This is a genomic window from Phormidesmis sp. 146-20, assembly GCF_052939475.1.
Map to the genome: position 1 here is coordinate 177,186 of NZ_JBJPHT010000006.1, position 49,015 is coordinate 226,200.

General features: G+C 47.3%; 45 protein-coding genes. 23 read left to right on the top strand and 22 right to left on the bottom strand.

Annotation, left to right across the window (positions count from 1 at the left end):
• From ACKFKH_RS07850 to ACKFKH_RS07870, 5 genes are all read left to right on the top strand, one after another.
• Positions 1-2,963, top strand: a 2,963-nt coding sequence (locus ACKFKH_RS07850) for a hypothetical protein (RefSeq protein ID WP_446857706.1), incomplete at its 5' end; no start/stop codon positions are given.
• A gap of 22 nt (positions 2,964-2,985) precedes the next feature.
• Positions 2,986-3,537 (top strand): CIS tube protein, encoded by a 552-nt coding sequence (locus tag ACKFKH_RS07855; protein WP_446857707.1) that lies wholly within the window; start codon positions 2,986-2,988, stop codon positions 3,535-3,537.
• 58 nt (positions 3,538-3,595) lie between these two features.
• Positions 3,596-5,464 carry a VgrG-related protein gene (locus ACKFKH_RS07860; RefSeq protein ID WP_446857708.1) on the top strand — a complete coding sequence of 623 codons (1,869 nt, stop codon included), beginning with the start codon at positions 3,596-3,598 and terminating at the stop codon, positions 5,462-5,464.
• Positions 5,465-5,488: 24 nt separating this feature from the next.
• The gene (locus ACKFKH_RS07865; RefSeq protein ID WP_446857709.1) at positions 5,489-5,794 is read left to right on the top strand and encodes a PAAR domain-containing protein; all 306 of its coding nucleotides are present in this window, start codon (positions 5,489-5,491) and stop codon (positions 5,792-5,794) included.
• A 149-nt stretch (positions 5,795-5,943) separates the two neighbouring features.
• Entirely contained in the window at positions 5,944-6,162 is a 219-nt protein-coding gene (locus ACKFKH_RS07870; RefSeq protein WP_446857710.1) for a hypothetical protein, read from the top strand.
• A 62-nt stretch (positions 6,163-6,224) separates the two neighbouring features.
• Here the strand turns inward: ACKFKH_RS07870 and ACKFKH_RS07875 are convergent, their stop codons facing one another.
• Positions 6,225-6,503, bottom strand: a complete 279-nt coding sequence (locus tag ACKFKH_RS07875) for a hypothetical protein (protein ID WP_446857711.1) — start codon at positions 6,501-6,503, stop codon at positions 6,225-6,227.
• A gap of 34 nt (positions 6,504-6,537) precedes the next feature.
• Positions 6,538-7,113, bottom strand: coding sequence for a hypothetical protein (locus ACKFKH_RS07880; RefSeq protein WP_446857712.1), 576 nt, complete (start codon positions 7,111-7,113; stop codon positions 6,538-6,540).
• A 303-nt stretch (positions 7,114-7,416) separates the two neighbouring features.
• Between ACKFKH_RS07880 and ACKFKH_RS07885 the strand changes: the two genes are divergently transcribed.
• The 10 genes from ACKFKH_RS07885 to ACKFKH_RS07930 all read left to right on the top strand — a co-directional run bounded on the left by ACKFKH_RS07885 (position 7,417) and on the right by ACKFKH_RS07930 (position 19,593).
• Entirely contained in the window at positions 7,417-8,013 is a 597-nt protein-coding gene (locus ACKFKH_RS07885) for a Uma2 family endonuclease (protein WP_446857713.1), read from the top strand.
• 77 nt (positions 8,014-8,090) lie between these two features.
• A complete protein-coding gene (locus ACKFKH_RS07890; RefSeq protein ID WP_446857714.1) occupies positions 8,091-8,351 on the top strand; it encodes a type II toxin-antitoxin system HicB family antitoxin in 261 nt (86 codons plus the stop codon).
• A gap of 27 nt (positions 8,352-8,378) precedes the next feature.
• On the top strand, positions 8,379-8,579 hold the full coding sequence (locus ACKFKH_RS07895; RefSeq protein WP_446857715.1) for a type II toxin-antitoxin system HicA family toxin: 201 nt from the start codon (positions 8,379-8,381) through the stop codon (positions 8,577-8,579).
• 266 nt (positions 8,580-8,845) lie between these two features.
• Positions 8,846-9,286, top strand: coding sequence for a GPW/gp25 family protein (locus tag ACKFKH_RS07900; protein ID WP_446857716.1), 441 nt, complete (start codon positions 8,846-8,848; stop codon positions 9,284-9,286).
• A 12-nt stretch (positions 9,287-9,298) separates the two neighbouring features.
• A complete protein-coding gene (locus tag ACKFKH_RS07905; RefSeq protein WP_446857717.1) occupies positions 9,299-11,626 on the top strand; it encodes a putative baseplate assembly protein in 2,328 nt (775 codons plus the stop codon).
• A 37-nt stretch (positions 11,627-11,663) separates the two neighbouring features.
• The gene (locus ACKFKH_RS07910; protein ID WP_446857718.1) at positions 11,664-12,356 is read left to right on the top strand and encodes a phage tail protein; all 693 of its coding nucleotides are present in this window, start codon (positions 11,664-11,666) and stop codon (positions 12,354-12,356) included.
• Positions 12,353-14,053: a hypothetical protein gene (locus tag ACKFKH_RS07915; protein WP_446857719.1), complete on the top strand. Its 1,701-nt coding sequence runs from the start codon at positions 12,353-12,355 to the stop codon at positions 14,051-14,053. The genes ACKFKH_RS07910 and ACKFKH_RS07915 overlap by 4 nt, the downstream gene beginning before the upstream one ends.
• A gap of 2 nt (positions 14,054-14,055) precedes the next feature.
• The gene (locus tag ACKFKH_RS07920) at positions 14,056-15,612 is read left to right on the top strand and encodes a hypothetical protein (RefSeq protein ID WP_446857720.1); all 1,557 of its coding nucleotides are present in this window, start codon (positions 14,056-14,058) and stop codon (positions 15,610-15,612) included.
• A 61-nt stretch (positions 15,613-15,673) separates the two neighbouring features.
• Positions 15,674-18,199: a hypothetical protein gene (locus tag ACKFKH_RS07925; protein ID WP_446857721.1), complete on the top strand. Its 2,526-nt coding sequence runs from the start codon at positions 15,674-15,676 to the stop codon at positions 18,197-18,199.
• 17 nt (positions 18,200-18,216) lie between these two features.
• A complete protein-coding gene (locus ACKFKH_RS07930; RefSeq protein WP_446857722.1) occupies positions 18,217-19,593 on the top strand; it encodes a COG1470 family protein in 1,377 nt (458 codons plus the stop codon).
• A gap of 7 nt (positions 19,594-19,600) precedes the next feature.
• On the opposite strand, the gene ACKFKH_RS07935 is transcribed toward ACKFKH_RS07930, so the two are convergent.
• Together ACKFKH_RS07935 and ACKFKH_RS07940 are read right to left on the bottom strand one after the other, a co-directional pair.
• On the bottom strand, positions 19,601-21,307 hold the full coding sequence (locus tag ACKFKH_RS07935) for a mechanosensitive ion channel family protein (RefSeq protein ID WP_446857723.1): 1,707 nt from the start codon (positions 21,305-21,307) through the stop codon (positions 19,601-19,603).
• Between the two features lie 99 nt (positions 21,308-21,406).
• Entirely contained in the window at positions 21,407-21,883 is a 477-nt protein-coding gene (locus ACKFKH_RS07940; RefSeq protein WP_446857724.1) for a TspO/MBR family protein, read from the bottom strand.
• Positions 21,884-22,088: 205 nt separating this feature from the next.
• On the opposite strand from ACKFKH_RS07940, the gene ACKFKH_RS07945 reads away from it, so the two are divergent.
• Positions 22,089-22,628, top strand: a complete 540-nt coding sequence (locus ACKFKH_RS07945; RefSeq protein WP_446857725.1) for a GAF domain-containing protein — start codon at positions 22,089-22,091, stop codon at positions 22,626-22,628.
• A gap of 62 nt (positions 22,629-22,690) precedes the next feature.
• Here the strand turns inward: ACKFKH_RS07945 and ACKFKH_RS07950 are convergent, their stop codons facing one another.
• Positions 22,691-23,650, bottom strand: a complete 960-nt coding sequence (locus tag ACKFKH_RS07950) for a hypothetical protein (protein WP_446857726.1) — start codon at positions 23,648-23,650, stop codon at positions 22,691-22,693.
• Between the two features lie 129 nt (positions 23,651-23,779).
• Entirely contained in the window at positions 23,780-23,977 is a 198-nt protein-coding gene (locus tag ACKFKH_RS07955) for a hypothetical protein (RefSeq protein ID WP_446857727.1), read from the bottom strand.
• 590 nt (positions 23,978-24,567) lie between these two features.
• Between ACKFKH_RS07955 and ACKFKH_RS07960 the strand changes: the two genes are divergently transcribed.
• A complete protein-coding gene (locus tag ACKFKH_RS07960) occupies positions 24,568-25,692 on the top strand; it encodes a geranylgeranyl reductase family protein (protein WP_446857728.1) in 1,125 nt (374 codons plus the stop codon).
• Positions 25,693-25,721: 29 nt separating this feature from the next.
• On the opposite strand, the gene ACKFKH_RS07965 is transcribed toward ACKFKH_RS07960, so the two are convergent.
• Positions 25,722-26,588: a lipid kinase gene (locus tag ACKFKH_RS07965; protein WP_446857729.1), complete on the bottom strand. Its 867-nt coding sequence runs from the start codon at positions 26,586-26,588 to the stop codon at positions 25,722-25,724.
• A 66-nt stretch (positions 26,589-26,654) separates the two neighbouring features.
• Here ACKFKH_RS07965 and ACKFKH_RS07970 point away from each other — a divergent pair, with 66 nt between their 5' ends.
• Together ACKFKH_RS07970 and ACKFKH_RS07975 are read left to right on the top strand one after the other, a co-directional pair.
• Positions 26,655-26,798 carry a hypothetical protein gene (locus tag ACKFKH_RS07970; protein ID WP_446857730.1) on the top strand — a complete coding sequence of 48 codons (144 nt, stop codon included), beginning with the start codon at positions 26,655-26,657 and terminating at the stop codon, positions 26,796-26,798.
• A gap of 139 nt (positions 26,799-26,937) precedes the next feature.
• The gene (locus ACKFKH_RS07975) at positions 26,938-27,273 is read left to right on the top strand and encodes an STAS domain-containing protein (RefSeq protein WP_446857731.1); all 336 of its coding nucleotides are present in this window, start codon (positions 26,938-26,940) and stop codon (positions 27,271-27,273) included.
• Positions 27,274-27,395: 122 nt separating this feature from the next.
• Here ACKFKH_RS07975 and ACKFKH_RS07980 read toward each other — a convergent pair whose 3' ends face one another.
• From ACKFKH_RS07980 to smpB, 7 genes are all read right to left on the bottom strand, one after another.
• Positions 27,396-28,250 (bottom strand): alpha/beta fold hydrolase, encoded by an 855-nt coding sequence (locus ACKFKH_RS07980; protein WP_446857732.1) that lies wholly within the window; start codon positions 28,248-28,250, stop codon positions 27,396-27,398.
• Positions 28,251-28,313: 63 nt separating this feature from the next.
• Entirely contained in the window at positions 28,314-29,588 is a 1,275-nt protein-coding gene (locus ACKFKH_RS07985) for an AAA family ATPase (protein WP_446857733.1), read from the bottom strand.
• On the bottom strand, positions 29,585-31,222 hold the full coding sequence (locus tag ACKFKH_RS07990) for a tetratricopeptide repeat protein (protein ID WP_446857734.1): 1,638 nt from the start codon (positions 31,220-31,222) through the stop codon (positions 29,585-29,587). Before ACKFKH_RS07990 ends, ACKFKH_RS07985 begins: the two co-directional genes overlap by 4 nt.
• Before the next feature lie 68 nt (positions 31,223-31,290).
• Positions 31,291-34,308, bottom strand: coding sequence for an excinuclease ABC subunit UvrA (uvrA, locus tag ACKFKH_RS07995; RefSeq protein ID WP_446857735.1), 3,018 nt, complete (start codon positions 34,306-34,308; stop codon positions 31,291-31,293).
• A gap of 266 nt (positions 34,309-34,574) precedes the next feature.
• Positions 34,575-36,866 carry a tetratricopeptide repeat protein gene (locus tag ACKFKH_RS08000; protein ID WP_446857736.1) on the bottom strand — a complete coding sequence of 764 codons (2,292 nt, stop codon included), beginning with the start codon at positions 36,864-36,866 and terminating at the stop codon, positions 34,575-34,577.
• 212 nt (positions 36,867-37,078) lie between these two features.
• Positions 37,079-37,345: a hypothetical protein gene (locus tag ACKFKH_RS08005; RefSeq protein WP_446857737.1), complete on the bottom strand. Its 267-nt coding sequence runs from the start codon at positions 37,343-37,345 to the stop codon at positions 37,079-37,081.
• Between the two features lie 318 nt (positions 37,346-37,663).
• Positions 37,664-38,131: an SsrA-binding protein SmpB gene (gene smpB / locus ACKFKH_RS08010; RefSeq protein ID WP_446857738.1), complete on the bottom strand. Its 468-nt coding sequence runs from the start codon at positions 38,129-38,131 to the stop codon at positions 37,664-37,666.
• A gap of 385 nt (positions 38,132-38,516) precedes the next feature.
• Between smpB and ACKFKH_RS08015 the strand changes: the two genes are divergently transcribed.
• Complete coding sequence (locus ACKFKH_RS08015) at positions 38,517-40,097, top strand: ammonium transporter (RefSeq protein ID WP_446857739.1); 1,581 nt, start codon at positions 38,517-38,519, stop codon at positions 40,095-40,097.
• 389 nt (positions 40,098-40,486) lie between these two features.
• On the opposite strand, the gene ACKFKH_RS08020 is transcribed toward ACKFKH_RS08015, so the two are convergent.
• Together ACKFKH_RS08020 and petN are read right to left on the bottom strand one after the other, a co-directional pair.
• A complete protein-coding gene (locus ACKFKH_RS08020) occupies positions 40,487-40,633 on the bottom strand; it encodes a hypothetical protein (protein WP_446857740.1) in 147 nt (48 codons plus the stop codon).
• A 75-nt stretch (positions 40,634-40,708) separates the two neighbouring features.
• A complete protein-coding gene (gene petN, locus ACKFKH_RS08025; protein ID WP_446857741.1) occupies positions 40,709-40,798 on the bottom strand; it encodes a cytochrome b6-f complex subunit PetN in 90 nt (29 codons plus the stop codon).
• Positions 40,799-40,890: 92 nt separating this feature from the next.
• Here petN and ACKFKH_RS08030 point away from each other — a divergent pair, with 92 nt between their 5' ends.
• Positions 40,891-41,349 (top strand): hypothetical protein, encoded by a 459-nt coding sequence (locus ACKFKH_RS08030; protein WP_446857742.1) that lies wholly within the window; start codon positions 40,891-40,893, stop codon positions 41,347-41,349.
• A gap of 2 nt (positions 41,350-41,351) precedes the next feature.
• On the opposite strand, the gene ACKFKH_RS08035 is transcribed toward ACKFKH_RS08030, so the two are convergent.
• From ACKFKH_RS08035 to ACKFKH_RS08060, 6 genes are all read right to left on the bottom strand, one after another.
• The gene (locus tag ACKFKH_RS08035; RefSeq protein ID WP_446857743.1) at positions 41,352-43,862 is read right to left on the bottom strand and encodes a hypothetical protein; all 2,511 of its coding nucleotides are present in this window, start codon (positions 43,860-43,862) and stop codon (positions 41,352-41,354) included.
• A 275-nt stretch (positions 43,863-44,137) separates the two neighbouring features.
• The gene (locus ACKFKH_RS08040; RefSeq protein ID WP_446857744.1) at positions 44,138-44,296 is read right to left on the bottom strand and encodes a hypothetical protein; all 159 of its coding nucleotides are present in this window, start codon (positions 44,294-44,296) and stop codon (positions 44,138-44,140) included.
• On the bottom strand, positions 44,296-44,514 hold the full coding sequence (locus ACKFKH_RS08045) for a type II toxin-antitoxin system HicB family antitoxin (RefSeq protein ID WP_446857745.1): 219 nt from the start codon (positions 44,512-44,514) through the stop codon (positions 44,296-44,298). Before ACKFKH_RS08045 ends, ACKFKH_RS08040 begins: the two co-directional genes overlap by 1 nt.
• Before the next feature lie 112 nt (positions 44,515-44,626).
• Complete coding sequence (locus tag ACKFKH_RS08050) at positions 44,627-44,821, bottom strand: hypothetical protein (RefSeq protein ID WP_446857746.1); 195 nt, start codon at positions 44,819-44,821, stop codon at positions 44,627-44,629.
• Positions 44,814-45,140 carry a hypothetical protein gene (locus ACKFKH_RS08055; protein WP_446857747.1) on the bottom strand — a complete coding sequence of 109 codons (327 nt, stop codon included), beginning with the start codon at positions 45,138-45,140 and terminating at the stop codon, positions 44,814-44,816. The genes ACKFKH_RS08050 and ACKFKH_RS08055 overlap by 8 nt, the downstream gene beginning before the upstream one ends.
• 5 nt (positions 45,141-45,145) lie before the next feature.
• Positions 45,146-47,467: an NACHT C-terminal helical domain 2-containing protein gene (locus ACKFKH_RS08060; protein ID WP_446857748.1), complete on the bottom strand. Its 2,322-nt coding sequence runs from the start codon at positions 47,465-47,467 to the stop codon at positions 45,146-45,148.
• Between the two features lie 133 nt (positions 47,468-47,600).
• On the opposite strand from ACKFKH_RS08060, the gene ACKFKH_RS08065 reads away from it, so the two are divergent.
• Together ACKFKH_RS08065 and ACKFKH_RS08070 are read left to right on the top strand one after the other, a co-directional pair.
• The gene (locus ACKFKH_RS08065) at positions 47,601-47,765 is read left to right on the top strand and encodes a hypothetical protein (protein WP_446857749.1); all 165 of its coding nucleotides are present in this window, start codon (positions 47,601-47,603) and stop codon (positions 47,763-47,765) included.
• Between the two features lie 367 nt (positions 47,766-48,132).
• Positions 48,133-48,402 (top strand): nucleotidyltransferase domain-containing protein, encoded by a 270-nt coding sequence (locus ACKFKH_RS08070; protein WP_446857750.1) that lies wholly within the window; start codon positions 48,133-48,135, stop codon positions 48,400-48,402.
• Positions 48,403-49,015: the final 613 nt, after the last annotated feature.

A 49,015-nucleotide genomic window follows, 5' to 3' on the forward strand; every position in this document is an offset into this window, starting at 1 on the left:
CACCAGAATTAATTCGGCGAGAAGCAATTCAAAAATCTGAAGAAATTGCTCATGGCACCCAGGAAGCTGTAAAAAAGATTGCTTATGTTAACTCTGAAAGTTCGTTGATCAAGCCACCCATTCCAGATGAGAGCGCTACAGGTTTTGAGACAGAATTAAAAATAGAAACAAGTCCTGCTCAAGCTCAGGTCAATGATTCCCTTATTCAAAGAGAGATTATTTCAAGCAGTAAAGCTTTTTCTAATACTAGCAACCCGCAAATAATCGCAGCGATCGCACAATCTAGTCCTGAAATAAAATCACTAGCTGATCAGAAGCTTTCCTCACCCGAAGGTATCTCTAAAAATGCAACTATTAGCTCTAATAATACTCAGTCTTTAAACCTATCTGATGCAAGTAATCAAACTATTCCTAGTACGCCAAGTAAGTCAAAAGAAGGTGATTTAAAAAACGACTTAGATTCACAGTCAAGTGCTTTAAAGGTTGATGAAGTTCTAATGCAACGGACATTAGATATCGCGCCTGCTGATCAAATAAGTCGCTCGCCAGATAATGAAAGCTCTATTCAAACTTACGAAGTTAGCACTCAACCAGAGACTGACTCTATCCAAATTCAGCGATCGACATTACGATCGCCTGACCTGTCTGAGATAGCACTCCACAACTTCCCCAACCAGACTACTGGATTCCAGCAAAAAGAAGTATCTTCCTTAGAGAATGAAGTCGCTGTCACTTCTGCATTAGCAGACCCCAATTCTAAAACTGCCAAAGATACCATTGCTGTAGAACTTAGCAATGTTAGTTCTATCAAAAATGTGTTGCAATCTAAACCCATCTCTCCGGGTGAAGTAGTGACCGCTCAAGCTCAAATAGCATCCGACCAAGTAAATAATAGTGAGACAGATGTTCAATTAAAAATCGCCAATCTAAAGCAAGAAGCACTACATAAATCATCAACAATTGAGATACTAAATCCACCTTTGTTAGGAGGCTTACAGACAGAAGTCACCATTCAACAAGCACCTTGGGAACGACCAGAAGGATGGAGTGTCCTCAAAAATGTTTCACAGCCGCCTCCTGATGTCCAGAAATTTGCTGCTTCAAGACAACAGAATTCAATCCCTTTGCTTGATGTTAGTGATATCGTTCAGCGCCAAACTTCGTCGAGTTTAGAACAATCTAAAAGTTTAGATGCTGCTTCCTCTAATGTCACCTTTGAAAGTTTTAGAGAATCTTCTTTTGACGATTTCATGCTAGAGAATTCTATTCAACGATCGCTAGAGATTTCTTCTAATCAACCAGCCAATCTATCTGAATCTCAAGCGCTTGATAAATCTTCAATTTCTCCTTCTCTACAAGCTGATTCTTTTAATGTTCAGAAATTAGAATCTGCTACCCTGAGTGAGGAAACGGAGGCAGCGACCGTACCTTCTCATCTTGAAGTTCCATCTCCAATAGCGAATTCTGCTGAGAATCTGATTAGTCAACCTGAAACTTTTACAGACGACACAAGATTGATCGAAAATGAGGTGTTACAAGAAAAGACATCTGCTTTATCTGAAGGTCTTCCTGGTTCTAAATTACAGTTAAAAGCCTTTGTACCTGATTCTAAATCAATTATTTCGGAACAAGGCTCTTTAGAGAGATCAAGAAGTAATGATGTCACGCTGCTAAATTGTAAGGAGTTGGATAATTATTCTGAGGTAACTAACGCTCCTCCAGCCAGCTTTGTAGAATCTAATTTACCTCAAGCTATTGAGAACGATCGTTTGAAAGAGGAAGTCAATGAGCCTGCGATCGTTCCATCTAAAACTTCACAAAATCCCTCTATTTCTGCTTTACAAACCACTTCCAAAGAATTAAATAGTCAACAGGCGAATTATCAGAACCTTATTCAATTCAAGCTGAAAGAGAACCAAAGCGATTCGTCTTTGGAGCAGACATCTACTCTAGCTTCACCTATTCAAAAAAAGCCTGAGAGTGTTAAGTCGGAAACTACTTTTAGTAATTCTAATAATTTATTGGGTCAAGCGTCTTCTAGTTCTGAAAAATCTCGAAGTGAGGTGAATTTATCGGAAGAGAATACTATTACTCCTGTTGCACAATCGCTGAGAGTATTAGAGAGTCTTGCTCAATTACAACCAATCAATCAAACGATTAACTTACAGCGATCGCCCGCCCGCACACATCCTAAATCCTCTCATTCTAGTAACTTGTTCAACTCCTCTCAAGCTCCTGCTAAAGGTCACGGAATTATTCAGCGATCGCCGTCTAGTCCCTCTAGTGAAAGAGTAAATTCAACCTCTATAAAGCCGCTTCCTGAACAACAAGACAGTAGGATTGATGTAGAAACGTATTCATCTCTAGTTGATTTACAGGCGGTTCAAACTAAGCTTAGAAAAACTCGTTTGGTTCAGACGAAATCTGCTAATCATCCTACAAATAATTCACCCATACAGAACAGTCAAATCGACAAATCACAAGCCTCTATTGAATTCATATCTTCCGAGCAAGATCCTCCGTCTAGCTGGTCAAATCTGTCTGAATTAGCAGGCGAAGCAGTGAATAGTGTAGGCAGAAATTCAAAAATAATACAGCGCTCAACTAACAGTCAACCTTCTTCGGAATCAAAAGATTTAATCTTTACCCCAGAGGGCTTTCATAATGCGAATACTGAAAAAACTCAATCCGTAAAATCTTCTCGAAGTCTCCTTAAGGTGGATCAGCAGAAGTCTTTGATTCAAGCTAAACGCAATCCCAATGCTTACGTATCTCCTGTTGACCAGAATATTTTAGAAGAAACGATCGACCTTCAATCTGACACGCAAACCATAGACGAATCTGCTCAAAATTTCGATCACAACCTACAAATTTTGGCCCAAGTGATTTATGGTCAACTTCAGCAACAATTAGCGATCAGGCGAGAGCGTCAAGGACAGCATTCCGGTCGTTTGCCTTGGTGATTATTTAACTATTAGGAAACCTATGACAAATGCAAATCGCAACAACACCGTCGCATCTGGAAAACTCGAAAAAGCGAAGTTGATATCCGATGAAAGTGACACGATCGAGTTTATGTTTAATCCGACCGAGCTAGTTTTTCAGCAGGCAGTTCGCCTTAATCAAAGCGCCGGAAGTCGCACTAAATCTGGCTTATCAAAAATTAGTTTTGCCCATCCCGAACCCTGCACGCTCACCCTTACTAATCTTGTGTTTGATACTTATGAACAAGGCACGGACGTTTTAGATTACCTCAAAAAGTTGATCAAAGCCGTTCACTTTGCAGAGAAAGGTAGCGCCGTTGGAAAACGTCCCCCCATTTACTTATTCACCTGGGGCGACCAACAATATCTACGTTGTTTTGTAGAACAAATCACTTATAAATTGACACGGTTTTTAGCCAATGGTTTACCTGTACAAGCAAAAGTAGACATCACGCTAACTGAGATCGACGAACCCACGACACAAGGAAATAACAAAGCCGTCGCGAACCGAAATGGAGACAGTCGATCGAACCGCACCATCTTCGGCCGCTAATCGTATTCATCCCTCCTCGCGAATGCGGGGCAAAGCCCTCCCTCATCCCTCATTCCTCATGCCTGTTCTCTACATTCCCGAACTCCTCCTCGAAATTGACGGACAGCCCGCCTCAGCTAATCTGATGGAGGACATTCTGCAAGTCACAGTTGAAGAAAGTTTACACCTGCCAGGGATGTTTACGCTGATGCTCAATAACAGCTACTTCTCAGGACGATCGCAGGATCAAGTTTGGGAACATCAGAACACATTCACAATTGGCAAAGCGATCAAGATTGGCTTCATCTCCAGCACAACGCAGGCAACAGAATTTTCTGAAGTTAATGAGGAGTTTGTGCTGCAAGCTGAGATTACTGCGATCGAGACTCACTTCACTCAGAGATCACAGGCTCCAATTATCATTCGTGGCTATGATGTCGCCCATCGCTTGCATCGGGGGCGCTTTAATCGATCGTTTCAGAATATGAAAGATAGTGACATTGTGCAAAAGATTTTGGGCGAAATTGGAATTAAAGGAGGCACGATCGAGACCAGTAATCCGACTCACGATTATGTGTTTCAAGAAAATCAAACAAACATGGAGTTTTTGCGAGAACGTGCCGCCCGGATTGGATTTGAGCTATTTGTACAAGATGGTAAACTTAACTTTCGTAAACCAAAAATCGGAGATTCATTAGATCTGAAATGGCTGCGAGAAATTCATAGCTTTCAGGTGCGGGTAACTAGTGCAGAACAGGTGAACGAGGTAGAAGTGCGCGGGTGGGACTATACGCAAAAGAAGCCAATTATTTCTAATAAAAGTGCAGATCAAGTTTTGACCAAAACAGAATACGGCAAAGGTAAAACTACAAGTCAAGCATTTGATGGTAAGCCAGCGAATCCCAAAATGATTGTGGTTGATCAACCCATTTTTAGCACCGATGAAGCTGATTTGATGGCACAAGCTTTGGTGGATGAGTTGGGAGGAGAATTTATGCAAGCAGATGCGATCGCTGAAGGAGATCCCGCCATCCGACCCGGACGAGTCGCAAAACTCTCAGATTTAGGAAAATATAGCGGCAAGTATTATGTGACTGACACGCGACACTGCTATATACAAGGAGTCTACACGACAGAATTTAGTGTGCGAGGGCTGCGGGGTGAAAGTCAAATAGCCTCTCCTCAAACCCATTTGCAACCGGGACAAACCCTCATGGTCGGCATTGTCAGCAATAACAAAGATCCGAAGGGTTGGGGGCGTGTTCGAGTTAAGTTGCCGACGCTGACTGAAGCGGATGAAAGTAACTGGGCGCGAGTCGTCGGAGTGGGCGCGGGTGCAAACCGTGGCTTTGATTGTCTGCCCGAAATTAATGACGAAGTGTTGGTTGCATTTGAGCATGGAGACATTCATCGTCCCTATGTCATTGGAGGGGTTTGGAATGGGAAAGATGCACCGCCGGAAAAAACTGAGAATACAGTTGTGGATGGTAAGGTACGTCTGAGAACAATCAAAACGCGCATCGGACACCAAATACAGTTTGTCGAAGAAGATAAAGGAGATAGTAAAGTCGGTGTCTACGTCAAGACGAAAGCTGGACATCACATTCATCTCAATGATACTGAGAAGTTTATTGAAGTCAAAACCAACGGAGGTCACAAACTGCGATTGGATGACAGCGATAAAACAATTAGTCTGACTTCAACCGGAGATATCGCCGTCAAATCGGGCACAACTGGAACGTCTCGAAAAATTAGCTTAAATGCTGGTGAGATTGCTCTGACGGGAACTCAGAAGATTACCTTAACCGTTGGAGGAAGCACGATCGAAGTCACTCCCACAGGCATCAAAATTCAAGCAGCCGTAACGGTCGATCTTCAAGCCGTGACCACGAATGTCAAGGGAAGTGCGATCGTTCAAGTCCAAGGTGGATTAATCAAACTCAACTAATCAACTTAACTCATTAAGAACGCTATGTTTCCAGCTGCCCGAATTACTGATTTGACTGTGACAGGCGACGCAATTTTGCCCCCCGGTGTGCCCACTGTTTTGATCGGGGGGGTGCCAGCCGCTTGTGTGGGTGATCAAGTTATGGGGCCAGTGATCAACTACGCTCCAGGCGTGATTACGATCGGCTCTTTGACCGTGTTGATTAGTGGTCGCCCTGCTGCGCGAGTTACGTCTGTCGTCACAGGGAATACGATCGGCCCTTTAGGTACGCCTATTCCCGTCGCTACTACCATCATCAAAGGACAGCCCAACGTCTTGATCGGCGGCTAGGAAATTGGCTATAGGATTAATTCCCCTGTAATTCGCATTGCTTTTAATGTGGTTCAGCAATGGCAAAAACCAGGGTTATCACATGAACTAGAGACGCTAATTCTGCAAGCAACGAATCCACCCTACAACGTGATGATTCCGAGAGAGATATGAATCTAACACTGATCACACAACACCTTCCACTAGAAGCCGTTCATCAATTCTTAGAGCATGTGCCTGGTTATGTGAAAGCTGCTCTCCTCGAAAAATCGACTGAACTAGATTGCCCGATCGAAGCCGTTGTAGAGATGGCGGGCAGCTTTGCTGTGCCAAAGGCAACGCGAGTTTCCTACATGAGGAAGCCTTCAGTTTTGAAGATTGCTTACTAGCCAAACGATTGCAAGAGAAAGCGTAGAAGTATTTTGAACCAGTCATCTAATGCGATCGCAGTTCACGCAGATTTTCGAGGAGCCAGTTTCTCAGTAACCTTTTCTTGTACTTTCCCTTGAAACCCTGCCACCAATTCTTCTACTTCCTGCTGAGACAACACACCTCCAAATCGCGCAGACACGAGCGCTACTAACTTTGCAGAATCGCTCTCGAAAAGCTCTAGACGCAGTATTTCACCCAAGCGATCGCCCAAGTCTGCTCCTGCACTAATCACGCCACCTGCCTCTTCCTCAATCTGCGCGAGTTCCTTGGCTTGCGCCTCCGTAAACCTTGAATCCATGAGCTTCTCCTGAGTAAACCAGCCACAATACACTCTACAAATCCAACTCATCCATCACCGAGGGACGAGGACGATACCATTCAAAATATCGCAAATTCTCGTAGTTTTCATCCAGATCACAGTCTGCCATGTTCAGCTTTCGGTAAAACGCTTCTGCCTCTGGCAAAGAATGCACACCTACTAATCCACCGTACCCCAACTCCTCGCTTCGGAGTTGAGCAAATCGCATGAGCGTACCTCCCACCGCCCGAAATTCAATCGGGGTTTGCAAATCCGCTCGGTTCCACGGAGCCGTCGCCAACCGACTCACATAGACAATCCGCCGATTTTGATCAAAAAAGGAGCGCTTCCCCCTCGTTCGGAGCATCATTAGCCCTTGCGTCATTTGCTCCTGCTCAATAGCGTATCCTTCTGCTTCACCACTGGGCACTAGGACGCGCTGCTTCCATTCCCAATCGAAAAATTTATCAGCCGCTTCGACTTGCTGTAGCCGAGATTTCCAGAAGGTTTCATAATCGTCTAAGTGTTTCTCTGTTAGCGTCACCAGTAACCCCGTGACGATCGCTCCACTGCTTCCTCGAATCAGTGGCACTTTAATTTGGATGGACACAGTAAGCTTTTTACCCAAACTTCAGCATTGAGATGATAACAAGATTGCCCGATCGAAGCCGTTGTAGAGATGGCGGGCAGCTTTGCTGTGCCAAAGGCAACGCGAGTTTCCTACATGAGGAAGCCTTCAGTTTTGAAGATTGCTTACTAGCCAAACGATTGCAAGAGAAAGCATAAAAGTATTTTGAGAGGCACGATCGCGCCCCCCCTCAAGCAAACCGCGATCGCACAGTGTCTGAAAGGATCGCGCTCTGTCTCGACGTGTCATACTTACTCTTATCAGTCCTCGACTTCTTCTTGTCAGATGACACAGACCCCACTAAGAGAATCCCCAACTCAAGATCAACGCATTGTGTATCCGGGACGAACCTGGGAGCAGTTCAAACACATTCAGAAAGGATTTGAAGACTCGATCGGGGTACGCCTGTTTTACTATGATGGAACCATTGAAATTCTGATGCCAGGACGCGAACATGAACTCTTTGGGCACATCATCGGTTGGTTAATCACATGCTTTCTGGCACAGAAGGGAATTTTCTTTCAGCCGACAGGCTCCATGACTCAAGAGCGAGAACGAGAAGCATCGGCTCAAGCGGATCAGTCTTATTGCATTGGAAGTGTCAAGCCAATTCCTGACCTTTCGATCGAAGTTGTTTTCACCAGTGGCGGAATCGATAAACTTGCACGATACAGAGTGCTAGGCGTTCCCGAAGTTTGGTTCTGGCAGGACGGGGTATTGATGCTTTATTCTCTTAACACGGATGGTTATAAACGTGTTGATTGCAGTCAGTTATCAGGCTTAGAAGATCTAGATATCGATTTACTGAAACGCTGTATTCTGCTTGCTGAGACAGATGCAGGAGAAGCTATCAGAGTTTTTCAGCAGGAAATCGCCCAATAGAGTTAGATATTGATAGGTTTAATCTTCGCTTGATTGCTCACCTCTATAATATGAGAATATGGCTGGCAGAAGGAAAAATGACGACTTCAAGAGTCTCGATCGCGACAACCGACAAAACGACTCAAACGTTTACAGCTATTCTTCACTGGGAAGAGGAGGTGTACGTAGCGGAGTGCCCGGAAGTTGGAACTGCAAGCCAGGGAGAAACCATTGAGGAAGCCCTCGCTAATCTACGCGAAGCAACTGAGCTTTATCTAGAAGAGTTTCCGCTGCCTAAAATTGCACGTCGTCTGATTACAGCTTTTGAGGTTGCCCATGCCCAAGCTACCAAGGGTTAAAGCAACGGAAGTCATTCGATAGAAAGGTTGGGATTTGAGCAGGTGCGCCAAAAAGGGAGTCACGTCATTCTGAAGAAGCAAGTCACGCTTGGAGAAGGAGAAGAACAGGAAACCATTGAGGTTGGCTGTGTTGTGCCGTTGCATCAAAAAGAGGTGGCAGTGGGGACATTGAGCAATATTCTTAGACAAGCAGATGTTTCCATAGAAGAATTTATCCAGCACTTGTAAAAATAATCATGCGATCTCTCTAGAATCTATAGCCTCCTGACATCTAAAACTGAGCGATCGCACAGTACCTAATAGGATTGACCTCTTCGAGCTATCGGTTAGCAGATCGCGATTCCCCCAACACCGAACTCTGAACTAGTCATCTGTTGCGATCGCGATTCACACAGAGTTTCGAGGAGCTAGTTTTTCGGCTCATTCTCGACTTTTGGCGAATAGTTTTCCCTGCCCCACTTAAGTAATCTGGCCTCAATCTCAGACGCGAGACTATGGTCAACAATGCAAAATCCGATTATCTTGGCTCAGGGCTGGCGCTGCCGTTGCGACAAACTTTGCAGGGTAGACTTCAGTTTACATTGCCGATTAACTCGCAGGGTAATTTGGCGCTGAGTGTGGGCGATCGCAACATTCAAGAGTCGATTTGGATTATCTTGGGCACCAAACTAGGAGAGCGGGTGTATCGTCCAAACTTTGGGTCGCGATTGTCAGAATTGGTGTTTGCGCCGATGAGTACTCAAACGCTATTGCTGATTCGGCTTTATGTGCGAGATGCGTTGGAAATGTGGGAACCGCGCATTCTGTTACAGGACGTTTTAACGGAGCCGAATCCGATCAAAGGGCAGGTTTTGATTAGCATTCAGTATCACATTAAGGAGACTTACGACCCGCGCAGTCTGGTTTATCCGTTTTATCTGATGCCGTCCAGCTAATAGGGATTTGTGATGGAAACATTTGATTTTTTGCCTCAATTACCTAAGTCAAATCTGGACGATCGTACATTTCAGGATCTAGTAGACGAGTGTATTGTTCGCATTCCACATTATTGTCCGGAGTGGACGAACTACAATCCTAGCGATCCGGGCGTGACGTTGATAGAACTGTTTGCCTGGTTGACGGATCAGATGTTGGTGCGATTCAATCAGATTCCTCGACGTAACTATATTACATTCCTCGAACTGTTGGGGATACGGTTGCAGCCGCCCAAATCTGCCCAGGTTGATGTCACCTTCTACCTCAGTGCTGCTCAGACAGAATTCAACCGTCTTCCTGCCATTCCCGCCGGAACCGAAGTCGCCACCGTCCGCACAGACACCGAGGATGCGATCGTATTCAGCACAGATCAAGAACTGGCGATCGGCTGTCCCAAAATCAAACATTTTCTCACGGCAGAGAATGCGGCTGACCCGGCGGGTACGCTGCGAGATGGATTTGATCAGACAGGCTGGCGACGAACCGATCTGGGTGCCTGGGAGAATGTGGTTGCAAGCCCGCTGTTTCCAGGGGTGCAGGTGGATTCGCCCAATGGGAATGTTCCTCACACGGCGCTGTTGCCGATCGTTGAAAGTTGCTTTTATCTGGTCTTGCGCGAAGATGAGCCGCTGGCGGGCAATGTGATTGTGCTGACGTTTCGCGGCGAAGTTGCACAGAGTACAGGGATTATTCCTCAAAATCCGCCTCGTCAGTGGGAAGCCTGGGACGGCGAGAAATGGGTGCCCGTTTTACTCAAAGAAACGGATGATCAGACCGAAGGATTTAGCTTTCACAATGCCTCAAAAGTCGAGGGTACGATCTCTTCGAGTGGCCCGCAAGGGGTCGCAGAAGCTGACATCATTTTGCACACGCCGCCTCGCTGGATGGTCACTGAGTCCCCGAATGCCGAAACCCCCTATAAAGGCTACTGGCTGCGCTGTGTTCATATTGCGCCGAGAAGCGGTCAGTTTGTTTATCATCGATCGCCGCGAATTGTGGGCATCAGTGCGCGATCGATTGGAGGAACGATCGGAACCTCGCAAAGTGTCTTAGTAGAAGATGAAATTTTGGGAATTAGTGATGGTAATGCAGGGCAAACTTTTCAGCTTCAGCGCACGCCTGTTTTACCGAGAAGTTCGTCAGAACATATTCAAGTGAAACTGCCTACTGGAGAACGCCAAACTTGGGAAGAAGTTCAAGATTTTGGCAATTCTTCGGCTGATAGTTTTCATTACACTGTGGATGCAATTACCGGAATTGTCCAGTTTGGGCCGCTGATTCGAGAACCTGCTCAATTGCAACAGCAAACAAAATCTTATATCGAAAAATTACAAGAACAATTTCAGCGCGATCAGCTACAGCAAAGACAAGATACGATGCAAATAAACGGTGCGCTCAAAGATCCAATTCGACAATCGGATTTGCGACCAAAGCTCGATCGTCAGTATGGATGCATTCCCGTCAAAGGGGCTGAAATCCTCATGACTTATCGCACTGGAGGCGGACACAAAGGGAATGTTGCAGCCGGAACAATCACAATTCTTAAGTCTGCTTTTCCCTATGTCGCCAGTGTGAACAATGCAACGATCGCTCGCAATGGAACGGATGCGGAATCGATTGATGAAGCCGTAATCAAAGTTCCGAAAACGCTGCGAACTCGCGATCGAGCCGTGACGAAAGAAGATTTTGAAACGCTAACCCTGGAAGCGGGTGGTGGCGCGATTGCACATGTCCGAGCGATGTCGATTAAACCTGGAATGATGCATTTGTTAATCGTGCCGTGGGTTGACCCAGACGCAATCGCACAAGGAAAAGGAAAGCCTGATTTATACATTCCAGACGACAAACTTAAGGAGCGAGTGAAAGATTATTTACACGATCGATTGATGCCAGGAATCGGAATAGAGTTTATTGATCCAACCTATGTCGGAATCACGGTTGAAACAGAAGTTGCACTCGAACCAGAATACTACAAAGATCACGAAAAGATTCGCGATCGCTTAAAACGAGTTCTCTATGAGTTTCTCAATCCGATCGTCGGCGGCACGAATGGTAAAGGCTGGACGTTTGGGCGACCCGTTTACGCTTCTGATATTGTCAGACTGCTACAAAAAGAGCCTGGAATCCGCTATGTGAATGAGGTGCAACTGTTTGAACTACATCGGAAACAAGATGGTTCCTGGGCTTCGACGGTTCCCACTCACAAAAGCTTTGTCAATCCCGGTGATGGACTAATTTTCTCGTGGAGCGACGCGAAACTGCAATCAGATCACTACATCAGTACGATCGAAGCTGAATGAATCGATCCAAATCACTTTATGCAATGCTAAAACTCACATGAATCTTGCAGTCGATACTCAATCAATTTTCGTTCATGATGCTGCTATCGCGCATGGGAGCGATCGTCGCAGTCTGTACCTGGATTTCTTACCTGAAATCTACCAGGAAATTGATTTAGTGAATCGCTTGCTCATGATATTTGAGGAAGCCTTTGAACCGTCTGTCCAGACTCTAGACACGCTTTGGGCTTACCTTGACCCCTTAACTGCACCCGATGCGATGCTGCCGTTTCTGGCTCACTGGGTCGGTTGGTCGTTTGACATTCCGTTTGATCCAGAACAGCAAAGACGACTGATTCGGCAGGCCATTGAGCTTTATCGCTGGCGGGGCACTCGTCGAGGGTTGCGGCTCTATCTGCATCTAGTCACAAAATTACCGCTAGATGATCACTTGACCCGTGCAGAAGACGAACCTAAAAAACATATTAGTATTCAGACCGATCGTAGCCAGGGATTTGTGATTGGCGGTTGCATTGGTTTGAAGAATCTTCTAGGCGAGGGGAATCCTTATCATTTTGTGGTGCATTTGCGCTGTGATAATACGGGTCAAATTAACGAATCCTTGGTTCGTCAGGTAATCGAACAGGAAAAGCCCGCTTTCTGCACCTATGACCTTTTTATTCATCCTGTTAACACTCATGTGATTCACTCTGTTGATCCCTGCTCGCCTAAGAATCTAGTAGAACAATGACTCAACCCTGGTCTTCGCCAATCAATCTCTTTAAGCGGCTTTACGTCAAAGACGGTCTGCCAATAGATGCCGATCGCTGGAATGTAGCACACGATTATCACCGACGGCGACAAGACGCTCACCATCAAGCATTCAATCAATCGGGAATCATCTCAGGATTGGGTGTGAGAATCATTTCAGCACCGAAAGATGTAGAAGAGCAGTATAAAAGTAGTCCTTGGGTAGAGATACAACCAGGCATGGCGATCGATACATTTGGTAACTTTATGGTTCTAGCTAAACCAGAAGTTTTTAGAATCGCAGGGCAAACAAATCGTGAAACGCTAACTGAATACTTAGTGATCAGTTATGTCAATCCAGATGAATTCATTGCACAAGAACATCCTAAATCTTCACTCGATGGTGTGGTCATTGAGCAAGCAAGAATTTATGAAAAAGATCAGCCGCCGATCGACGGAGAAGTTGAACTATGTCGGATGCGGTTCAAACCTGAGAATGGAGTGCTTCGGCTCAGTCATCCCCTCAATGTTTTTGCGCCCGGTGACAACACGCTAGATTTTAGCTACCGAGTGCAGGCGCGATCGCGTCCTCAAGCCGTTGTACAGGTTGCTCAAGCCTTTTATGATCAGTCCAAACGAGAACAGCGCGATCAAGATGAGGCCCGCCTTTCTTCACTTTTACGATCGGTGGAGGCGCTCTATCCAGCGATCGCAGCCAAACAAATCTCTCAAATCAATCTAAGCCGAGAACCTGAAAATATTGTTTCCTTAAAACCAGTTAATAATCCAGGAGCGCAGGTTTTAGAATTACTAAACAAACTGATCACCCAACAAGAAACGGTTGATCCTAAAACGCGAAGCAACATGCTCCAGTTAATGGAGCAACTCTCAGAAGTGATTCAGGGACGATCAGATCTGTCAACGCAAAATAATATTCGCCAGCTAATCAGCCGACTTTCGGATAAAACAGCTAATTCGTTAGAGGCAGCGCTGGATCAAAAGCTGAGTGTACAGCTATCAGAACTTCTAAAAGAACTCTTAAAGTATGACTTAATTTATTTCAGAATGACTGCTACAGAATCACTTATAGAATCCGTTCAAGATGAACTAAAACAATACCTGTTAACAGGAGGTGTGCTTTTAGTCGAAGCCTCTCTCAAAGAAACAGAGATTGGTCAGAAGATTGAAGAACTAATTAACTTACAACAAGAATTGCAGGTTGCGATCGCTCAATCAGAAACCACGATCGATTCATTAATCTCCACAAAAAACACCGCTAAAATTCAAGAATATCAAACCATTCAAAATCAACTTCAGGAATCCCTTAACGCAGTTCAATCAAAGCTGAAACGAGCGATCGACGAGTTTTGTTACGATTTCAAAGACCTGGCTGAAACTCAACTCAATCAGCCTTTAGAGGATCTGGAAAACTTGATCCAACAGCCGGATCATCCCCTACGATCGCAGCCTTTTCTCTTTTCTGCTTTGCCTGTTATTGAAGGACAACCGATCAAGATTTTGGTTGGTGGCGGCATTGTTTTTGTTTTAGGTAATCTGTCTTCAGCCTGGGGAGTTGATCCTCGATCGCTGCTCCCACGAGAGACCATTCGGACGGCTCAAGAGATGGGCATTAACATTCTCTATTTTGCCCATCGTAGAAAGCAAATGACGCAGTTATTAAACCCAACGGCTGGATAACAATGGCTTCTATTCGACGCATCATTAAAGTATTTTTGGTGATCCAAGTGGTGGCAACTGGGTTACTCATTTGGCGATCGACCTTCAAGGAAAAGGAAGCGGTGGATCAACTGGCTAATCAGTTAAGTCAATCCGTCACTGAGAGCATTGAGCAGCGGGTGCAAGTCTATCTAGGCGAACCGAGACAAGCGGCAACCGCCATTACGTCAATTTTGCAGAGTAGCGATGCCAAATCAGAAACACTGACGACGACCATTCAAAGTTTGGCAACCACTTCTGATTTAGAGCCGCTCACCCCGTTTTTGTGGAATCAAGTGCTACGAGATGATTCGGTCAATGTGTTGTTTCTGACGAATACTAAGGGAGCGGCGATCGTCGTTGATCACAATAGGAATCAAACGGCTCTTCATTTACGCAATCCTGACGGAAAAGAGAAAAAGTGGTCGCGTTATGAGTTGAATCAGGTGGGCGAAAAATTGGGTCAGCGACGTGACAGTGAATTGGAAGCGATCGACCCCCTCAAGCGTCCCTGGTATGAGTTTGCAGCCGATAAGCGTCAACCCGCCTGGACAGGATTCTACGAAGATGCCAACAAACACGAGAATGCTTTGACGGATCTAGTGATGACGCTGGTAGTCCCTGTTGTTAAAAAAAGTGACAACACGATTATGGGTGTTTTTGGAGTCGATCGAACTCCGGATGAGATCAGCCAATTACTCGCAACACTCAAGCTAGGAGATGCAAAAGTCAACCGAACTTACATCATTAACTGTATCACTCAAGAAGTCATCGCAAGCTCAGATTTTGCAACACATTTGGGAGGAAAAGGCGAAAGAAATCGACTGCTAAAACTGAACGAAAGTCACGATCAGCTTGTTAAAAATTTATTCTCAGAACAACCCATCCAAAACACGGCTGAGAACCAAAGTGTAAATCAACCTGTAAATCAACCTGTAAATCAATGTGCAAACATCAAATTACCAACTTTACGATTTACGGCTGATGGTGAGAAACAAATTGCTCAAGTGGTTCCCTTACAGCTAAAAGATATTCAAGGGCTAAATTGGTTAATTGTAGTAGTGATGCCTGCTTCCTATTTCACAGGAAAAGTTAACACCAATAACAACGCCTTTTATATTCTGTTTTTAGTGGCTTCGATCATTCTGATGGGATGGGCAGTTCTCAAATGGGTGCTCACGCCGATCGACCTTTTGTTAAATGCAGCAGATGACGTTAGAAAAACCAGCTTGCAAAATGTTGAGCAATACGCAGCGATTGATGAGGAAAATTTTAAAAAACAGCAAGAAGAACGCAAAAAAGAAAAATTTGAACCTGAATTAATCGAATTGACAAAACGCGAAAATGAAATGGGTGCTTTTGCTGACAAATTTGTAGACATGGCAATGGTGATTGAAACTCTCAACGGTCAGCTAGTTGATGATGTGGTTTCCCTGAGACAAAATCGCAACGAAGTCGATGAGATTTATAAACAAACGAGGGAAAGCCAAAAACTGCTCCACCAGGGGCTAATCGACCGCACAAAGCAGCTTGATCCATAAGATTCATAAACTTAATTCTTACAAAGCAGTTCACTCACTTTGCGTAAATTACCTTCTCTCTATGTCTAGATCTCGCATCCAAGTTCAAGCTCCCAAAGAGCATATGTTTGTCCCTCCTCAGACCTCTACTTTTGAGGTGACGGTGACTAATCATGGACAAAAAAACCTGGCGAGTTTTCAACTGGAATTGAGAGCAGCAGGCGTGAATCCAAGTTATAGCTGGTATCGAGTAACTCCCATCGTTAGCAGCAAAATTCCGCCGGGCGATCGCACCAAATTTCAGGTCGAAATCAATCGCACTCCTAAGCCTGGTTTCTCTGGTTTGATGGATGTTCAGATTCTAGTTTCTTCAACAGATACGGCGGACAAAGCCAGAGAAAAAGTTGATCTAAAAGTCGAGATTCAACCCGGCAATCTGCCCATTCCAGTTAAAATTTTGCTACCTGTACAAACCTTTGTGGCTCGACCTGGAGAAACGCTGCAAATTCCAGTCCAGGTTTACACGGATTTTCAAGGGACGATCGACCTGACGCTGATGCTCAAATCTGAAGTCGTCTGGCTCAACGGAACGATCCTTAATCTCAAAGTTTTTGGTGGTGAACAGGTCGAGCGAGTTTTTACCTGTCAGTTGCCTCAAGCGATCGACTCCAATTCCCAAATTCAGCCGCCAGTTAGCCAGGATTATGCATTTACGATCGCAGCCACTCACCCTCACGGTCAGGCACTTCAGCGCATAGAAAGTAGCCTCGATCAAGGAGTTGTGCGCGTGTTGCCTGTTGGATTTATGCAGGTTAGCTGTGATAATCCCAAGCAGCAGGTTCCGTCGGCTGGCTCCAAACCGATTTTTGCTCAAACCACGATCGCCACTTTTGGCTTTCAGATGCAAAACAAGAGCAATCTTTCACAAAAACTTAGTTTCAACATTGCCAGCGACGATCGGCGAAAACTCACCCTCGATACCCGTTGGGACGTTCCTGAACCTCTGTGGCTAGGTTTCCTCATTAACGGGGTCGATCTCAAGCCTGGGGAGCGTCGCAGCCTCTATCTGTTTGCAAAGGCACAGCGTCCTTTGGTAGGTTTGGCACAACAACGACTGATCGAAATGACTGTCACGATCGCCGCTTTACCCAGTGCCCCAGATCGTCGAATCGATGTGCAAAACGATCGCCAAATTCTTCAGCTATTGGTGGCACCAATTTTGCCGCTGTGGATGCAGGCGATCGCGGCGTTGATTGTGTTTGCTGGCGTGTTTTGGCTGCTGGTTAACAATACGACCCTTTTGCTATTGCTGGTGTTGGCAGCGATGCTGCTTATTTTGTTGCGAGATAGCTATTTGCGATTGTTTCGTCATGCTGCGCCGATTCAAGTGGTGCGGTTTAATGGCATGGTCGATCGCTTAATGAGTGGGTCTACCGATCGCACGGTTCGCAGTTGGCGAATTTTCTTTAATCGACTTTTTCCGACGGGCGGTTCGGTAAATGTTGGGCAGCCGATCAGCGCTTTGAGTTATCGCCCTGTAGAAAATGACAGGGTAGCGATCGGGCTAGATCAAGGCGAAATTCAACTTTGGAATGCGTTGCTAAAGGGCTATCGCGATCCCCTTCAATCGTTGATGCAGCGGGGCGTGGGGCGAGTTTTAGCATTGGAGTTTGCCAGAGATTCGCGTTCATTATTTGCTGGTTATAGTAGTGGCTGGGTGTCACAGTGGAGTGTTGATGATATCGTTGAGAAAGGTGATCAGGTTAGTCTGATTGAACCGCAACAGAAACCGATTCGCCAACGTAAATTTGATTTCGCAGTTTACACAATTCAGCTAATCGGTCGGTCAAGTCAAAACCTTGTGGTTGCAGGACAAGACAATCAGTTGGTGATTTGGAATTTGTTGAAGGAAAGTTACTTAGATCGCGACAAAGATAGTCTTAAAGATACATCAGTTAGCACAGATTATTTGTCTAGAAATGATCAAATTGAATCCATTCTTAACTCAGATGGCACTAAATTGAATTCTTATCTTTTGGTCAATAACGATAACGAAGATTCGATCCGATTATGGAATCTAAAAAACTATCTAAATCATCGGAGCGGTAATGCTAAAAGTACAGTAAATAACATCGCTTACCCGTCTAAAAATGATCAGACTCAATTTATTTTATGTTCAGATGCTGCCGAGTTTAATCCTGATCTCTTAGTCACCAGCGATAGCGAAGGCTGGATTCGATTATGGAATCTCAAAGATTATCTGAATGAACCGGAAAACAAGCACGATCGCCAGCCACTTGACAAACTTCAACCCGTTGAGGAATGGCAAGATGGACACAATTACCAACCGATTCGAGCCGTAAAGCTGAGTGGGGATGGTCGATATCTGGTGAGTGGCGGAGATGATGGAAAAGTTTTACTTTGGTTTCTGGCGATCGACGGCAAACGTAATAAAGCGCTAACACAAGGTCAGTTGGTTGGAGAATCTAGACGAGGTGAAAAAATTAATAGCCTTGACATCAAGGTTTTGAGAAAAAATCTTCTGATCGCGATCGCTAGCGATGATACAAAAATTCTGCTCAAACGAATCAACAAGTTACCGAGCTAATCTGCTCAAAAATCACTATGGCTGTCAGTAGAGAGTATAAAGAACAAGCACTCAGCAGTCCGCTTAAGATCATCCTCAATCCTTCTGGGTTAACGCAGGTGAGGGCTGGGGACGAGAACGGTTTTATGCTCCACGCTACGATCAGCAACCAGGGTAAATCTGCCGCGACCCGTCTGCGTAAAAACGGCTCTAAACTTCAGACGGCTACTCGTGAAGACCCAGGGGCGCTGATTGAAATTGACATTTACGACGGGGGCAGTTCTAAGAAGGTTCGATCGTGGTGTACTAACCCAAAACAGCAGCTTGCCCTTCATCGCGATCGCAGTAGTCAAGTGGTCTTTAAGTTCCACATTCCTGCTGACACGCTACCCGATATTTACGACTATACGCTGGTGATTGATGCGCCCGATCACTATGCCGACTTAACGCCGATCGACTACTCAATCAAACTGCAAGTTTTACCCTTTATCAAGCCCGCAGATGTGGGAGTGGGTCGTCCGTTATTGGTGTTGCAGCCTGAGACGCGCCCAGAAGCTCCAATGCCGATTCCGATCGATGAATCTGTGAGGCTACAGGCGATCGTCAATAACCGCTCCAATCGAGTCGATCAGTTTTGGTTAAGCTGTGCGTCTGAGCATCAAGCCTGGTTTTATGTATTAGAAAAATTGGATAGTTTATTTGCTGTTAATTTACCAATCGCGCATACTGATATGAATCTCAATCCTGGCGCGATCGGGGCTGTGCAATTACAGGTTGTTCCTCCCTTTACGGCGATCGCTGGCAACTATACACTGCCGCTTTATGCTCGTTCTCATAATGACTATAGCCTGGTTTTACAAACAGATTTACATATTCAATTGGCTCCTGTTTACTTGCTGACCGCAGAACTGATGACTGTGTTAGGACAAGTGAGTATGCAAACAGGACAATTTGTAATCCGCATTCAAAACCAGGGAAATACGCTGCGTAGAATTAAACTTTATTGCAAAAATGCTGAAACCGGATGGGTCTGGACTTCTGAATTGAGACAAAATCAATTGCCTTTGGGAGCGATCGTTGAAATTCCATCCAGAGGGCTTCCTGGCAGCTTGCAGACAATTGAACTTCAAATAACTCCCCCCAAAGCGATGCAGGTGTCTAATAACAAATGGCACTTATTCAAACGTCAATGGGTTACAGTCTGGCAACCGCTCAATTTTGTGGTCGAACTTGAAGATATCGATCAACTGTCGATCGCTACCCCTTCCATTCCAGGCGTTTTACTATGGCAATATGACATCGGTTCTGAACACATCCTGCTGAAGCTATGGAAGCAGATCAAGAAGATGATTCAGTCACTCATCCAGAAGGCTTTAGAATTTTTGAAATCTCTTAAAAAGCAACTGATTGGGTAACATTCAATTACCGATGAGAACTGGGTTTGTTACTGTTGCCTTCAAAGGCTTTTTCATCCAGCGATCCCTTCACCGAAAAGGCCTGCTGAGGCACGCCGATCTCGATTCCCTCTTCGTCTAATGCAAATTTTAGCCGCCGTCGATATTCACGCCCTACTTTCCATTGTTGAAGCGGTTGTGTTTTAATCCAGACGCGCAGAGTCACACCGGTACTATCCAGATCATCTGCACCCAGGACTTCAGGCGGCTCCAAAATCTGAGTCTTCCAGGCCGGATCACGACTCATGTCTTGACCCACTTTTTCGATCGCCGCGATCGCATCATCCAAATTAGTGCTGTAGGAAATCACGATCGCCAGATCCACTCGTGACCAGTCTTTAGAAAGATTTTCAACAATCGTGATAGCACTATTGGGAATGGTAATCAACCGTCCTTCTGCATTGCGAAGCTGAGTAATGCGTAAATTCATTGATTCCACTAATCCAGAAGCTTTACCAACCTGAATCACATCACCAACAGCATACTGATCTTCCATCAAAATTAGAAATCCGTTAATCACATCCTTAATTAAGTTTTGAGACGCGAGTGAAATACCTAAGCCAATGATTCCAGCACCTGCTAACAATGGCATGACTTCGATCCCAGCAATCGAAAGAGCCGTCAAAACACCAATCGAAAGAAGAACGAGCGCGGACAAACTTTTAACCACTCGCGAAAACGTAGAAAATCGCAAAGCTAATCGCTGAGAATCTTCGGGAGAGATAAACTCACCATCTTCTAAAACACTAAAGAAGCGATCGATCAAAACATCACCCAGCCGAATCGCTAAATAAGTTGCTGCGATAATGCCAAAAATTTTGAGCGGAGCCGAAAGCACGATCGGCTGTAACCAACGACTATAAGGAAATAAACCCAAAATCGTAAAGCCGCCCGCCGCCCAGATCGCCACTTGCACAAGCTGAATCAGCCGTCTCTGAGCATCTTTGAGATTTCGCTGCTGGCGTTTGACAAATTGCTGCCGGACGGTTTGCTGAGTGGTGAGGTTTGCAGTTTGTGGGGTGTTGGCCGAAACGATCGGATCGGCCGGAATTTCTGCCTGAGTGCGGTCTTGTTGCGCTTTGATTCGACGCTGCCATCGGGCTAAAAGACGACTGCTAATCAACATTGCTAGGACGGCTCCCGCAGCCACCAGTCCTTGTTTAACCAGTGATTCAGGCTGTCGTTCTTGTCTTGAGCGAAGCAATTCTTCTCGCAAAATTCGCGTCAACTCATCCGCATAGACCGCAGGCTCTACTCCTTGCGTCTGAGCATCTAGAGTCGTCACCGTCATTAAATACTGACCGTTTACAGAAATTACAGGCAGGTTACTTTGTGCTTCGATCTCTGATTTCACCTGCAACTGATTGGCATCAAACCCACGATCGACCATCCGATGCAATGTTGTCTCAATCGTCTGAACCCTTTCCTGAAGCGGCGTTGTGCCATTCTGCTGAGATTTCCCACTGACCGCAGGGGCCGCGATCGTAAACAGTCTTCTTCCATCCAGTCTGACCGTTCCTCGATCAAGTTCAGTACTACTAACACCCGATGAATTGGTTAATCTGGGGAGTTCTATTTTAGGAATCGGAATCGGACTTTGTGCATTGACGCTAGAAATAGCGGTCAACATGAAGACGAGCACTATCCCGATCGCAATCCTGATAACGTGCCGCACACTAACCTCCCCCAATCAACTCAGCCAGAAGCCACTATAGCAACTCTAGAGAGTCAAGACCGAAGAGCAACAAATCACAAACTTCCTATCACGCTCTGGTTAAACCGCTTCAGGGTTGAGATCAATCATTTCTCGTGTAGTATAGGTGCCAATCGGACTCCACAGCAAATAGGGAATTAGCAAAAAGGTGGCAGAGTGAGAAATTGACCAAATAATCACGCTCAAAACTAGACCAAACATCAGCCCCAGTCCTCCCAGAGCAGTCCCCACCGCCAAACTACGAAGTCTCAAAGTAAGCGGAATGTAAGCAACGGTTGTGATTTCTAAAAGTAAATAGAATCCCATCAACACCCAGGTTTTCAAGCTATTGGGGTCATGTTGCCAAACGATCGTTGCTGACCAGGCACCACAGACAAAAATGATTGTCCAAATCACTGGAATCGCAGGTTCAAACACAAGCCAATCGGGGCGATCGAGCCGCTTTGCCCACCGTAGATCCTGACGCGATCGAATCAAGAACCCACCCAGCGACACTAAGAAAGTTACCGCTCCAATGACCATCCACGGCTGAATCATTGTTTGCTTATCCCCTACCGCCACAATTTTTACAATTTTAAGTTTGTCAAATCTCCCACTCTTTTGAATCGACCTTTAGTGAGAAAGCTTTGCCCTCAAGGTCTTCGTCAAGTTGTAAAGAACGATACAGGCTTAATTCTTCCAAAAGAAGCAAGAAGGCTAAAGATAGATCTTATAAAATAGTCAAACGTTAATTTTGAGAGTAGTGACTGAAGAAAATAGCTCATTTAATCTCGATCGCCTGCCCTCCGACGATCGCAGCCTGACGAGAATCATGACGCGAATCACTGGAGTTTTGGAACGCGATGATCTGGTTCGGCAAACGGTACAACAGCTTAGAACTGACCTGGAAACCGATCGCTTAGTGTTGTACTACTTTTATCGCCAGTGGAAGGGGCGTGTCACCTTTGAGTCATTGAGTTCTGACCGATATTCGATTTTGGGTGAAACGGGCCCTGATGAGTGCTTTAACGGCGACTACGCAGCGATGTATGAAGCGGGACGAGTTCGAGCAATTGCTGACATTGAAATCGAATCGATCGCGGAGTGTCATAAAGACTTTTTGCGCGGGATGAACGTCCGGGCTAATCTCGTGGTTCCTGTTGTGACAGCGAAAGGACTCTGGGGCTTGTTGGTTGCTCATCATTGTCGATCGCCCCGCGACTGGTCACCATTCGACATTCAACAAATGCAAAAAAGTGCAGAGAAATTAGCCACGGCGAAGTCGATTGTAGAAATTGGATAATCTACATTGATCTATATTGTGTTAAGCCGAATAACTTACACTCTATTAGACAATTAATGCCTTCAGGATAGTCCCACATTGCTGATTACCTGTGCAGAGGTTGATCGCTCCAAATAGTCGTGCTGCATTCCGTAATCATAGGTGGCGTACTCGATCTGTAGCATCAAGCGATCGCTGGTTAACGGTGGCTCTCCTTTATGAAAACACAGGGTGTCTTCTACAAATCCAAACCCTGCGCTTCCACAGATCTTGACTACTTTTTCAGAGGCGTAGTGTTGCAAAATTGCTGCATCAGAAAACCGCTTGCGAAACAATTCATGCCTAAATTTTTTGCGTCGATGGCTTCCTAAAACACAAATATGAGGGCCGGTTGAAAGATCAACGTTCGTTAAATAAAAAAAGAACTTTAAGAAACGATAGTCATCCAAATCATAGTGAAACATTTGGGCTGCTTTGCGGCGATCGTGCCCTGAAGCCTCCGTTGCCAGACTCCACCACAGTCGAGTGCTCACATGGACAGGCTTAACGCCTAAATAGGCCGCTGCGATCGCTAACAAAGTCGGGTCATGAATTAAGGTCGCAATCGCCGGACAAGTCTCAGCCGTGTTGAAATAGTTAGCCGTGACAAAAGACTTACCATACTGACGCTGCGCCTGTTCTTTTTGAAGATAATAAAAGCCAAGATTAGGTTTGCGATCGCCATAACAAACTTCAGACTTCGCAAACGCTAAAATCTCTTGCACCAGATTTCCAGGCAAATTAATTCCTAAGTATAGACTCTCTGTTTCAAGCGATTTGATGACTTGTGGGAGGTCAATTTCACTAAACACAGACCCCCCTTTTAACTCACAATTAGCTTCCCGATCGTTTTTGAACCGGGCATGTAGCAGCGATCGTACTATCCCAAATCGCCCCAGATTTCTCATCAGCAACCATCGCGGATTTTTGGTTAATCCTAAATACAATTCGTACCAAAAATCGTAGCTGTCCTGCCAAAACTCCTGGAAATAATTGCGTAACATATCGGTGAGGGATGAGTGTTGATGGCCTCCTTTGGTATTCCAGTAGTTTTGCTTAGATTCCGGTAAATGTATTATTTGTTAACATTTACTCTCAGTGGTGAAAATCAGTCGTTCGAGCACTTCTCTCGATTAGGCCGCCTGTACTCGAAACGGTCGCGCAATGTAAGCCAGGTGCAACGGATAGCCATCTGCATACAGCGCATCAATGTAGCGTAAAGCAATCTCTCGATCGCGATAGCTCCGCAGAACCCGTTCAGAACCATTAGAGTAGCGAATGCAAACTTGCCAGATCACAGCCTTAATCTCCTTCACGCCCATCTTTTTCATTCAATTCATTAAGTAGACGTTGATCTAGCTCATTGAATTTTTATAAAAACATGCTATCTCTACATCAAAACTTTGTATTCCGTGCAACTCGCTAAGTTGAAGCAGCTTTAACCCTTACTTTGAGCCAGAAAAAATCTTCTGTTTGCAGATCAAATCAGTAGACACGGACAAAACTCGCCCTATTAAAGTCAGCAGTCGTTTAGAGAGAGGGCGATCGCGCCCTGATCCCCAGATTGCTTTTTCCAAAAGTGTTGAATTAGCGTCTGTCTAGCCTTAACTGCTTAAGATTAAATGCTCTGTGGTTTTTACGCAGCCTGAGCTAGAACTTTGCTCAGTAGGATTCACGAGATTTGCAGGAAATCAGTCACAACTTTGTTAAAATTCAACGCAGTTCAATGGTTCTTTAAGGAAATTTTGGAGTGGTCAACTTCTTTAAGGGATGCGGGAGAGAATAACCAAGATTCTTTCGATAAGATTCGTAGATTCGTGCAAACTCTCTGTGAGGATCGACTGAACTGTTCGGATATTTGCTCAAATATTTGAATAGCCATTCAGACTCTACTGTTGTTAGAAGTGAGATTTTTAGCTTTATGTTTGATTGTGTTGTCGTAGGAGCCGGGCCCGCTGGAGGAACTGCCGCTTATCATTTAGCAAAGCGTGGACGATCGGTACTCATTCTAGAAAAAGAGGCGCTGCCCCGATACAAAGCTTGCAGTGGTGGCGTATCTCCTGCGATCGCTCAATGGTTTGATTTTGACTTTTCGCCTGCCATCTCGCTCAAAGTAGAGGCGATCCGCTACACCTGGAAGTTGGGCGATCCGGTTGATGCCACCCTCAAAACACCTGAACCGATGTGGATGGTGCGCCGCGAAGTCTTTGACCACTTTCTGATTCAACAAGCTCAAAAACAAGGAGCCGAACTGCGGGATCAAACCTCTGTGACGGGCATCTCGTTTCAGGGCGACCACTGGCAAGTCAACACCTCTAACGGCCCCGTCGAAGCTCGATATCTAATCGCGGCGGATGGAGCCAAAGGGCCAATGGCAAAATGGCTCGGATTCAAAGAACGCAAAACCCGCATGGGGGCTGTAATGGAGGCTCCAAAGCCCAACCAGGACGATCGCGCCCAATTTGACTTTGGTATTGTCAAGAATGGCTTTATCTGGAATTTACCAAAATCAGACGGCTACTCGATCGGCACCAGCACCTTTAGAGGCGGCGATCACGAAGATCTCAAAGCTGACCTAGCAGAGTATGCGTCCCTCGCGGGCATCGATGGCAGAAGTAGCCAGGTTCACCTGCATCCAATTTGTCTGTGGGATGGCGACCAAAAACTCCACGCCCAAAACGCGCTGCTGGCTGGAGAAACCGCCTGTGTCGTTGATCCCTTTACAGGTGAGGGAATTCGTCCTTCGATGTTTAGCGGCATGAAAGCGGCCGAGGCGATCGACCAATCGTTGTCTGGCGATCGGGCTGCTCTAGCAAATTACACCGAGGTGATTCAAAAAGAATGGGGCGTTGATATGGTTTGGGCCCAGCGTCTAGCAGGCGTGTTTTACCGCGTTCCTGGCATCGGCTACAAAGTAGGGGTCAAACGCCCCACCGCGACCGATCGACTGGGCAAAATTATGTGTGGTGAACTGCGCTACGCTGACGTGGCCACCCGTGCTCTCAAACGCTTGAGCGGTAGCCTGATCCCCGGAATGGGAGGGTGATTTAGAAGGGATGAAGGAGAACTTCACTCCTACGGCACCAACACCGAGAGCGCTTTGGGCATGACTCGAAAGTGGGCAGGCGTTGAGGTCGTAATATCTCCATCGGTGTTAATGTCGCGCGGGCGGCGAGTGTAAACATGGAACTCTTTGCCCTGCCAGGTTTGTACCCAGGGGGTGACTCCGTGATTCCCTCGTCGCATCGCAGGCAACACCGCCAACATTTGCCACCAGTGCCGAATTTCTAAACTGTAGAGGTCGAGTCGCTGATCGTCGATCGCCGCATCTTCCGCCACAGCCATTCCGCCACCGTAATATCGCCCATTTCCTACCGCGATTTGGACTGTGCGAATTTTTTCCGATCGCCCCTCTGTCTGAATTTCTGCATGAAATCGCCGACTCTCCCATAAGACCTGCATCGCCGTCGCTGCATAGGCGAGAACTCCCCAACGTTTTTTTGCCTCTTTGGTCAGCTTGCGGGTAATCTGCACGCTCAACCCCAGGCTGGCCACGTTGAAGAAATATCGCCCATTCACCCAGCCCAAATCAATTTTTTGTACCTTGCCCCTAGCGATAATTTGACAGGCTTCGGGTAGCGTTGCCGGAATTCCTAACGTCCGGGCGAGATCGTTTGCGGTGCCCAGCGGCAAGATTCCCAATGGCAGCGGAGTCTCGACTAACCCCTGGACGGCTGCATTCAGAGTGCCATCCCCGCCCCCTACGATCACCAAATCCACGCGATCGCGATACTGCCGAATCACGTCAGGTAGATGGTCAGGGTGATCAGTCGGTTCTTCGATCAGCACCAATCCTAACGCCTGCAACTGAGCGATCGCCGCTTCTAGCTGCTGTTGTCCTTTGCGAGCGTGACGATTGACTAACAATAAAGCTCGATTCATAAAAATTAGGGGTTAAGTTTGAGGTGAATTAAGGGTGATCTACAAAGCAAGCGCCTCAATCACTCTATGCTAAATGGCATCTATTTGACGGGGGGTTCCTTCCTGCGGCAGATGAGTATTGAGGCGATTCAGAATAATCTGCGTATGCAAGCGTATTTAGCCAGCCAATTCATTCCAACTTTCATTTCTACGATCGATTTTGTTAACTAGCTATCAATCTTTTTTGAATGAACCTGCAAAGATACGAATAATATTTTCTGCCTGTACTCGCAGCGCTTAACGTGCTCTTGATCTACCAGTAGTAGACTTGCTTCATTCAATAGTTAGCTTTGTCGTTAGGTAAAGGTATATGGACTTCTCAACAAAAACTATCAATTTTCCTCAATCCCTCGATGATGCCTCGATCGCCCAGTTTCACCACCAGATTGATGGGGCAGTTCAGTCTGAAGCCAATGTTTTGCTGGTTGATTTCTCAGAAGTCAAATTTATGAGCAGCACTGGGCTGATGGCGCTGGTTATGGCGTTCAAACGGGTACGATCGGCTCAAAAAAATCTGTTTCTCACCGGAGTCAATGAGCAGGTCAAAATGTTGTTAGAACTGACCGGAATGGAGCGAGTGTTTGAGATTCTTGAGGATTCGGCAATTGAGGAAGGTGAAGCGCGATCGCTAGTTTTGGCTCCATAACGAAGAGTCGATGAAACAGTCTGTGAATAGGTAGATCAGCGCAAATTGTTGTGGGTAGTGGGTGATTTTTAACGAAATCCGCTACCCATTTTTACTGCTTTGAAATGTCTGTTTAGTTGAGGCTAACCGCTAATAAACTCACGAATATAATCATTCACAAGCTGCGGTTTTTCTTGTTGTACCCAGTGCCCACAATTGGGAATGTATTTAATCTGAAAGTCATTCACATATTTATCAGTGCCGTAGGTCAATTCTTTGCCCAAGGCGGCATCGTCTTCGCCCCAAATCATCAGCGTTGGGACTTCCAAAGTCCGCCAATCCTCGCGGGTCAACCTTTGCCGAAATGAGTTGCGATAGTAATTGAGGGCCGAAGTCAAGGTGCCCCGTTTGGCAAACGCATCTTTGTACGCCTCAATGTCTTCCGCAGCAAAGGCATTTTTGTTCACCGACATTGCCGGAAGTACGCTGGCGATCGCCTGATAATCTCCTAACTGAATCAGCGCCTCTGGCAATACGGGAATCTGAAAAAAGAAAATGTAGGCGCTGCGAAGAAGCTGTTGGGGCGTTTTGAGTCCCTGGGCAAATTTAGCGGGGTGAGGCAGATTGAGAATGATCAGCTTTTCGACCATTGTGGGATGAGCGTACGCAAAATTCCAGGCGATCGCGCCGCCCCAGTCGTGTCCAATGAGAATGCAGCGATCGTAGCCCAGTCCTTCGATTAGCCCTTTGACATCGGCCACCAGTTCAGACATGGCATAAGCAGCTAACTCAGGCGGTTTGTCGCTGTCGTTGTAGCCTCTTAAGTCTGGAGCGACGACCTTGTGATCTTGAGCAAATTCAGGAATCTGCTTGCGCCAAGAGTACCAAAATTCAGGAAAGCCATGCAAAAAGAGCATCAACGGGCCTTCGCCTTGAGTGACATAGTGAAGGTGGATGCCATTGGTGAGAATGCGATCGTGCTGCCAAGTTTCAAGCATGGGGACAAGCGGTAAGGGTTAGTTGAAGTTTAGCGACTAATCCCGATCGGCGTTTCTATGGCTTTAGGATGAACTTTGTCCGCTTGGAGGCGACTCATCGTCACTAGGGGGCAATGGAATCGGCGCAAATGCCTTGACATCTTCCTGATTCAACTGATGGGCGAGATCGGCTTCTTCCAGTCTTTCTAAAAAGGGAAGGATGTCACTAAAGCTTCGTAAGCCTAGCTGTTCGAGGTCTTCGAGCGTGATCGTCTCATCGGAAAGGCTGCCCCGTTGCAATAATAAAGTGCGAACTCGTTCTTCTTGCACAGTTAAGGCGGCTTGCTGGCGTAGAGTTGGGGCAGCCGCCCGTAAACCTTGTTCTAGTACGTCTGGAGTAATTAGCTCTGCCTGAAGATCAGCAGCCGTGGACAGCACTGTGTTGCCTAAGCGGTTAAAGAGGCGAGGCTTACCGAGAGAAACTTCACAAAAGCGCTTCGCCGTCTCTGGGAGGAAGGGCAGAACACAACGTGGATCTTTTGGATCGGTGCAGTTGTTGTTAATCCGAGCGCTGCTGAGGTAGTTGATCAGCATTTGGTAAGTCGTGGGCAGATCTAGTTCTTCTAGCTTGAGTTGCAGGTCAAACAAGCCGCGTTCGCTGGTTAGCAAATCTCCGGTCATGCCCATTGGGTGTCCTGTGAGCATGAACCAAGCTCGTCCTTTTAACATCCCTTGTGCATCGTGCATCAGTTGGCGTACCGTGCTGGGGTTTTGCTTATCGAGGTCATCAATGGCAATCAGAACGCCTTGAGGATATTTTTCTTGTGCGCGTTCTAGCAGGGTGTCTAGACTAACGGTAGGATATTGCGGTTTGGTGATTGGCAGGTCTTTTTCACCAGTCTTAGCGCCAAGACCCATACTGGCGCTGATTTCAGAAGTACGTTCCTTCAATAACCTATCAGTGGGAATGCCCATTTGGTAAAGCTGACGCTGTGCCCAATCGTCGTCTGACATTTCTCGCGCTAGGGCAATGAGGGCGGTGGTTGCCAGGTCTAGGTTTGCGGGGAGGGAGATGTAGGTCGTCAACATCTTTGGACGCTTTCGACGCAAGACCGACAATACTTCTAGCAAAAAGGCACTTTTGCCAATGCCCAGCCGACCATAGACGAGGATTCGGCGACGTTCACGACTTTGGAACAGATTAAATATCTGACGCAGTTCGTTTTGTCGCCCTGTGAAGATGCGCTGCAAGGTTTCGCTTCGCAGGTCGGTGGGGCTTTCGGTAAAGGGAATTTCCTTCAGTCCTAAGCGCTGAATGTTGCTAGATGACTGATCAAAAATATCGTCGGCAGTGGTCATACAGTCACCTCAGTAGTTTGCCGTTCTATCGCTCGTTGTGCAGCTTGATAGAGATTATCCACCTCCGCCGCTCTGTCGGGCTGCTGCAATTGATGATAGATTTCACGTGCTTTATCGAGTTCCGCGAGACCTTTTTTTAAATATCCTTGCGACACGAGGACACTCCCCAGTCCGGCGCGGCTTTTGGCGATGCCTGGTTCATTTTTGAGGTGGTCGTAGAGACGGAGGGCATCTCGATAGTAAAGACGAGCATTATCCCAATCGGCGAGGATTTCGTGGGCGCGTCCGGTTTGGAATAGAGCGTTAGCGTGAGCTAGAGGATCGTCTCCGGTGCTGAGTTGCCGGACGCTGTTGAGCAAAAGCTGGAGTCCTTCTTGCCATTTGCCTTCACGCACCAGACGACTGCCCAAAATGGATTGAGTGGTGGGTAGAGCCTGCCAAATCTGTTTTCTGCCGTAATGTTCGGGGCTAATCGCGTCTAAGGCGGTCTTATAAGCTTGCAGTGCCTGCTCTAGATCGCTGGAATTTTGGCTGTGTTCGTAGCGACGGGAAAGGACACTCCCCAATCGATACTGGGAGTCAATAAAATCAGGACTGCCAGGGGCTGAAACTCCTAATGATTCTTGAAGTAGAGCAACAGCAGTATCTAGATCGCTGGTGTTGTTTGTCAATGAAGACCGTTTCGTCAATGCCTCTGCCAGATCTCCCTGATTTTCTGCCCACTTGTGTGGAAAAGCCTCGCGGGTGAGGACTTCGGCGGCTTGTTCGTAGATCGAGATCGCCCGCTCTAGGTCATCAGTTTGTTCTCCATGAATACGATCGCTGTAGGCGTTTGCCAGATTATGCTGCGTCTGCGCCCATTTTTCTAGGAATGCCTCACGGGTGTAAACCTGTAAAGCTAACTCGAAAGCCGTGATCGACTGTTCTAGATTCTCTGTCCGATCCCCTCGGATGCGATCTTTGTAAGCAAGTCCCAGATTGTTTTGCATCCCTGCCCATTTTTCTAGGAATGCCTCACGGGTGTAAACCTGTAAAGCTAACTCGAAAGCCGTGATCGACTGTTCTAGATTCTCTGTCCGATCCCCTCGGATGCGATCTCTGTAAGCATTGCCCAGATTATTTTGCGTCATTGCCCAATTTTCCGGGAATGCCTCACGGGTGTAAACCTGTAAAGCTAACTCGTAAGCCGTGATCGACTGTTCTAGATTCTCAGCCCGATCCCCTCGAATGCGATCACCGTAGGCACTTCCCAGATTGTTTTGCACTCCTGCCCAATCTTCTGGGAACGCCTTGCAAGTATAAACTTTTAGCGTAAGTTGATAAGCTGTAATGCTTAACTCCAGGTTTAGTAGTCGATCGCCCAAAGGAAAGCCCTGAATCAAATCACCAAAAGCCCGAAAAAATTGGGCAATGTTTTTCCGAGATTCCAGCAACTTCTCTGTTGTCAGTGCTTTAAATACAAGGGGCAACGCTTCTAACAGTGCCTCATTCAACTTTGCTTTGTTAGACTCGAAAAATTGATAGATTTGGGTCTGATCTCCCTGAGTCTCAACCATGCGCTCCATAAACGCTTGCATAAACTTCTTTGCATTTCGCATCGATGGTTGAGATTGCCCAAATCCTTTTCTTTTCATATCCTTTAACTCATGATTGGATACTGCTTCAACCTGCTTTAGACATTTTCCTCATCAGTTACCCCGCTTCAAGTCGTCACTGCGATCGAGGGGTATTGCTCTAACACCTGCTTGAGATAGTACCCGGTATAAGAACGCGGGTTTTGGGCGACTTCTTCGGGCGTACCGATCGCCACAATTTCGCCGCCGCGATCGCCTCCTTCTGGCCCCAGATCGATCACCCAATCGGAGCAACGAATCACATCCAAATTATGCTCGATCACCAAAACGGAATTGCCCTTGTCAGCAAGGCGTTGAACCACATCAAGCAGTTTGTGAACGTCGTAAAAAGACAGTCCTGTCGTGGGTTCGTCGATCAGATAGAGGGTTTTGCCTGTGGCTCGACGAGACAGTTCGGTGGCGAGTTTGACGCGCTGGGCTTCTCCACCCGACAGAGTGGGGGCAGTTTGACCGAGCCGCATGTATCCCAAACCGACATCGGCCAGCGTTTGCAGTCGAGTCGAGGCTTGAGGAATGTTTTTAAAGAATTCTGACGCTTCTTCAACGGTCATGCTTAAGACATCGGCGATCGACTTTCCCTTAAATTTTACCTGCAAGGTTTCTCGGTTGTATCGTGCGCCTTTACAGACTTCGCACTGCACATAGACATCGGGTAAGAAGTTCATCTCGATTACGTTTACGCCTTGCCCACTACAGGCTTCACAGCGGCCGCCTTTGACGTTAAACGAGAATTGTCCCGGTTTGTAGCCTCTGGCTTTGGCTTCGATCGTTTCGCAAAAAACATCGCGAATGTAGTCAAACACTCCAGTGTAAGTGGCCGGATTGGAGCGAGGCGTGCGACCGATCGGAGACTGATCAATAACGATCGCTTTGTCCAGTGCGTTCAAACCAATCACAGGCTGCATCTCTTTGGGTTGAGGAATCTTTTGCCCAAAATTGTGCTGAATCGCCGGAAACAGGAGTTCATTCACCAGGGTCGATTTGCCCGATCCCGAAACCCCTGTAATGCAGACCAACTTACCCAGCGGAATATCGACATCAATGTTTTGCAGATTATTGCGGCGGGCATTACGAATTTGCAGCGATCGACCGTTGCCTTCTCGCCGTTCACCAGGGGTATGAATGACGCGCCGACCTGATAAATATGCCCCTGTGAGGGAGTCTGGAGCATCCAACATATCTTGCAGACTGCCCTGAGAGACAATCTTGCCGCCATGCACGCCTGCTCCCGGCCCAATATCGACGACATAATCCGCCGCCCGAATGGTTTCTTCATCGTGTTCAACGACGATCAGCGTATTGCCGAGATCCCGCAGTTTGGTCAGGGTGTTGAGTAGACGGGCGTTGTCGCGCTGGTGGAGTCCGATGCTAGGTTCGTCGAGAACATATAGCACTCCAGTCAGACCTGCCCCGATTTGAGTTGCCAACCGAATGCGCTGGGCCTCGCCGCCCGAAAGCGTCATCGCGGTACGATCGAGCGTCAAATAATCCAGTCCCACATCAAGTAGAAATTGCAGACGCGCTTTGATTTCTCGCAGCACCAGATCGCCGATTTGCGCCTGACGATCGCTCAGTTTCAGGCCATTCACCCGATCCAGACATTCTCGGATTGAGACGCTGGTGAGATCGCTGATTCGGTATTGTCCCAACCGCACGGCGAGAGATTCTGGTTTGAGTCGTTTGCCGTCGCAGACTTCGCAGGCTTGATCGACTAAATACTGTTCTAGCTTTTGTTTGTAGAGGTCAGACGTGCTTTCTTGATACTGGCGATCGAGCAGGGGAATGGCCCCTTCATAGCGTCGATGGTAGCCCTTGCCTTCGCGATACCGGGAGTCTGCCTCAATCCAGATCGGATCTTTGGAGCCGTGTAAGAGAACGTGCTGCTGTTCGGCGGTGAGGTTTTCCCAGGGGGTCTGAATGTCGAATTTGTAGGCTTCGGCAACGCTACAAATCAGCGACAGGTAATAGGTGTTGTCTTTGTCCGACCAGGGCGCGATCGCCGCATACACAGGCAATTTGGGATTGGGCACCACCAGTTCGGGTGAGAAGGTGCGATGGCTACCCAGCCCGTGACAGTTGGGACAGGCTCCATAGGGCGAGTTAAAGGAGAAGAGTCGGGGAGACAGTTCTTCCATGACTGCGCCGTGTTGGGGACAGGCAAAATTTTCAGAGAAAACGAGTTCAGGAGCGGCTTCGGGGGCGGTTTCTGTTCCGTAGGTTCCGGTTTTTTCGGCGGCTTTGGCGGTGTTTTGGGGAAGGGCGACTACATTGTTGGTTTCGGCAGGCAACACGTCGATGACGGCAATTCCTCCCGAATGACGCAGACAAGTGGTGAGAGAATCGGTCAGACGCTCCTGAATATTTTCTTTTTTGACCAGACGATCGACCACAATTTCAATGGTGTGATACTGATTTTTGTCGAGTTCGATCGAGTCGCTGAGTTCGCGCACTTCGCCGTCAATTTTCACCCGCACAAACCCTTCGGCACTGAGGCTAGAAATCAGTTTGCGATGCGTCCCTTTTTTGCCGCGCACCACGGGAGCCAACACTTGAAAGCGAGTCCGATCGTCCAATTCCATAATGCGATCGACCATCTGATCAACCGTCTGAGGCGCGATGGAGCGATCGCAATGGGGACAGTGTGGCTCTCCAGCCCGTCCATAGAGCAGCCGCATGTAGTCGTAGATTTCGGTGACGGTGCCGACGGTGGAGCGGGGATTGTGAGATGTGGACTTTTGATCGATCGAAATGGCGGGACTGAGACCTTCGATCGCATCGACATCCGGTTTATCGACCTGCCCCAAAAATTGTCTTGCGTAAGCACTGAGCGATTCGACATAGCGCCGTTGCCCTTCTGCAAAAATCGTGTCAAACGCCAGCGAAGATTTTCCTGATCCCGAAACGCCTGTGAAAACGATCAAGCGATCGCGCGGCAGTTCTAAGTCAATATTTTTGAGGTTGTGTTGTCGTGCCCCTCGAATCCGAATGGTGTTGAGGGAAGGGGTTTTTGAGGTTTGGATCAGGCTCTCCAAATCAGAATTCAAACTTAGCTCAGGGCTTTGAGATTTGCTGACACGCTTTGGCATTGAGGGACACGATGAAATAGTCCTTTATGATTCTATCGTTACAGTCAGCGATCTAGTTGTTGCGTACTAGATAAGTTAGTACGAGCTTCTGAGCGGGGTCAGTTCCATAAAGTTTTCTCACTTCGTTGTTGGGGACTTCTGCCTCCCAAGCTGCCCATTCTGGGGGACTTTAAGACAAAAATTCTCTTTCAAAGTCCCTCACTCGTGGGGGATTTAGGGGGCTGCTCAAATTGCCAACCGCAGTGAAAGATTTCATCCAACTGGCGTTAATTCACACGCTTGACCGCCAGAATCGCTTGTAATTTTTCTCGATCGCGCATTGCGGGCTGAAAGTCAGGATTTTGCTCAAGGGCACGATCGTAGGAGCGCAGAGCTTCTGAATATCGCTTCATTTCACTCAAAACTCGACCTCGCCAATACCAGGTGCTATGACTGTGAGGCTGAAGCTGAACCGCTTTGTCAAAACAGACGGCGGCTTCTTGATATCGCTTTAATTTGATCAGAGAACTGGCCAGACAGCGCCACAGATGCGGATTGCTGGGTTGAAGCTGGATCGCTTTGTCGTAGGAGCCGATCGCTTCCTCATATCGTTTGAGCGAAAACAACACATTTCCTCGCCAGCGCAGCACTTCTGGATCATGGGGATTAAGCTGCATTGCTTCGTTGTAAGCCATCACCGCCTCTGTATAGTGATGCAGCTTCTCTAAAACTTGCCCCTTTTGAAACCAGGTTCCGTAGTCGTCAGAAGCTTGAATCTCCGGTTTCGTAGTCGGCAAAACGGTAGAATTTTCCTCCCAAGGTGAATTGCCTTGCAGGACGGCTAGAACTCGTTGCCGACCGTCGATCGCTGCCTGCAAATCAGGTTTGATCTGAATCGCCCGATCGTAAGACTGCATCGCCTCCTCAAACTGCTGGAGGGCTTCTAAAACTTTGCCGCGATCGTGCCACGCCCAATAGTGGTCAGACTGAAACTCAACCACCTGGTCATAACAAGTCAGTGCCTCTGGATAGCGCCGCAAACTTTGCAGAACGGCTCCTCGTTTAAACCACGCCAGCGCATCATCTGGCTGAATCTGGACGACGCGATCGTAAGCGATAATCGCCTGTTCATAATTCTGCTGATTTTCTAGCGCCATGCCGCGCATCAACCATGCCAGCCCGTCATTAGGATTTTGCTGAATCGCTCGATCACAGGACGCGATCGCTTCGTCATAATGCTGCAAATCGTAGAGCGCATCCACCTGTTTTAATTGACTAAGCAACCGTTTGCGACTCTCGACCGCCAGTTGAAAATTGGGCTTGACCTGAACGGCTCGATCGTACGCCTCTACCGCTTCTTCAAATCGATGCAGATTTTCTAATATCTTGCCGCGATCGTGCCACGCCCAATAATTTCCCGGCTGAAGCTGCACTACTTTTTCGTAGCAAGTCAGCGCTAACTCAAATCGACACAAATTCTCACAGACTGTCCCTCGCTTAAACCACGCCAAATAATCATCGGGCTGAAGAGCAATCACCCGATCGTAAGCGTCCAACGCCTCCTCAAACTGCCGCAAATTTTCTAACGTGATACCCCGCTTAAACCAGGCGACATAATCATCAGGATTCGCCAAAATCACTTTCTCGTAGGCGGCGATCGCTTCTCGATATCGCTGGATCTGAAACAGTTCGTCTCCGCGCTCTAACCACGCTGAATACACCTCATCGATCGGCGCTCTGGCTCCCGGTGGCACGATCAGATTGATGAAGCCACTGTTGAGTTCTTTGAGGGCAGACAGCGCTTCGGCGGCAGTTTGGTAGCGTTGGCGAAAATCGTAGCGCACCATCACATCCAATATGTCGGCAAGTTCTGAACTGACTTCGACCCCTTCGCGCCAGAGAATTTCACTCGTTTTGGGATCTTCGCGCAGCTTTCTAGGAGAAACGCCCGTCAACGCCTGAATGCCAATCATGCCCACAGCGTAAATGTCGCTGCTAAAGCTGGGTTTTCCGGCAAGCTGTTCGTTGGGCATGTAGCCAGAAGACCCGACGGCGATCGTTCCTGTTTCTCCTTCTTGGGCAATCTCAATCTGTTTGACCGCCCCAAAGTCAATCAAAATCACCTTCCCGTCTGACCCACGACGAATCAGATTAGAGGGCTTGATGTCTCGGTGAATCACCTGCTGCTGATGGACAAACTCCAACACCGTGAGAATTTCTTGCAGCAGTTCAACGACTTCGGTTTCTGACAGAGCCTTCCCCTGCTTAAATTCTTGGCTCAAAACCGTTCCTTCGACAAACTCCTGAACCAGATAAAATTCCTGATTTTCCTCAAAGTGAGCAAATAATCTGGGGATCTGGTCATGATTGCCCAAGACATACAGCACCTCTGCCTCTGTATTAAAGAGTCGCCTTGCGGTTTGCCAAGCGTCCACACTCACTTTGGGTTTGAGTTGTTTGACCACACATTGAGGGTTACCGGGTAGATGCCGATCTGCTGCAAGATAGGTCTGCCCAAAGCCGCCGCCTCCCAAGTGACGCAAGAGGTTATAACGCCCGCCAAGAACCTGATTTAGCATAAACGAATAGATGCGAGTGCAGACGGTGCTATTGGGGAAGTGCGATCGTCTGTGTCAGTAGTCGTAGCGTTCCCAGGCAGCAAACTTGAGCAACAAGGGAATGACTGATTGCTGCGATTTCTATTGGGTTGGCTGGGCGATTACTAAAAGTAATTTTGCTCTTGTGAAAAGGGATGGCGATCGACGTGATTACCACAATGATTGCGATCGAGCTACACTCCAGAAGCGTCCCAAAATCCTGCATCAATTAAGAACTTTGAGTTAGCAAGTCGGCGGGAAGCCCCGCGCTCTACCCGTACCCAGGTGAGCGTCGGGATGAAAGCCAGGGCGTTGACGAATTGCTGCTTTGCAAGATGACAAAACGCAGTTGAGGCTTTGATTAGCAGCGATGAGGAAACGCCAATCTCCCACGCTGCAAACGAGTGTGATATAGTCAGAACAAGGGTTTGAGCTAATCGCCGCCCTGTAATCTGAACCACGACAACTCAAAGTATGGGGTTGCATCCAGTAATGCGCGAATTCGCGTTTCTGTGGATGCGTAAAACTTTGACAGTACAGGGGTTGAACATACTTTCGGTACTTGTTCAAAGTCTGCGGTAGGGCATTCCGTGGACTCAAAATAAAGCTCAGGTAACGTCCGATGCAATAGCAGGAGTCACTGAGAAGCCCGCTCTGTATGCGTCAGCGTCAGAGTCGGGAGTATGTCACAACGCTTATCCTGAAGTCCACCAGAATCGGCAGCTTGGGGAGCAGAAGCACCCAGTAGAGCCGTGAAAAAACTTTATCGAGAGGTTGCTTTAGCCGTTTTTCATCGCCCGCTGCATGTCTCGCTGGTCGTCGCGACGTTTGACGCTTTCTCGCTTGTCGTGCAGCTTTTTACCTTTAGCAAGCCCCAAAACGATTTTGACCCAGCCGCGCTTAAAGTACATCTTGAGCGGCACCAGTGTTAAACCTTGCTGTTCGACCTGTCCGACCAGTTTGCGAATCTCTTTGCGATGCAGCAGCAGTTTGCGAGTCCGACGCGGATCGTGGTTAAAAAACTGACTGGCAGTTTGGTGAGGAGAAACATGAACGTTGAGCAGCAGCACTTCGCCATCTCGGACTAAGGCAAACCCGTCTCTCAGGTTGACCTTGCCTTCTCGAATCGATTTAACCTCAGTGCCAACTAGCTCGATCCCAGCCTCATAGGTTTCTAGAATCTCGTACTGGAAACGGGCCTGACGGTTATCGCTGACAACTTTGACGCTTTCATTCTTCTCGCTCATGGGACTATTTTAGCGCGATCGCTTCCCTGCCTAGCCTTCCCTACAGAAGATTTTGGCTCAAAGTTGGGCAGAGCCGATTAGCCCTAGTTTTGGACTTACTAAGTAGCTTTAAGAATTGTGTGGATGGAATTGAGACCAAAGTTCTCAAAATTTTATACGAATTGCATTCTACGATACAAAACTCAGTGCTCAAATCCCCGAAGTTTCTAGTATTCCTTAATCATTTCATTACTCGCAGCAATCAGTGGAGCAAGCCTTCTTAGAGAAATGATGTCAAGACACTGAATCTGCGGTCTGAAAAGCCATTTCGGACTGTCGTCTCCCCTGTCTTGAGGAGAAGGTCCTACCAAATTGATGTCGTTTATTCACCGAGCAAAGTCCCGTTATGATGTATCGCTCAACGCTCAAAAAAACCCTTGAAAAGCGAAAACTCGATCGCGCTTCCAAGTGGTTCAATCCCGATTGGTACGCCAAACAGCTAACCCCCTCTTGGCAAGCCTGCATTCCCCTCGCTCTGATCATTGTGATGCTGTGGGGCTACGCTGGAATTGCCCAAACGCCACCGCCCACGATCGAGTCTGTCTCCCAGGCCACCGCAGAACTCAAAATTGGCATCGACACCATGTGGGTGATGATCGCCGGAATGCTGGTGTTCTTTATGAATGCGGGTTTCTGCATGTTAGAGACAGGCATGTGTCGCCAAAAAAATGCCGTCAACGTACTGGCGAAAAACTTAATTGTGTTTGCCCTGTCCACCATCGCATTTTGGGCGATCGGCTTTGGACTGATGTTTAGCAACGGCAACAACTTTTTGGGCACGAGCGGCGGCTTTTTTCTCACGGGTGCTGACAACAGCCCGGCGATGGGAGATGCCTACCAGGGGATTTTCTCAGCCTTAAATTGGACAGGCGTACCGCTGGGTGCCAAGTTCTTCTTTCAACTCGTGTTTGCCGGGACAGCAGCGACGATCGTCTCTGGGGCAGTTGCCGAACGCATCAAATTTATTGACTTTTTGATCTTTAGTTTGCTGCTGGTAGGAATTGCTTACCCGATTACGGGTCACTGGATCTGGGGCGGCGGCTGGCTGGCTGATGCAGGCTTCTATGATTTTGCTGGCTCGACAGTGGTGCACGCAGTGGGCGGTTGGGCCGCGCTGATGGGGGCGGCTTTCTTGGGGCCCAGAATTGGCAAATACAACTCTGACGGCTCTACAAATGCTCTGCCTGCTCACAACATGAGTATTGCGACCTTGGGGTCACTGATTTTGTGGCTCGGCTGGTTTGGCTTTAATCCTGGTTCGACGATGGGTGTCGGCAACGGTTCTCTGATTGCTCACATCGCGCTAACCACCAACACAGGTGGGGCATTTGGTGCTTTGGCTGCGACGATCACCGCCTGGGTCGTTTTGGGCAAGCCTGACCTCTCGATGGTGATCAACGGATTGCTGGCGGGTTTGGTGGCTGTTACGGCCCCTTGCGCGTTTATCAATGCGGGGTCTGCGGCGGTAATTGGTGCGATCGGCGGCGTGCTGGTGGTTTTTGCAGTCGGCTTCTTTGACAAGTTAAAAATCGACGACCCAGTGGGTGCGGTTTCGGTTCACTTGATCAATGGGGTGTGGGGCACGTTGGCTCTGGGTCTATTTAGTCAGGGGGGCGAGTTTGGGGCGGCTCCGGCTCCAGCCGCAGGCTTGTTTTATGGTGGCGGCATCAATCAACTGTGGGTGCAGTTCTTGGGTACGATTTCTGTGGCTGGCATCACTGTTTTGCTCTCCAGCATTTTCTGGATTTTACTCAAATCAACGCTGGGTATCCGTGTTACGGCTGAAGAAGAGTTTGAAGGACTGGACATTGCTGAACACGGCATGGAAGCTTACGCTGGCTTTATGAAAGAAGTCCCCGGACTGTCGGGTGGTGGTAGCAGTTCTCCGACGGGTGAGATTTCTGGTAGCGCCAAACCTTATTTGTAAGCTTGATTGGCTTCGTGAATTCGATCGACTTCATCAAGAATCCCTCTATCGAATTCGCAAGTCATTAAATCTGGTTGCTGTGGTTGAAATTTGGAACTTATGGATCGTTTTTTGAGAATGCGATCGCCCTGAGCTTCTAGTTTTAATCCCAGCAATTTTTTTGCATTTCGATTGCCCTTCAAAGGTTGTGAAAGTCAGCTATGTCAGTAGCGAAGGAAGCTTTCATAATATTGGGGTTCCCGCCGCTTTGGGGCAATTCATCCCACGATTCAGCAATGCCCAGCATGAGTATCCGCGAGTAGTCTGACAAGGTGAGTGGATAAAACGAAGACTCCCAATGGTTGGCTATCGGGAGCCTTTAGTTATTTAAATAAATCTCTGAAGTGAAGCTAACGGCGTTTTTCTTGTTCTCTTGCTTTTTCTTGACGACGACGATCGCGCCAATCACTCAGCGTCAGGTAAGCAATCCCGCCAGTGACCACAAACAACAGTCCAAAAGCCACTAAAACAAGTGTGCTAAAAACAGTGGATTCCACAATCTCTCCCAAAATATCTCAACGGTGGGTCTTGAGTTTTAAGCCATCATCAACTCAAAACTCAAAACTCAGCACTTAGAAGCCGTTGCGTCCCCAAATCACCATTGAGATAGAGAACGTAAACACCGACAAAAGCGCGACCCAACCTAAAGTCAGAATATCCATAGTGGCACTCTCAAAAACATTACGAAAGGATGCTAACCATCATCATAAAACAAAGATGTGGTAGCTTTACTCTGGGTTTGAGAATTGTAAAGATGAATGGATCATCTGATATGACTTTGGTGGAGCGAGTTGAGTCAGTCAAGGCAGGCATTTTTTCGGCGCTGTCGGTTGCGATCGCCTTTACTTTAATGACCTTGATCAATCGATTTATAGGAGCGATCGGGGTTGAGCCGTTAGCGGAGTTGCAGACTGCTTCGGTGAATGCGCTGTTAAGTGGAGCGATCGCGGTCATCGCTGGCTTTTTGTTTGGCATTACTTATCGCTATGTGATTCGCCAAGACCAAAATTCTCATCTCAAGTCGGGCGCTGTTTTGGCGTTTGGGCTGGTGCGAGGACTGGCGCAGATTGATGTTGGGGTGGCGAGTCGGGGCGTTTTGCTGCCGTTTGTCGTTTTGGCGATCGAGAGTGTGTTGTTGTTTGCGATCGCTCGTCTCATGCTCGATTGGACAATAGCTCAAGGCTGGCTCAGACCCTTTCGCGGGATGTCTTGAAGCTAGAGAAGTTTGACCGCCAACCCACCCGCGATCGCAGAGGTAATCGCCGAAGTGAAGGCGATCCCAAATAGCCACCAGGCGGCTGTCGCGACTCCTTTGCGCGTTTCTTCTGCTTGATGCTGTGCTTGTTGTTTGAGTACTTCAAGACGCTGCTGAGTTTCTTGTTGAAGGTGTTGGGCTTGTTGTGAGAGGCTGAGACGAACGGAATCAATCTGATCGACAATCTGGTGAGCGATCGACTCAGGTAAATCATCGCGAGATTTAAGAAATTCCAGGATGGAGTCGCGGTTGACTGCACTGAGGCGATGACTGATCGAGGCAATTCCCGCTTGAGGATCGCCCAGTAACGACTGAACATCTTGCTTGATGCGATCGTAGTCCTCAGGCAGTTCTAGAAATGTCAGGCGATCGCGCAGTTGAGTGACCGTGTTGGCGATCGTCGTTTGCATCTGTTGTTGGATTTGCTGTAGCTGTTGAGTAAAGTGTTGCAGGTTTGATTCGACCTGTTCGACAATCTGATTGGCTTCTGTTTCGGTCAGATCCGATCGCTGTGAGAGGAGTGAAATCAGTGCGGTGCGATCGGGGTGAGAGATGTGATCTCTTCGAGTTACTCGCAAGGGATCGCTCAAGTGTTGTAATCCTGATTTTGAACTGTGGAACAACTGTTGTAGATCATGTTGAATATTCTCTGGCGTTAGTTCTTCTTTATCGGTGTTGCTGAGATAATCTGACAGCGTTTCTGAAAACCCTCGATCGGGTGTTTCCGTGCCCAGTGTTTTTGTGCGTAATGCCAATCGTCTTGGAGCCTTGCTCAGATGGTGAATGGGAACCGTCGATCGATGAATTTTGCTGGCTGCATAGACAGGGTTTGGCTCAGACTCGCTCAACTGATTCCAGGCTTTTTCTAGCTGTTGGACAAGTTGTTGAATGCGCTTTTCGCTTAAGTCCTGGCGATCGATTAATCGCTGTTGAATGGTGGTGCGATCGAAGGTTGGCAAAGCTGGTTTGAGATCGGCTAAGTCGCTCTGACAGTCTTTGACAAAGTGTTTGACTTGGCGTTGAATATTTTTAGCCGTTAGCTTTTCATTAACATCACTAATGTAGTTCTCAAATCTATTCCATAAACTAGTCGCTTCTGTGTCAATTTCTTGATCACGTTCGCCTTCACTGATCTGAATCTCTGTGAGAACGGTTTGACGGACGGCTTCGAGGCGATCGACTAGCTTGCTCAATTTAGCGGGTGTCAGATCGTCCCGTTTTTGCAGCACTTTCGTCAAATAGTCAGGATTCAACGGTGCCAGTTGTTTTGAGATTTCTGCGGGGTCGGCCTCTGGGTCATAGATGACATCTTTAAATTCTTGCTGCACTGTTTTGCGCGTCAGTTGCCACGGGTAAGCATGGAGCAAATAATCTTCGACATCGGCTTGAATCAAATTGACGGGTGTGGAGGATTCCCCAGTCAAGGATTGAAGCTGACCCAAAATCTTGCTCACATCCCAATCTGATAAATCCACTCGTCTCAAAACGGTTCTTGCTAACTGTTTGAGGTCTAAAGACTGCATGGCCCCTTGTCGGGAACTGGACGCGGTTTCTTGCTCCTGCGGTTTGGGCAACCAGTCTGTTAGTTGTTGAGTCAAAACGTCTGGCTGGGCAGACTGCAAAAAATCAAGTAGTTGCGATTGGGGGGCAGTTTGAGAAGCGCCCTCTTGCCAGACCGATTCGAGTTGGTCGAGCAATTGATTGACATCTCGCTGAGACAAGTCAGTTTGATCCTGAATCAGAGCCGATAGAGAGGCGCGATCGAACTCCACAGGCATTCCTGCTGCAACGCTTTTTAAGTCAGATTGATGAATCATCTCAGCTAACTCATTGCGAATCGTTTGCAAGTCTAACTGAGGTGACGGCAGCGTTTGTAAATAATTTTGCAGCGTTTCGACAACCGTTGTTTGAGTTTTGTCGTCCGTCGTGCTGATTTCTTTGCTGATTTCTTGCTGTAGCGATCGCAGGGCTGATTCTTGAGCGGCAATTTGTTCTCGAAGTGCATCCGTAATTGATTGTTTTTTGCGTCCCGAAACTGCTTCCATTACCGTTGTCATTAATCCTTGGAGACCCGATGCCAGTGTCCCAAAAATGGCTCCAAAAAGAGAACCAACCGCCTGAGAACTCACCCACACCCAAATCAAAAGATACGCCGCCCAAATCACAATTCCCAGGATTGCTCCCACAATCAGACTAGTAGAGAGACTCAGCTTCACCGCCAAAAAACAAGCGATAAACAACACCCCATTCACCGTAAGCAGCGTTCCTGCCCCGATCGCCCATCCGATCACATGCCCATTTGATTTAGGCTGATCGGACTTTGGCTCCTCCTCATCAAGCTTTGCAGGAAGATACCCGATCGCTGTCACACCTGCCGCAATTCCAAAACTCGTCAGCAATAATTGGACGGCAAACGCAATCAGCAATCCCGTGAGCAGCGTGGCGAAAATTGGTGGAGCAGATGAGATCATGGCTTCTCCCGGTGTTTGACCCTGATGCTACTCATCTTTTTTGAGCCTCGCGCCTCTCTCAAGTGAGAACTGTGCAGCGTCGTGAGTTAGAGAATCGCTAAAACCGCAGCGCTTTATCTGCATAACGACGATCGAGATCTCTGATAACTAATCACAGATGCAAACCCCCAATCTTGTGACTCACCTGATATGTTCAACTCGACTCGAAACAGTGCGCTACTCGATCGTGCTTCTGCAATTCAATCTTCGGTAGAAGGTTTGTCTGCGCTGACCACTCAGCCACTCGGCAGCTTGTTGAAACTGGGGGTCTGAGTTCCGTCATCGTTTTCGCGCACCGTTGAGATGTGTTCTCGTTCACGAACGATTTCAAAACCAAGAGTTCTGAGCGCTTTGATGACTCTGGCTTTGGGCGCGTCTTTGGGAAACTTGGGCATTAGACGGTTGTTTCTGCGACGAAGGCTTCTAGAACGAAAGATTCTGGCTCAAGGACTGCTTCACCGAAGGTCTCAATGTGAAATCGGATAGCGGATTTGACATCGGCTAGGGCTGCTTCGTAGGTGTCGCCCTCGCCAACAACTACGCCTTGAATACCCAAAGGATAGGCAACGTAGCCATCAATATGTTTTTCAACGATGATTTTAATGTTTTGCATCGCGTTGCTTCCTCATCTCAATTTCGCTCATCGGTAACAACAGTGTATCTTCAATTTCTTGCCGCACGTCTCAACTGAGAGAGCGATCGCTGTTGGTTAGAAAACGGGTTTTTCAGAGGTTGACTTGACGGGCTGCTTCGGCTTCTAGAAAGGCGAGGGTGGCGGAGGCTTCTGCGAGATATTGGGCGATGTTGGCACGAACGATCGGGTCTTGCTCTCGCTGCAATTCTTTGACGTGAAACAGGACTCTGAGCCGACAGCCTTGCAGAGATTCGGGGTCGATCGCGTAGCGGTGTGATTCAGACATCCAAGCTTTCCTCCTGCACTTCAACTCTAATTAGTTGGCGGTTAAGTTCAGAGTATACAAATTTTACACCTGCCATGACGTTACCTTGTATTTCGATATCGTGACGTGCTTCGGTTGGGGTGAGAGAACGATGTCGTACCAAAATCGTGTATTGACCGGAGAGCAAATTTGTGAAGATGGCGATCGCAGACCTTAGCATGACAGGCTGTTGATCCAAAACAGAGCCTTCTGAGGCAAGTAGAACAATGACCAGTTCTCCGTCTATTGAAGACATTCCTGCACCTTGCTCGTTGCGGATCACTACAATAATGTCTGCCAACTGACTCACTCCCTACTATTTTTTCTCGCTTCGATTTCGCTGATTGGCAGTAATAACGTCTCTTCAATTTCTTGCCGCACGTCTCGACTGACATAGCAATCGCTGTTGAGACAATCGACCAGCAGCTTATTGGCATCGTAATACTGCTGTAACAGTTGCTGTTGCTCGTAGCTAAACTGCCAGTCGTGACAGATACTGCGGTATTGAATTGTCACACCTCTCAATTGCCTAGTCCAGACTTGACTGTTTTTCAGTCGCCATTGTCTGAAATTGTCTCGGTTCTCAAATAGTGTATTCGGTAGCTGATCTCGAATTTCTTGTAGCTTATGCTTCAATTGAGGTCTGAAGGTATGGTCGAGGTCGAGGTCAAGGGTGGGGGTGAGGGCAAGGGCACAATCAAGGGCACGGTCGAAGTCAAAAGAGTGAGCGCGGTCGAGGGCGCGGTCGAGGGCACGGGAGAGGTCGAGGGCACGGGAGAGATCGAGGTCAAGGTCAAGAGTGCGGTTGAGGGCGACATCGAAGTCATGGGCGCGGTCGAGAATGAGGTCGAGGGCAAAATCGAAGGCGCGGTCGAAGTTAAGGGTGAGGGTGAAGGCGCGCACATAGTAGAAAGCACGAACAGCAGCGGGCCTATAGGTTGCTTCTGCGGATCTGGACGTTTGATTGATCCAGATAAGGAGTTGTTGTAGCTTTTCTTCAGCAGCAAGCAGCCCATCAACGGTTCGCTTCATGAGCCTCAACAGATCGTCAGCGTTCCGTATCATGCTTGCTGTCAGCAGAAAGACTTCTCGCCAGCGTTTCTCTGTGAGATGTTGTACCAAATTCTCGTAAGCAGAATTGGCAACTATCTCTCTGGCCGCAAAATACTCTTGAAAGGTCAGGTGAGAAAACGAATAGATGCTTTTTGCGCGTTCTACAAAGAGTCCATGTTGAGCTTCAATTGATTTCAAGACCACTTCACTATCCATTCGCAAGATCCCTGGATCTGAATCAACATTCGGTAAGTTGCGAATGAAGTCAGAAATATATGCCTCTACCTTTTTTTGTTTAAAGAAGTACTCCTTCTGCTCAAAAGTCGTTAAAGCAATTTGGCTCAATAAATCTTCTTTGCGCTTAGTCGGTAGATTTTTGTAAAGCTGATCTCGCTGAATGTTACGTTTCGCGTCCCATTTTTTAAGCAAGACATCTAAGCCTTCTTTGTAAAGCTCAGAACGATTCGCCGGAAAATCAGCATTTTCTCCAAACACCAAACACAACAACGTCAATAGCAAAGGACTACTGGCTAATTCCTGAATGGGTTCGTTCTCTTCTAGCTTTTGCATGAAACGTTCTGCTTTCATCGGATCACTTCGCCGAAACCAGTTTTGGGCAAAGATAGCCATTTGATCTTTTTCAAAATCTGCCACTTCAACTTCAGTAAACTGCTCAAATGTATATTCCTTGGCAGCAATTCGACATGTGATTACAAAGTTATTTTTGTAATAGTAATCAGAGAAGTCACGAATTCCATTTAGTATCCTCAAATTATCTTCCTCTCTAACCTCATCTAATCCATCCAGCAGAACTAATGCTCTCCCATGTTGAAAAGGTAAAGCAGCCGATTCAATGTTTAAACTCAAGCATTGCTGACTAATGTATTTAGCTAGAGTGGGTTTATCTGTGGCTTCTGCAAAGTCTTTGAGTGTAATGAAAACTGGGATGTGATTCGCCTGAAAGTTGCCTTCAATACACTGCATCGCCAAATATTTTAGAAAGGTCGATTTTCCTGCACCCGGTTTGCCCAACACCATTAGCTTTGAGTGGCGCTCTACTGCCTCAAGTCCCGGCACTCGTTTTTCAGTGACTCGGTTCAGTCCAAAGCGATCGAACTCCTCCACCCCACAGTCTCGCAAAATCTCTGCAATCTCTAATCGATTTCGCCCAGTCAGTCGCTCCAAAATATTAACGTTGGTGTAAATTCCGCGTTCTCCAGTTAGCTCGATCGGTTGATCCATATCCAACACGCGCATCGTCCCGCATTTTTGACGAACGATCGGCTTAATCTGCTCACGGATTGTTTGGACGATCGTATCAATCTCAACGCTATCTACTTCCGGTTCTGCTGGGCGATCGATCACGTTTTCCCAATTCAAATCCAGCGCAGTGCAAAGCTCAACGAAATTGTTGCGGTCGATAGCCCTGCCAGCAAAAAACGCACCAACGGTACTTAGAGATATATCCGTGTCAGTAGCTAAGTTTTTTTGCGTCCAACCACAAGCTTTGTACTTTCGTCGGATTTGTTTGAGTCCTTCCTGAGACGCACGACACGATCGCTTTGCCTTTTCCATGAGCCTAAATTTGAGTGCTTGTGAGCGATCTTACACAACTCACACAAGTTACGCACAAGTCAAGCCCATACTCCATCAAGAACTCAAAGATCAGCTTGAGAGATTGGATGTATCGAGTTAACCAATCCTCACCATGCTTCAAAAACAGAACCTCAACAAGAAAAAATGGCTGAAAGTGATCGAATTTGCCGTGGTTGGGTTTGCCCTTTGGCTCAATCCGAGCGCTAGCTTTCTGATCTTTCTGCTAAAACTCTGCTTTCAAATTCTGGTTGCCCTGCAAAAAGACGAAGACAAATAGATCAAACAGGGGGCGATTCCTTCCACAAGCGGAGCAAATTCTTCGGGAAGCCAAGCGATCGCCCTTTCAACCACAACAATTAAACTCTGAGGTCAAGCATTCCTATTTGAAACGAGAACAATCGTGTTGTGAAGTGAAACGATCGTGTTGTGAAGCAAAACAATCAAATTTTGAGATGGAACGATCGCATTGTGAAGTGAAACGATCGTGTTGTGAACACCAACATTCCGATTTGAAACGAGAACGCACCCTCCGGGAAGCGAAGCTACCGTGTTGTAAACAGCAACATTTCTGTTTTGAAGCGGAACGATCTCTTTCCCTGATCAACGCAATATTAAAATAGCCGTAGCAATCTGCTTGAGAAACGATGAATACGATCGTCACCAACCCAAAACTCAGCAAAATTTTGGCAGAATTGAAGGCACAGTTTGAGATGGTGCATGGCGATCAGCTCCTTCATCTCATTTTGTATGGCTCTCAAGCACGAGGCGACGCAGAATTTGGTTCCGATATCGACGTTTTAGTTGTGCTGAAAGCTCCAGTCAATCCAGGTGAAGAAATCTTGCGAACCGGGCAAATCGTTGCAGACCTCTCACTCCAACATGACGAAGTGATCAGTTGTCTATATTATGGATGAAAACCGTTACCAAACTCGCAATGGTTCCCTCCTGCGGAACATTCGCAAAGAGGGCATCCTGCTGTGACAGACGACCAGCTTGAGCTTTTGCTAAAAGCACGTCAAAGTCTCTCTGCTGCAAAGTTACTTTTAGACAACCACTATCCAGATTATTCAGTTTCTCGTGCTTGATAGAAGCGCAAGACTTGCGAAAGGAGATTATGGACAACTGAACGCTATCAGCAGTGACCAAGCCACCGAGCAACTCAACCGCGCCGACCCCTTGCGGGTAACTCGAAGAGATCGCTTTCTCAAACTTGCTGAAACATTCCTCGGCGATCTACCACCTTAAATAAACGTCGGTTCGATGAGAGCGGTTCGCTTCGTTTCAATCGGCTTCAGCCCCCTAAATCCCCCAAAATTGGGGGACTTTGACCCAGAAAAAGTTCCATTCAAAGAAATTATGCTGATTCAAAGTCCCCCAGAATGGGGGATTTAGGGGGCGAATCCCTCAGTAACAAAGCGAAAAAGTTCATCGAACTCCTAAGAAAACGCAGGTTTCTTTCGGCCTTCCTAAAGGGGGGACTTTGACCCAGAAAAAGTTCCATTCAAAGAAATTATGCTGATTCAAAGT

Coding starts and splice junctions, on each gene's coding strand:
- ACKFKH_RS07855 (WP_446857707.1), top strand. CDS start 2,986: ATGACAAATGCAAATCGCAACAACACCGTCGCATCTGGAAAACTCGAA.
- ACKFKH_RS07860 (WP_446857708.1), top strand. CDS start 3,596: ATGCCTGTTCTCTACATTCCCGAACTCCTCCTCGAAATTGACGGACAG.
- ACKFKH_RS07865 (WP_446857709.1), top strand. CDS start 5,489: ATGTTTCCAGCTGCCCGAATTACTGATTTGACTGTGACAGGCGACGCA.
- ACKFKH_RS07870 (WP_446857710.1), top strand. CDS start 5,944: ATGAATCTAACACTGATCACACAACACCTTCCACTAGAAGCCGTTCAT.
- ACKFKH_RS07875 (WP_446857711.1), bottom strand. CDS start 6,503: ATGGATTCAAGGTTTACGGAGGCGCAAGCCAAGGAACTCGCGCAGATT.
- ACKFKH_RS07885 (WP_446857713.1), top strand. CDS start 7,417: ATGACACAGACCCCACTAAGAGAATCCCCAACTCAAGATCAACGCATT.
- ACKFKH_RS07890 (WP_446857714.1), top strand. CDS start 8,091: ATGACGACTTCAAGAGTCTCGATCGCGACAACCGACAAAACGACTCAA.
- ACKFKH_RS07900 (WP_446857716.1), top strand. CDS start 8,846: ATGGTCAACAATGCAAAATCCGATTATCTTGGCTCAGGGCTGGCGCTG.
- ACKFKH_RS07905 (WP_446857717.1), top strand. CDS start 9,299: ATGGAAACATTTGATTTTTTGCCTCAATTACCTAAGTCAAATCTGGAC.
- ACKFKH_RS07910 (WP_446857718.1), top strand. CDS start 11,664: ATGAATCTTGCAGTCGATACTCAATCAATTTTCGTTCATGATGCTGCT.
- ACKFKH_RS07915 (WP_446857719.1), top strand. CDS start 12,353: ATGACTCAACCCTGGTCTTCGCCAATCAATCTCTTTAAGCGGCTTTAC.
- ACKFKH_RS07920 (WP_446857720.1), top strand. CDS start 14,056: ATGGCTTCTATTCGACGCATCATTAAAGTATTTTTGGTGATCCAAGTG.
- ACKFKH_RS07925 (WP_446857721.1), top strand. CDS start 15,674: ATGTCTAGATCTCGCATCCAAGTTCAAGCTCCCAAAGAGCATATGTTT.
- ACKFKH_RS07930 (WP_446857722.1), top strand. CDS start 18,217: ATGGCTGTCAGTAGAGAGTATAAAGAACAAGCACTCAGCAGTCCGCTT.
- ACKFKH_RS07940 (WP_446857724.1), bottom strand. CDS start 21,883: ATGATTCAGCCGTGGATGGTCATTGGAGCGGTAACTTTCTTAGTGTCG.
- ACKFKH_RS07950 (WP_446857726.1), bottom strand. CDS start 23,650: ATGTTACGCAATTATTTCCAGGAGTTTTGGCAGGACAGCTACGATTTT.
- ACKFKH_RS07955 (WP_446857727.1), bottom strand. CDS start 23,977: ATGAAAAAGATGGGCGTGAAGGAGATTAAGGCTGTGATCTGGCAAGTT.
- ACKFKH_RS07960 (WP_446857728.1), top strand. CDS start 24,568: ATGTTTGATTGTGTTGTCGTAGGAGCCGGGCCCGCTGGAGGAACTGCC.
- ACKFKH_RS07965 (WP_446857729.1), bottom strand. CDS start 26,588: ATGAATCGAGCTTTATTGTTAGTCAATCGTCACGCTCGCAAAGGACAA.
- ACKFKH_RS07970 (WP_446857730.1), top strand. CDS start 26,655: ATGCTAAATGGCATCTATTTGACGGGGGGTTCCTTCCTGCGGCAGATG.
- ACKFKH_RS07975 (WP_446857731.1), top strand. CDS start 26,938: ATGGACTTCTCAACAAAAACTATCAATTTTCCTCAATCCCTCGATGAT.
- ACKFKH_RS07980 (WP_446857732.1), bottom strand. CDS start 28,250: ATGCTTGAAACTTGGCAGCACGATCGCATTCTCACCAATGGCATCCAC.
- ACKFKH_RS07985 (WP_446857733.1), bottom strand. CDS start 29,588: ATGACCACTGCCGACGATATTTTTGATCAGTCATCTAGCAACATTCAG.
- ACKFKH_RS07990 (WP_446857734.1), bottom strand. CDS start 31,222: ATGAAAAGAAAAGGATTTGGGCAATCTCAACCATCGATGCGAAATGCA.
- uvrA (WP_446857735.1), bottom strand. CDS start 34,308: ATGCCAAAGCGTGTCAGCAAATCTCAAAGCCCTGAGCTAAGTTTGAAT.
- ACKFKH_RS08000 (WP_446857736.1), bottom strand. CDS start 36,866: ATGCTAAATCAGGTTCTTGGCGGGCGTTATAACCTCTTGCGTCACTTG.
- smpB (WP_446857738.1), bottom strand. CDS start 38,131: ATGAGCGAGAAGAATGAAAGCGTCAAAGTTGTCAGCGATAACCGTCAG.
- ACKFKH_RS08015 (WP_446857739.1), top strand. CDS start 38,517: ATGATGTATCGCTCAACGCTCAAAAAAACCCTTGAAAAGCGAAAACTC.
- petN (WP_446857741.1), bottom strand. CDS start 40,798: ATGGATATTCTGACTTTAGGTTGGGTCGCGCTTTTGTCGGTGTTTACG.
- ACKFKH_RS08030 (WP_446857742.1), top strand. CDS start 40,891: ATGAATGGATCATCTGATATGACTTTGGTGGAGCGAGTTGAGTCAGTC.
- ACKFKH_RS08035 (WP_446857743.1), bottom strand. CDS start 43,862: ATGATCTCATCTGCTCCACCAATTTTCGCCACGCTGCTCACGGGATTG.
- ACKFKH_RS08040 (WP_446857744.1), bottom strand. CDS start 44,296: ATGCCCAAGTTTCCCAAAGACGCGCCCAAAGCCAGAGTCATCAAAGCG.
- ACKFKH_RS08045 (WP_446857745.1), bottom strand. CDS start 44,514: ATGCAAAACATTAAAATCATCGTTGAAAAACATATTGATGGCTACGTT.
- ACKFKH_RS08050 (WP_446857746.1), bottom strand. CDS start 44,821: ATGTCTGAATCACACCGCTACGCGATCGACCCCGAATCTCTGCAAGGC.
- ACKFKH_RS08060 (WP_446857748.1), bottom strand. CDS start 47,467: ATGGAAAAGGCAAAGCGATCGTGTCGTGCGTCTCAGGAAGGACTCAAA.
- ACKFKH_RS08065 (WP_446857749.1), top strand. CDS start 47,601: ATGCTTCAAAAACAGAACCTCAACAAGAAAAAATGGCTGAAAGTGATC.
- ACKFKH_RS08070 (WP_446857750.1), top strand. CDS start 48,133: ATGAATACGATCGTCACCAACCCAAAACTCAGCAAAATTTTGGCAGAA.